General features: G+C 34.3%; 55 protein-coding genes and 1 pseudogene (1 of these 56 running past the window's edge). 14 read left to right on the top strand and 42 right to left on the bottom strand.

The window, feature by feature from the left end; translation table 11 throughout:
* Nucleotides 1-65: 65 nt before the first annotated feature.
* Complete coding sequence (locus tag LCF45_RS09630) at nt 66-1019, bottom strand: D-alanyl-D-alanine carboxypeptidase family protein (protein ID WP_002086170.1); 954 nt, start codon at nt 1017-1019, stop codon at nt 66-68.
* A gap of 219 nt (nt 1020-1238) precedes the next feature.
* On the opposite strand from LCF45_RS09630, the gene LCF45_RS09625 reads away from it, so the two are divergent.
* From LCF45_RS09625 to LCF45_RS09615, 3 genes are all read left to right on the top strand, one after another.
* On the top strand, nt 1239-2240 hold the full coding sequence (locus LCF45_RS09625) for a S66 family peptidase (RefSeq protein ID WP_078206892.1): 1002 nt from the start codon (nt 1239-1241) through the stop codon (nt 2238-2240).
* Between the two features lie 202 nt (nt 2241-2442).
* Nucleotides 2443-2784 carry an EamA family transporter gene (locus tag LCF45_RS09620; RefSeq protein WP_002086172.1) on the top strand — a complete coding sequence of 114 codons (342 nt, stop codon included), beginning with the start codon at nt 2443-2445 and terminating at the stop codon, nt 2782-2784.
* Nucleotides 2777-3115 (top strand): EamA family transporter, encoded by a 339-nt coding sequence (locus tag LCF45_RS09615; protein ID WP_002135751.1) that lies wholly within the window; start codon nt 2777-2779, stop codon nt 3113-3115. The genes LCF45_RS09620 and LCF45_RS09615 overlap by 8 nt, the downstream gene beginning before the upstream one ends.
* A gap of 35 nt (nt 3116-3150) precedes the next feature.
* Here LCF45_RS09615 and LCF45_RS09610 read toward each other — a convergent pair whose 3' ends face one another.
* From LCF45_RS09610 to LCF45_RS09555, 12 genes are all read right to left on the bottom strand, one after another.
* Nucleotides 3151-3600 (bottom strand): DUF6376 family protein, encoded by a 450-nt coding sequence (locus LCF45_RS09610; protein WP_002012340.1) that lies wholly within the window; start codon nt 3598-3600, stop codon nt 3151-3153.
* A gap of 244 nt (nt 3601-3844) precedes the next feature.
* Nucleotides 3845-4066, bottom strand: a complete 222-nt coding sequence (locus tag LCF45_RS09605; protein WP_002031341.1) for a hypothetical protein — start codon at nt 4064-4066, stop codon at nt 3845-3847.
* A 195-nt stretch (nt 4067-4261) separates the two neighbouring features.
* On the bottom strand, nt 4262-5986 hold the full coding sequence (gene cydC / locus LCF45_RS09600) for a thiol reductant ABC exporter subunit CydC (RefSeq protein WP_002126913.1): 1725 nt from the start codon (nt 5984-5986) through the stop codon (nt 4262-4264).
* Nucleotides 5983-7704 carry a thiol reductant ABC exporter subunit CydD gene (gene cydD / locus LCF45_RS09595; RefSeq protein WP_263894765.1) on the bottom strand — a complete coding sequence of 574 codons (1722 nt, stop codon included), beginning with the start codon at nt 7702-7704 and terminating at the stop codon, nt 5983-5985. Before cydD ends, cydC begins: the two co-directional genes overlap by 4 nt.
* Nucleotides 7704-8720, bottom strand: coding sequence for a cytochrome d ubiquinol oxidase subunit II (gene cydB, locus LCF45_RS09590; RefSeq protein ID WP_263894764.1), 1017 nt, complete (start codon nt 8718-8720; stop codon nt 7704-7706). Before cydB ends, cydD begins: the two co-directional genes overlap by 1 nt.
* Complete coding sequence (gene cydA / locus LCF45_RS09585) at nt 8707-10110, bottom strand: cytochrome ubiquinol oxidase subunit I (protein WP_016098345.1); 1404 nt, start codon at nt 10108-10110, stop codon at nt 8707-8709. The genes cydB and cydA overlap by 14 nt, the downstream gene beginning before the upstream one ends.
* 625 nt (nt 10111-10735) lie before the next feature.
* On the bottom strand, nt 10736-11791 hold the full coding sequence (locus LCF45_RS09580) for an LLM class flavin-dependent oxidoreductase (protein WP_263894763.1): 1056 nt from the start codon (nt 11789-11791) through the stop codon (nt 10736-10738).
* Nucleotides 11792-11807: 16 nt separating this feature from the next.
* Nucleotides 11808-12749, bottom strand: coding sequence for a ring-cleaving dioxygenase (locus LCF45_RS09575; protein WP_002126899.1), 942 nt, complete (start codon nt 12747-12749; stop codon nt 11808-11810).
* Between the two features lie 52 nt (nt 12750-12801).
* Nucleotides 12802-13245, bottom strand: coding sequence for a MarR family winged helix-turn-helix transcriptional regulator (locus LCF45_RS09570; protein WP_002012331.1), 444 nt, complete (start codon nt 13243-13245; stop codon nt 12802-12804).
* A gap of 101 nt (nt 13246-13346) precedes the next feature.
* The gene (locus LCF45_RS09565; protein WP_033669504.1) at nt 13347-13670 is read right to left on the bottom strand and encodes a carboxymuconolactone decarboxylase family protein; all 324 of its coding nucleotides are present in this window, start codon (nt 13668-13670) and stop codon (nt 13347-13349) included.
* A complete protein-coding gene (locus LCF45_RS09560; RefSeq protein ID WP_016098342.1) occupies nt 13667-14077 on the bottom strand; it encodes a tautomerase family protein in 411 nt (136 codons plus the stop codon). Before LCF45_RS09560 ends, LCF45_RS09565 begins: the two co-directional genes overlap by 4 nt.
* Nucleotides 14078-14101: 24 nt before the next feature.
* Nucleotides 14102-14668 carry a DUF4865 family protein gene (locus tag LCF45_RS09555; RefSeq protein WP_002126895.1) on the bottom strand — a complete coding sequence of 189 codons (567 nt, stop codon included), beginning with the start codon at nt 14666-14668 and terminating at the stop codon, nt 14102-14104.
* A 120-nt stretch (nt 14669-14788) separates the two neighbouring features.
* On the opposite strand from LCF45_RS09555, the gene LCF45_RS09550 reads away from it, so the two are divergent.
* Nucleotides 14789-15577: a LysR family transcriptional regulator gene (locus LCF45_RS09550; protein WP_002031321.1), complete on the top strand. Its 789-nt coding sequence runs from the start codon at nt 14789-14791 to the stop codon at nt 15575-15577.
* A 164-nt stretch (nt 15578-15741) separates the two neighbouring features.
* On the opposite strand, the gene LCF45_RS09545 is transcribed toward LCF45_RS09550, so the two are convergent.
* From LCF45_RS09545 to LCF45_RS09490, 12 genes are all read right to left on the bottom strand, one after another.
* On the bottom strand, nt 15742-16695 hold the full coding sequence (locus LCF45_RS09545) for a branched-chain amino acid ABC transporter permease (RefSeq protein ID WP_002126891.1): 954 nt from the start codon (nt 16693-16695) through the stop codon (nt 15742-15744).
* A gap of 49 nt (nt 16696-16744) precedes the next feature.
* Entirely contained in the window at nt 16745-17605 is an 861-nt protein-coding gene (locus LCF45_RS09540) for a branched-chain amino acid ABC transporter permease (RefSeq protein ID WP_000382784.1), read from the bottom strand.
* Nucleotides 17606-17626: 21 nt separating this feature from the next.
* Nucleotides 17627-18328, bottom strand: a complete 702-nt coding sequence (locus tag LCF45_RS09535; RefSeq protein WP_001196706.1) for a branched-chain amino acid ABC transporter ATP-binding protein — start codon at nt 18326-18328, stop codon at nt 17627-17629.
* Nucleotides 18306-19079: an ABC transporter ATP-binding protein gene (locus LCF45_RS09530; RefSeq protein WP_000149306.1), complete on the bottom strand. Its 774-nt coding sequence runs from the start codon at nt 19077-19079 to the stop codon at nt 18306-18308. The genes LCF45_RS09535 and LCF45_RS09530 overlap by 23 nt, the downstream gene beginning before the upstream one ends.
* Nucleotides 19080-19170: 91 nt before the next feature.
* The gene (locus LCF45_RS09525) at nt 19171-20388 is read right to left on the bottom strand and encodes a substrate-binding domain-containing protein (RefSeq protein WP_263894762.1); all 1218 of its coding nucleotides are present in this window, start codon (nt 20386-20388) and stop codon (nt 19171-19173) included.
* A gap of 234 nt (nt 20389-20622) precedes the next feature.
* Nucleotides 20623-22419 carry a 6-bladed beta-propeller gene (locus LCF45_RS09520; protein ID WP_088265764.1) on the bottom strand — a complete coding sequence of 599 codons (1797 nt, stop codon included), beginning with the start codon at nt 22417-22419 and terminating at the stop codon, nt 20623-20625.
* 62 nt (nt 22420-22481) lie between these two features.
* On the bottom strand, nt 22482-23477 hold the full coding sequence (locus LCF45_RS09515) for a 3-oxoacyl-ACP synthase (protein ID WP_001219349.1): 996 nt from the start codon (nt 23475-23477) through the stop codon (nt 22482-22484).
* On the bottom strand, nt 23477-23893 hold the full coding sequence (locus LCF45_RS09510; RefSeq protein ID WP_002012316.1) for a MaoC family dehydratase: 417 nt from the start codon (nt 23891-23893) through the stop codon (nt 23477-23479). Before LCF45_RS09510 ends, LCF45_RS09515 begins: the two co-directional genes overlap by 1 nt.
* 4 nt (nt 23894-23897) lie before the next feature.
* A complete protein-coding gene (locus LCF45_RS09505; RefSeq protein ID WP_001161506.1) occupies nt 23898-25388 on the bottom strand; it encodes an o-succinylbenzoate--CoA ligase in 1491 nt (496 codons plus the stop codon).
* Nucleotides 25389-25403: 15 nt separating this feature from the next.
* Nucleotides 25404-26009, bottom strand: coding sequence for a TetR/AcrR family transcriptional regulator (locus LCF45_RS09500; RefSeq protein ID WP_001290796.1), 606 nt, complete (start codon nt 26007-26009; stop codon nt 25404-25406).
* Between the two features lie 130 nt (nt 26010-26139).
* Complete coding sequence (locus LCF45_RS09495; protein ID WP_041868035.1) at nt 26140-27063, bottom strand: CobW family GTP-binding protein; 924 nt, start codon at nt 27061-27063, stop codon at nt 26140-26142.
* A 117-nt stretch (nt 27064-27180) separates the two neighbouring features.
* Entirely contained in the window at nt 27181-28617 is a 1437-nt protein-coding gene (locus LCF45_RS09490) for a flavin monoamine oxidase family protein (protein ID WP_016098337.1), read from the bottom strand.
* A 200-nt stretch (nt 28618-28817) separates the two neighbouring features.
* Between LCF45_RS09490 and LCF45_RS09485 the strand changes: the two genes are divergently transcribed.
* Nucleotides 28818-29762 (top strand): L-lactate dehydrogenase, encoded by a 945-nt coding sequence (locus LCF45_RS09485; RefSeq protein ID WP_002064875.1) that lies wholly within the window; start codon nt 28818-28820, stop codon nt 29760-29762.
* 112 nt (nt 29763-29874) lie between these two features.
* Complete coding sequence (locus LCF45_RS09480) at nt 29875-30159, top strand: YesK family protein (RefSeq protein WP_078206889.1); 285 nt, start codon at nt 29875-29877, stop codon at nt 30157-30159.
* 46 nt (nt 30160-30205) lie between these two features.
* Here the strand turns inward: LCF45_RS09480 and LCF45_RS09475 are convergent, their stop codons facing one another.
* The 3 genes from LCF45_RS09475 to LCF45_RS09465 all read right to left on the bottom strand — a co-directional run bounded on the left by LCF45_RS09475 (nt 30206) and on the right by LCF45_RS09465 (nt 33237).
* A complete protein-coding gene (locus tag LCF45_RS09475; RefSeq protein ID WP_003188519.1) occupies nt 30206-31225 on the bottom strand; it encodes an AI-2E family transporter in 1020 nt (339 codons plus the stop codon).
* A 159-nt stretch (nt 31226-31384) separates the two neighbouring features.
* Entirely contained in the window at nt 31385-32995 is a 1611-nt protein-coding gene (locus tag LCF45_RS09470; RefSeq protein WP_263894761.1) for an amidase family protein, read from the bottom strand.
* Nucleotides 32996-33102: 107 nt separating this feature from the next.
* Nucleotides 33103-33237: a hypothetical protein gene (locus LCF45_RS09465; protein WP_002012306.1), complete on the bottom strand. Its 135-nt coding sequence runs from the start codon at nt 33235-33237 to the stop codon at nt 33103-33105.
* Nucleotides 33238-33427: 190 nt separating this feature from the next.
* Here LCF45_RS09465 and LCF45_RS09460 point away from each other — a divergent pair, with 190 nt between their 5' ends.
* Nucleotides 33428-33847 (top strand): GNAT family N-acetyltransferase, encoded by a 420-nt coding sequence (locus LCF45_RS09460; RefSeq protein WP_002126872.1) that lies wholly within the window; start codon nt 33428-33430, stop codon nt 33845-33847.
* A gap of 189 nt (nt 33848-34036) precedes the next feature.
* Here the strand turns inward: LCF45_RS09460 and LCF45_RS09455 are convergent, their stop codons facing one another.
* The 4 genes from LCF45_RS09455 to LCF45_RS09440 form a co-directional block, all read right to left on the bottom strand.
* On the bottom strand, nt 34037-34639 hold the full coding sequence (locus LCF45_RS09455; protein ID WP_002135720.1) for a nitroreductase family protein: 603 nt from the start codon (nt 34637-34639) through the stop codon (nt 34037-34039).
* Between the two features lie 73 nt (nt 34640-34712).
* Nucleotides 34713-35363 (bottom strand): DsbA family oxidoreductase, encoded by a 651-nt coding sequence (locus LCF45_RS09450; protein WP_002064866.1) that lies wholly within the window; start codon nt 35361-35363, stop codon nt 34713-34715.
* Between the two features lie 103 nt (nt 35364-35466).
* On the bottom strand, nt 35467-35898 hold the full coding sequence (locus tag LCF45_RS09445) for an Rrf2 family transcriptional regulator (protein WP_003188522.1): 432 nt from the start codon (nt 35896-35898) through the stop codon (nt 35467-35469).
* A 119-nt stretch (nt 35899-36017) separates the two neighbouring features.
* A complete protein-coding gene (locus LCF45_RS09440) occupies nt 36018-36887 on the bottom strand; it encodes a LysR family transcriptional regulator (protein ID WP_003188523.1) in 870 nt (289 codons plus the stop codon).
* Nucleotides 36888-36984: 97 nt separating this feature from the next.
* Between LCF45_RS09440 and LCF45_RS09435 the strand changes: the two genes are divergently transcribed.
* Together LCF45_RS09435 and LCF45_RS09430 are read left to right on the top strand one after the other, a co-directional pair.
* On the top strand, nt 36985-37890 hold the full coding sequence (locus LCF45_RS09435) for a DMT family transporter (protein WP_002086216.1): 906 nt from the start codon (nt 36985-36987) through the stop codon (nt 37888-37890).
* 185 nt (nt 37891-38075) lie between these two features.
* Nucleotides 38076-38852 (top strand): alpha/beta fold hydrolase, encoded by a 777-nt coding sequence (locus LCF45_RS09430; RefSeq protein ID WP_016126777.1) that lies wholly within the window; start codon nt 38076-38078, stop codon nt 38850-38852.
* A gap of 118 nt (nt 38853-38970) precedes the next feature.
* Here LCF45_RS09430 and LCF45_RS09425 read toward each other — a convergent pair whose 3' ends face one another.
* The 5 genes from LCF45_RS09425 to LCF45_RS09405 all read right to left on the bottom strand — a co-directional run bounded on the left by LCF45_RS09425 (nt 38971) and on the right by LCF45_RS09405 (nt 44428).
* Entirely contained in the window at nt 38971-39591 is a 621-nt protein-coding gene (locus LCF45_RS09425) for a YcnI family copper-binding membrane protein (protein ID WP_002126863.1), read from the bottom strand.
* Between the two features lie 35 nt (nt 39592-39626).
* Nucleotides 39627-41276: a copper resistance CopC/CopD family protein gene (locus LCF45_RS09420; RefSeq protein ID WP_003188530.1), complete on the bottom strand. Its 1650-nt coding sequence runs from the start codon at nt 41274-41276 to the stop codon at nt 39627-39629.
* A 355-nt stretch (nt 41277-41631) separates the two neighbouring features.
* Nucleotides 41632-42051 carry a VOC family protein gene (locus LCF45_RS09415; protein ID WP_263894760.1) on the bottom strand — a complete coding sequence of 140 codons (420 nt, stop codon included), beginning with the start codon at nt 42049-42051 and terminating at the stop codon, nt 41632-41634.
* A gap of 86 nt (nt 42052-42137) precedes the next feature.
* Nucleotides 42138-43496 (bottom strand): branched-chain amino acid transport system II carrier protein, encoded by a 1359-nt coding sequence (brnQ, locus tag LCF45_RS09410; protein ID WP_002126859.1) that lies wholly within the window; start codon nt 43494-43496, stop codon nt 42138-42140.
* A 239-nt stretch (nt 43497-43735) separates the two neighbouring features.
* Nucleotides 43736-44428, bottom strand: a complete 693-nt coding sequence (locus LCF45_RS09405; protein WP_263894759.1) for an FMN-dependent NADH-azoreductase — start codon at nt 44426-44428, stop codon at nt 43736-43738.
* A gap of 312 nt (nt 44429-44740) precedes the next feature.
* Here LCF45_RS09405 and LCF45_RS09400 point away from each other — a divergent pair, with 312 nt between their 5' ends.
* Nucleotides 44741-45706: an arsenic resistance protein gene (locus LCF45_RS09400; protein WP_003188533.1), complete on the top strand. Its 966-nt coding sequence runs from the start codon at nt 44741-44743 to the stop codon at nt 45704-45706.
* Nucleotides 45707-45831: 125 nt separating this feature from the next.
* On the opposite strand, the gene LCF45_RS09395 is transcribed toward LCF45_RS09400, so the two are convergent.
* On the bottom strand, nt 45832-47079 hold the full coding sequence (locus tag LCF45_RS09395) for a DUF4153 domain-containing protein (RefSeq protein WP_002126853.1): 1248 nt from the start codon (nt 47077-47079) through the stop codon (nt 45832-45834).
* Nucleotides 47080-47583: 504 nt separating this feature from the next.
* On the bottom strand, nt 47584-49728 hold the full coding sequence (gene topB, locus LCF45_RS09390; protein WP_002012275.1) for a DNA topoisomerase III: 2145 nt from the start codon (nt 49726-49728) through the stop codon (nt 47584-47586).
* Nucleotides 49729-50166: 438 nt separating this feature from the next.
* Here topB and LCF45_RS09385 point away from each other — a divergent pair, with 438 nt between their 5' ends.
* Nucleotides 50167-50712 (top strand): hypothetical protein, encoded by a 546-nt coding sequence (locus LCF45_RS09385; RefSeq protein WP_016120021.1) that lies wholly within the window; start codon nt 50167-50169, stop codon nt 50710-50712.
* A gap of 51 nt (nt 50713-50763) precedes the next feature.
* Here LCF45_RS09385 and LCF45_RS09380 read toward each other — a convergent pair whose 3' ends face one another.
* Together LCF45_RS09380 and LCF45_RS09375 are read right to left on the bottom strand one after the other, a co-directional pair.
* Nucleotides 50764-52398: a multicopper oxidase family protein gene (locus LCF45_RS09380; protein WP_063225830.1), complete on the bottom strand. Its 1635-nt coding sequence runs from the start codon at nt 52396-52398 to the stop codon at nt 50764-50766.
* Nucleotides 52399-52516: 118 nt separating this feature from the next.
* Nucleotides 52517-53800 carry an aminopeptidase P family protein gene (locus LCF45_RS09375; protein ID WP_063225831.1) on the bottom strand — a complete coding sequence of 428 codons (1284 nt, stop codon included), beginning with the start codon at nt 53798-53800 and terminating at the stop codon, nt 52517-52519.
* Nucleotides 53801-54023: 223 nt separating this feature from the next.
* Here LCF45_RS09375 and LCF45_RS09370 point away from each other — a divergent pair, with 223 nt between their 5' ends.
* Nucleotides 54024-55016: a F510_1955 family glycosylhydrolase gene (locus tag LCF45_RS09370; RefSeq protein WP_002126844.1), complete on the top strand. Its 993-nt coding sequence runs from the start codon at nt 54024-54026 to the stop codon at nt 55014-55016.
* Between the two features lie 19 nt (nt 55017-55035).
* Nucleotides 55036-55903 (top strand): annotated as a pseudogene (locus LCF45_RS27130) (sulfite exporter TauE/SafE family protein).
* Nucleotides 55904-55957: 54 nt separating this feature from the next.
* Here the strand turns inward: LCF45_RS27130 and LCF45_RS09350 are convergent.
* A complete protein-coding gene (locus tag LCF45_RS09350; protein ID WP_078204144.1) occupies nt 55958-56830 on the bottom strand; it encodes a LysR family transcriptional regulator in 873 nt (290 codons plus the stop codon).
* Between the two features lie 142 nt (nt 56831-56972).
* Here LCF45_RS09350 and LCF45_RS09345 point away from each other — a divergent pair, with 142 nt between their 5' ends.
* Nucleotides 56973-57671 carry the 5' portion of an alpha/beta fold hydrolase gene (locus LCF45_RS09345; protein WP_078204143.1) on the top strand. It continues 9 nt past the right edge of the window, so only the first 699 of its 708 coding nucleotides appear in the window; it begins with the start codon at nt 56973-56975; its stop codon lies off the right edge, out of view.

Raw genomic sequence — 57671 nt, 5'->3', positions numbered from 1 at the left:
AAAATCAAGGTTCAATAAACTGTCTGTCTTATTTTTATAACAATCTAAATTACTTCTTTCTTCACCTAATTAAGCAATTGAAATGCATAGGACATTAATTTATTTGTTTCTGTAAAACGTTTTGTTTTACTTTTTGTCCCCATAACAACTGTAATAATGCGATTATCACCTTGTTTTGCAGTACCTGTAAAACAATACCCTGCGCTATCTGTAAATCCTGTTTTTAATCCGTCTATTCCTTCTATATATAAAGCTTTATTATTTTTGTTTAACATCTCATTTGTGCTTGTAACATTAACATTATTAAATGCTAACTGACTTTGACGTAAGTGAGTCACTTCTAATATCTCTGGATAGTCTTTTATAAGATGATACGCTAATTTTGCTACGTCAGCTGCTGTCATTTTCGTTTCACTTCCGTCGGGCTCCTGTAATCCGGAAGCATTCGCGAATTTAGCTTTATCTGACATTTCTAACTGCTTTGCTTTTTCATTCATAAGTTGAACAAAGTTTTTTTCTGTCTTAGCTACATGTTCCGCTAAAGCGACAGCCGAATTATTAGCCGATTCAATCATTAACGCATGATATAAGTCCTTAACAGTTAATGTATCATTTGCTTGCATCGGGATTTTTGCACCCTCTGTTTGTGCTGACTTTGCACTTATTTTCACTGGATCTTCCCAGTGGACTTTCCCATTATGTATACTCTCTAAAACGAGATATGCTGTCATCATTTTTGACATACTAGCAGGGGCAACAGCTTCATTTTCATTATTTTGATAAATAACTTCTCCATTACTCGCATCGATAATAATAGCTGCTTTTGCATCAATTTCTGGTGGTATATATTTTGGTGGAACTACTTTTTCAGATAGCCCTGTTTTAGGTAGCTCTGCCACTTGTAAAGGCTGAGTATCTACATTTGTTTCACTCTTTTGAACTCCTTGGAAAAAGAACCAACATATACCCAGAATTACTACTAATAGGATTGTTAATCTTCCCCATTTTAACCGCTTCATTCTAAAACTCCTTTAACAAACCTTTTATACACTCATGTTTAACCATAACAACAATTACTTTATATCGTCAAGGTAAAAAGCATATTTATTCATCTATAACAATTATAATTTCAACCTCGTTCTCTTTTTCATATGTGTTACACTAAAAACAACGAAATATAAGAATATTCAATTACATTTAAACACAAAAACACTATATAATAGAAAGGATTTTTACAAATGATACTTCCAAAAGCATTAAAATATGGCGATACCATTGGCATCTACTCTCCCTCTTCACCAGTAACCTATACTTCTTCAAAGAGATTTGAGCGCGCAAAATTATACTTAGAACAGAAAGGATTTCATATATTAGAAGGTTCACTAACAGGTCAATATGATTATTATCGTTCCGGGAGCATTAAAGAGCGTGCTGAGGAATTAAATGACTTGATTAGAAACCCTAACGTCTCTTGTATCATGTCGACAATTGGGGGACTGAATTCAAATTCATTATTACCTTATATTGATTATGAGACTTTTCAAAAGAATCCTAAAATAATGATTGGCTATTCAGACACAACAGCATTATTACTAGGAATTTATGCAAAAACAGGAATTCCTACATTTTATGGTCCAGCACTTGTTCCTTCTTTTGGTGAATTTGAGCCTTTCGTAGATTGCACGTACAAATATTTTGCGGATACTTTATTAACTGATCAACACCTTCCTTACAACATAAACCAGCCGTTATTTTGGTCAGATGAATTTATTAATTGGGAAGAAAAAACGAAAGAAAAAGATCTTCGACCGAACAATTGGATTTCAGTAATTGGTGGGAAAGCTACTGGACGTATTATTGGTGGGAATTTAAATACTATACAAGGTATTTGGGGTAGCCCCTATATGCCACTTATTCAAGATGGTGACATTCTCTTTATTGAAGATAGCTCAAAAGATGCAGCTACTATCGAAAGAAGTTTTTCATTACTTAAAATTAACGGCGTTTTTGATAAAGTTTCAGGTATCATCCTTGGAAAACATGAGCAATTTGATGATTGTGGTACAAATAGAAAACCTTACGAAATATTATTAGAAGTATTACAAAATCAAAAACTTCCTTTTCTAGCCGATTTTGATTGTTGTCATACTCATCCAATGATTACTTTGCCAATAGGTATTCAAGTAGAGATGGATGCAACCAATAAAACGATACAAATTATAGAACAGTGGAAAATCTAACTCTACTAGCTCTATTATTTTCAGCTCTAAAGCTACGCATTGCCTTCTATTGTTTTACATTAGAAGACATGATACTATATATTTTGGAATGTGAAGAAATAAACAAAAATCATTTCAATATGCCTTTTATATATAATAAGAAGCTATTGATTATATACATCGAGTTTACATACGTGTATATAAAGTAAAAGAGAGTGAATATATGAAACCAACTATTAAAAACTATGTATTTTTACATGTAGCCTTCTTGATATATTCTATCATTATGGTTTACATGAAATGGGCATCTCAATTCCCTATTGCATCAATTTCATTTTTTATTGCTTACTTCGGACTTGTTGTACTTTTATTCGGATATGCAATTCTATGGCAACAAGTCATTAAGAACTTTGAAATTTCTAGAGCATATTCACACCGTGGGATTATCATACTATGGTCAATGCTTTGGTCAGTATTCCTGTTTGGAGATACGATACAGTGGAATCACATACTTGGCGCAGCTATTATTATCGTCGGAATTGTGGTGGTGACAAAAGATGAATAGTTATATGTTATTATTGATATTTGGGATAATTTTAGCCAATTACTCACAAATATTATTAAAAAAGGCTACTTTACAACAATACGATTCTAGAATAAAAGAATATGTGAATCCTTATGTTATCATCGGCTACTTTTTATTTGTAATTAATGCCGGATTAAATGTGATCGCCTTAAAGGGCATGGCATTAAAGCAAGCATCTGCATTAGAATCATTAAGTTATATCATCATTTTAATTTTCAGTTGGTACTTCCTAGGGGAGAAAATCACGAAACGAAAAATCATTGGCAACATTATTATTGTCATTGGTGTAATCATCTATTGTATTCAATAACAAAAAGATCCGTTTATGATAAACGGATCTTTTTGTTATTGCCCTAAATTTTGAACCTTATCTTTCAAATCACGAACTTGTTCTATCGTCTGCATAAGCTCAGAGTTTTTAAACTGCTCTACATTCATTTTCCCTTCCTCTATCTTTGTCATAGATGTATCAATTAATGTATTTAACTTTTCATTATACCCGACGATTTGCTGGTGAAGATCCTTCGCTACATCTGGTGGTGTTAATTCATTAAAAGCTGGTATATCTTGTTTAATTTCAGTAAGTTTCGTTTCTAGTTCTTTCCGGGCTTCCCCATCATTAACGGCCTTTTCTGCTAATGCTGGCGCTTCATTTGCAAATGCACTTATTTCATTTACATAGTCTGTCGCTTTTTGAGCGTAATCTATGGAGTTCTTCCCTTCCTCTACTAGCGAACATCCCATCAAACCAATTGAAACTACAATTGAAAGTAACATTGTTTTTGTAAACTTCATTTTTACCTCCTAAATAATTGCCATACTTTTATTCATTTTTAAACACTTTATTTTCTTCTTATACACTTTATCACATCATATCTTATTTTTTTAATCTTCCTCTTATAAATTCTAGAAAAATCATTATTATCCTGTTCAACATGTACCTCGAAACTATCTTCATTTAAATATAAAAACAGACATACTTATTTTAAGTACGTCTGTTTTCCAGATACTTATAACTCTCACTAATTAAAGTTTCTCTTTATCCTCTCACATGCCCTATTACTGTTATAATATCTATGTCTATATGTACACTAATAATATCTTCTATAATGTCCGTATATCCTTGACCTAAAGGTGTTCCGTAATGTAATAAAATTTCTTTTTTTTCATAAACTGACTTCGGTACTGTAAAAATAAATTTCCTCATATTCCGCTCATCAGCAGGCTCCAGTATTAAAACAATGCCATCCTCTTCAAACATATAATCACGCCTTCCAACAATCCTTTCACTATGGCTCAAGTATTGCCTTGAAAGGATAGGTTTTAAACACCCTTTCTAACAATATATAACCATTTCATGATCAAATAGCTTATACGGCTTATATGATTTCACCACAAATACAAAAAAACTCAAACCTTGAACTACCAAGAATTTGTGTTTTTTTGCATCTCATTCTTATATACCTTTATCAAGCTCATATAACCTACGATATTTCTCATTTTCTTTCAGTAGCTGTTCGTGACTACCTTGCATAGCGATTTGGCCACTATCAAGGAAAATAATTTCATCTACATGTTCAATTCCTACAAGATGATGTGTAATCCAAATAACAGTCTTTTCTTCTGTTGCAGAAAACATTGTTTCTATTAAGGCTAATTCCGTTTTAGGGTCTAAACCGATAGTTGGTTCATCAAGCACAATAATCGATGCTTCTTGCATAAGAGTTCTTGCAAATGCTACCCTTTGCCTTTCTCCGCCAGAAAACCTCTTTCCCATTTCATGCATTTTTGTTTGTAATCCATCAGGAAGAGAAGCAATGTGCGGTGCTAGCTGTGCTTTCTCTAAAGCTCTCCATATCTCTTCATCATTACCCTCTGGTTTACCGATCCGCACATTATTTCCAATTGTCGTATCGAATAAATGTGGTTTTTGGTTTAATACAGAAATATATTTTGACAAAAAACCCGTACGAGCTTGTTCACCATTCAATATAACTTGCCCACTCACCGGACGTAGCGCCCCAGTTAACAGTTTTAGTAAAGTAGATTTTCCTGTTCCACTTCTACCTAAAATAGCAATTTTCTTTCCTGCCTTTATTTGCAATGATACATCTTTTAATACAGGTTCATTACTATCCGGATAATTATACGACACATTACTCAGTTCAATATCTATATGTTTTTGTGCAACGTAATCTTTATCTCCAGGTAACTCATTTCCATCTTGCAAAATGCTATCACTTTCTACGCTTTTAAGCCTATGAGCAGATTCTACATAAGATGGAATTCGATCAATAGCATCTGATATAGGGATAAGCGCATTTGTCACAGATAATGTCATTAATACGAACGCTGCAATAACTGTAGGTGCAATCTGTTCACTTGCTGCTTGATTTCCAGTCCACATAATCATTGAAATAACTACAATGCCGACTATTAAATGAATGATACTGTCTCGAATATGGTACCAGCGTTTCACTCTCTTTTCTGTCTTTAACAGCTGGACATTTTGCTCTACATATGCATTAATAAATTCATCTTTTCTACCACTCGCCTGCCAATCAGATAACCCAAATACAGCATCTGTCAATTGTTGATACAAACGATTTCTTCCTCGCTTCAAAGCAACATGATGTCGTTTCATCAAAAGTAGTGATACGAATGGAAGAAGAAAAACAATAACAGCTAACATACAAGCTGCGATAAGTGCAAATACTAAGTCAAATGCACCGATAACAAGTACGAAAATGCTATATACAACTAACGCTAATATACTAGGGAATATTGTACGTAAATATAGATTCTGTAAATGTTCTATATCATCAGACAATACACCTAGTACATCACCAGTTTGAAATCGAGAGCGTAAAAATAACGCCTGTGGTTCTACAATTCTATATAGTTTTGTCCTCATTTTTTCTAAAATTCGTAGAACGACGTCATGCCCTACTAAACGCTCTAAATAATGAAAAACAGCTTGCCCTATACTAAACGCACGCGTTGCAACTATAGGAACATATACAACCATTACATTTTCTGGTCTGAGAGCAGATTTAGAAATTAAATAACCTGAAATGAAAAGTAACATCGCACCTGAACTAACTCCAAGAAGCCCGAGGAAAATAGTCAACGTCATTCTACCTTTATTTTGCTGTATATGAGGTTTAATCCAGTTACTCATCGCTCTCCCCTCTCTTCCCTATGAAAATGTAATGTCTCATTCTTTAAAAGCTCTTCATATGTTCCACTTTCTTTAATTTCCCCTTTATTTAAAATAAGAATATGATCCATTTGCTTCATCCAATGGAGACGATGCGTTGCAAGAAATACTAGCTTACCTTCAAACAGACGTAACATCGATTGCTTTATTTCAAATTCAGTTTCAATATCAAGATGTGCTGTAGGTTCATCTAATAAAATGATTGGCTTTTTACTTAAAAGTGCACGTGCCATAGCGACACGTTGTTCTTGTCCGCCACTAAGCATACGTCCACCTTCTCCAATTCTTTCGTACATCCCATGTGGTAATAATGCAACGAGCGAACGAAGACCAACTTCATTAATAACTCTCTCAACTTCTTCATCAGTTGTATTCGTTTCATAGAAACAAATATTATCTTTTAACGAAAGTGGAAAAATATAAGGTTGCTGCGGAATATAAGCAATATTTTTTTGCCAATCTTCTCGAGTAGATTCACCAATTTCCACACCATTTACTAACATTTTCCCACCCGAAGGAGGTAGAAATCCTGCTAACACATCGATTAACGTTGATTTCCCTGCCCCACTTTCACCAATAATGCCTATAGCACCGTTACCTTGCCAAGTAAAATCAATTCCCTCTAATATAGCCTTTTCAGATTCATCATTATTTACTTTTACATCTTGTAATTTCAAACTACTAGAAGAATTCCATACTATATCTACATTTGAATCTTTCTTTTCTATTTCTTTTTGTTTCTGTAAAATTTCTTCTATTTTCTCCATTGCAAGTTGTCCATCTAATGTAGCATGATAATTCGCTCCAACTTGCTTAATCGGCAGAAAATATTCCGGCGCTAAAATTAAAATCGTAAGAGCTGGTAACAGTATAATTGTCCCATCTATTAACCGTATCCCTAATCCAACTGCTACAAATGCAATTGATAAACTCGTAAAGAAATCTAATGCAAAAGAAGAAAGAAAAGCAACTCGCAAAGTACGCATCGTTGCTTTTCTATATCGTTTACTTACTTTTTCAATCTTTCCTTCGTGCTGTTTACTTTTCCCTAAATACTTTAATGTTTCTAACCCTTTTAACGTATCTACGAAATGATTAGAAAGTACACGATATGTTTCATATTGGCTATCCGCCATTTTCTGCGCTGCTAATCCTAGAAGGATCATAAATATAATCACAATTGGAATCGTTACAACTAAAATGATTCCAGACTTAATGTCCAGTGTAAAAACATATAGAACAATTAGTCCTGGTACGATAGTACTTCTAATCATTTTAGGAATTGTTAATTCAATATAAGTTTTAAATTTTTCAATACCTTCTATCGATAAAGTAACCAGATGGCCAGTCCCATTCGTTTGGACAAATCTCGGCCCTAATGTAAAATATGCTTCTATTAACTGTTTACGTAATGCCAATCCTGTTTTTTCAGCGAAACGCTCAACCAATATTTGCGATGCTCGCACCAACATTTGGCGTGCTGCAAACATGATTCCAAAATAAACAGTTTCATTTAGCACAGCTTGCACTGTTTCTCCTTGAAATAAAAATGTGATTGCTCGTGCTAAAAACACTGTCTGCGCAATGATACTACACGCCTCTAAAATGCTAATAAGACTTAAAGTTACATATAAAACTCGGCTACCAGGATACGACGGAAGTCCTCTTTTTCTTTTCATTAGTACTCCAAATCTTTGTCTGACTTAACAGGTTGTCTAAATACATAGAAACTCCATATTTGACTACCGATAACAAACGGTAAAATAGCAAGAGAGAAATAGCTCATCAGTTTTAATGCATAAGGTCCTGATGCTGTATTATAAATTGTCAAATCATTTACCGCTCCTAATGAGCTAATCATGACACGCGGGAACATACCGATGAACACACTTGCACTTAACAAAATGATTGTTAAACTCGTCATAAAGAAAGCCCAACCATCTCTTCTTCTTTTATTTAATAAAGTAGAAACAAATAGCGCTACAAAAGCTCCAATTGGAACCATTAGCCACTCTGAACCATGTGCGGTGAAAATATCTGTTTTCCATAACCCTACAGCTGCAAAAACAAGAAGTGTTATTAATGCAAAAGGTGCAATCTTTGTCGCGGCAATACGTGCGCGTTCTCGTAATTTTCCTGTTGTACGTATAGTAAGGAATTGCAAACCATGAACAATACATAGAAGAAGAAACATAACTCCCCCAAGTAACGCAAATGGGTGAAGTAATTTCATAAATCCGCCTACCATATTTTTACTTCCATCAATTGGTACACCTGTCATAAAGTTTGCGATTGCAACTCCCCAAAGTATAGGAGGTAGCAAACTTCCAATAAACATGCCCCAATCCCAGAAACTCTTCCATTTATGATTTTCTATTTTCGCACGGAATTTAAAGGAAACACCTCTTATAATTAATGCAAGAAGCATAAACACAAATGGAATATAAAACCCACTAAATAAAGTTGCATACCAGTGCGGGAATGCCGCAAACATAGCGCCACCCGCACAAACAAGCCATACTTCATTTGCGTGCCAAAACGGCCCAATTGTATTTAAATATATACGTTTTTCCAAATCGTTTTTCCCTAAAAACCTTGAAACAATTCCTACACCAAAATCGAAACCTTCAAGTACAAAGAAGCCAACGAATAAGGTTGAGATAATTAGAAACCACAACTCATTAAGAGATAACATACTCTTCCTCCTTATCAAATGGATCATGGCTTTGATAATCCTTTTTCGTTTTCTTATTCGCATGTCCTTTAATGATACGAACGAATAAGTAAACAGTAATTCCTCCAACAATTAAATATAGTGATGTGAATGAAACAAGAGAGAATAATACTTCTCCAAATGAAACGTTTGGAGATACAGCATCTTCTGTTTTCATAACACCGAAGACAACCCAAGGCTGACGTCCCATTTCAGTCATGATCCATCCTACTGTATTACCGATAAACGGTAGTGCAATTGCATATACCATTATTTTTAAATACCAAGGGTTTTCAGTTAAGCGATCTTTTCTTGATAAGAACCAGCCGTACATTCCTAAAAGAAGCATGAATGTTCCACTCATTACCATCGCTCTAAAACTCCAGAACATAGTATGTACTGGCGGAATATAATCTCCAGGTCCATATTTTTCTTCATATTGTTTTTGAATTTGGTTCATCCCTTCAACTTGACCGCTAAATTTATCGTATGACAATAGACTTAGCATATAAGGGATTTGAATTTCAAACGAATTTTCTTTCTTCTCTGTATCAATTTTTGCAAATACTGTAAATGGCGCTGGATCCTCACTCGTATTCCATAATGCTTCAGCTGCTGCCATTTTCATCGGATGTGTCTTAATTAAATTTTGCGCTTGTGCATGACCGAAAAATAATACCAATGCTGTTGAAATTGTTCCAACAACGATAGAAACTCGGAAAGACTTCTTAAACACCTCAGTCTCTTGTTGTTTTGCGATTTTCCATGCACTAACACCAGCAATAAAGAATGCGCCTGTTGCAAGTGCCGCTGTAATTGTATGCGGGAATTGCACCCATAGTTGTGGATTTTGAATAATCGCCAAGAAATCATTCATCTGCGCACGTCCATCTGCAGCCATTTCATATCCTACCGGGGACTGCATAAATGCACTTGCAGTTAAAATCCAAAATGCTGATAACATTGTTCCTATTGAGAGGAGCCAAATACATAAAAGGTGAACTCGCTTCGGAAGTTTATCCTCACCGAATACCCATAAACCTAGGAATGTAGACTCAATGAAAAATGCTAATAAACCTTCAATTGCAAGTGATGGTCCGAAAACATCACCAACAAAACGTGAATACGTTGACCAGTTCATACCAAACTGAAATTCTTGTAAAATACCTGTTACTACACCTACTGCGAAGTTAACAAGGAATATTTGTGTCCAAAACTTTGTCATCTTCTTATAAATTTCTTGTCCCTTTACCACATACAACGTTTGCATTAACGCAATGATAAAAGCTAAACCTATAGACAGCGGAACGAAAAAGTAATGAAAAATCGTTGTTGATGCAAATTGTATTCGTGCCAATTCGAGCGTTTCCATGCTAAAGTCACTTCCTTCATATTTTTTTATATCGTAATATCGATTGAATTGTATGAATTCACTTCATAACGAACAATTCAATCATGTGGAAATACAAAAAGATAAATTCGTTTATGTACTTTCTGAAAATATAGATTGTCAGTTTTTTAGATAATTACAAAAGAACTTTCTTCATACGATTTACCTTTTCACTATTTCAGTAGTGTTTTATTCGTTAATCGAATTGTATAATATACTTACATAATAAATTCAGGTGATTTTTGACGTATTATTGACAGGATTTTGTCTGAAATATGTCTTTTGTAATTTTTTTGAATTTGATTTCTCACATTTTAAAAACGTACTTTTCAAACATACAACACACTCTTATATCAATTGTTATTATGTTTTTCTCTTCACACGCTTGACTTTACCCTTGAAAAATGTCCTCGAATCAAACCTAGAAATATGCTAGTTTTTTGTCAAGAGAAAAATGTATTTCCAAAATTCAAATCAACAATATTGTTATTCACAAATAGAAAAAAACTCCCCTTTCTCTAGACATAAAATTCGTTTTTTTGTCATTTTTCAAACAGACTAAATAAAAAAGTACCGAGAATAAATTATATTCCCGGTACTTTAATCATTATTTCGTTGTATATTTTCTAACAGCCGGCATAATTTCGGTAGCAATTAATTCAATGTTTTTCTCAATCTTATCAAATGGTACACCGCCAAAATCAATCTGTGCCATAAAACGTTGCTGTCCAAATAATTCATATTGATAAAGCATTTTTTCAATAATTTGTTGCGGGCTACCAATCATTAACGCATCACGGTGATCTACTGTGTTAGTAAATTGTTGTTTTGGATACCCACCACCGCGTAGCGCAAGCATACCAGCATTAATATGAGGATAATATTCACTAAGTGCATCTTGTGAATTTTCTGCTGTATAAAATAAACTTGTTGTCGCAATTGGTAATGTTGCTGGATCAAAACCACTTTGCTCAGCTGCTTCACGATATGCATCAACCGAAACTTTAAAATTAACAGCTGGGCCACCAAGTGTCGTAAGCATCATTGGTACACCTGCGCGTCCTGCCTTAATTGCACTAGCAGGTGGCCCTCCAACAGCACGCCAAATTGGCATATTGTTATTTTTAGCTCTCGGTATAATTGCCGCATGTTCAAGTGGCGTTCTAAACTGCCCTTTCCATGTTACACTTTCTTCTTTATTTATTTTTAATAAAAGTTCCATCTTCTCTTCAAATAGTTCTTCATAATAATTTACATCGTAACCAAGTAAACTATATCCCCCAATACGAGAGCCGCGACCAGCAACGATTTCAGCACGACCATTAGAAATTAAGTCAATTGTGGCAAAATCCTCATATACACGAACCGGATCTGACGTACTTAATACTGTTGCAGAACTCGCGATTTTAATGTTTTTCGTAGCTTGTGCAATAGCTCCTAAAATAACTGTATGAGCTTGCGTTGTAAAATGCGCTTGATGACTTTCACCGACAGCAAACACATCAATTCCAGCTTCATCTGCTAACTTAGCTGTTTCAATTAGTTCATGAATTCTTTTTTCTGCACTTATTTTCGAACCATCATGCGGATTTAAAATATGATCTCCAATTGAATATAATCCAAATTCAATTCCCTTACTTGTATCAATACGGTATTTTTCCATAGTTGCTCTCTCCCTTTTAATAAAGCGGTATTAATTTCTCTTCAATCTCTTTTCTTCTCTCTTCTAAAAATGGTGGTAAATCCAGCTCTTTTCCTAATTCTTCAACTGTTGAATCTACTGTAAATCCTGGTCCATCCGTCGCAATCTCAAATAAAATGCCATTTGACTCACGGAAATATAAACTTTTAAAATAAAAGCGATCGATAATCCCTGTTGATTGGAACCCTTTATCTTTCACCGCTTCATTCCAATAACTCAGTTCTTCATCATTTTTCACACGAATAGCTAAATGATGAATACTTCCTTTTCCGGGTCTTTCACTCTCTCCATCTTGCTGTTTCACCAAAATTTCTCCAAAAGATTGACCATCAATAGATTGATAAATCCCCTCATCGTCTGAACGAGATACTTCTTTATAACTAAACAAACCTGTTAATGTTTTTGATAATTTATTTAAACTGCGCACTGTCATTTCAACTGTTCCCATGCCTAAAATACGATGATTCTGCTCTACAGAAGATTCATCCCATGCAGTCCAATATTCAGGCACCTCTTCATCTTTATTATTTAACAGCACTAACCGTAGACCATCTGGATCTTCAAAGTGCAGTGCGTCTCTTCCGGCGTAAGTTGTAATTTCCCCATGCGCCACCTGGAGTGACTCAAAACGTCTCTTCCAAAATGTAAGACTTTCTATTGAAGGTACGAGCAAGCCTATTTGTGTTATTGCATTTGTACCACGGATTGTTCTACCTACATTCGGCATTTCAAAAAATGATAATTCAGTTCCGGCACTCCCTGTTAAATCACCATAAAACAAATGATACATAAATGGATTATCTTGATTGACTGTCTTTTTCACCCGGCGTAACCCTAAAACATCTCGATAAAAATTATTATTCGTTTTCGCATTTTTAGTCACCATAGAAATGTGGTGATGCCCTGGAATTGTATACATAAAACTTCCTCCTCTTTATCACTTGATTAGTCAATTGATTAAGTAAAAAAAATTACTCATTCGGTAATTCTTTTTTTTCACTATGCTTATGAACTTTTGACATCAACTCGTATAGTATTTTCTGCTCTTCTTCATTTAATACATCATCAAAAAATGATGATTGAAATGCAAGTTGCTCTGGCAATGCTCTTTCTAAAGCCGCTTCCCCTTGCTCTGTAAGACTAATTGTTTTCGTTTTCCAATCTTGTTTTCGTATAATATATCCTTCTTTTTCAAGACGTGTTAACATTCGAGAAATACCGCCTTGTGTAACGGTAACCTTTTCTGCTAACTCCATTTGTGTTAATGGCTGATAAGTCCGTATTTGCAAAAGCACATCAAATTGGGCTGTTGTTAAATCAAAACGTTTTAAAAACTCATTTGACATTTGATTACTTTGGTTCGTAAATCGTATTAAACGTAGCCATATTAACGATCCTATCGTATTTTCACGCATGTTTCATCACTTCCTAGCGTTGATCTTACTATCACTTTACCACTCAAGTGATAGTAATGCAAGTAGAAATATGTTAAAAATACCTCCCAAAATCATCATTCTTAACTTTCCATTTCATTCATTGCTATATTTAAAGCTGCCACAGCTTTTGGCCAACCAACGTAAAAAGCCATATGTGTTATTAATGCAACTAATTCATTCCCCATTATCCCATTTTGTTTAGCTAGCTTCAGATGAAATGGTAATTGTTCTGTATTACCAAGACTGATTAGTGCCGACAATGTACATAAGCTTCTTTCTCTTAATGTTAAAGCGGCATCCCGCCACACTTCCTCAAATAATATCTCTTCACTATAATGAGAAAATACAGGTGCTACTTCTCTCATTTTCTTTGGAATATAGAATTCAATTGGTTCATTCATCATTTTGCTCCCTTCATTTTTACCAATTGTGCCATCCCTTGACCAAATGACCAGTTTTCAGCAGCTGTCTCATGTAATGTAATAAAAATGTCAGTAACTTTCAGATTAGAACATGCTGAAATTTCAAAGGATATAGATTGATACAAACCTTTTTTCTGTTGCACTGTTCTTCCAGGTCCACATGTAATAGAAACATGAATCATATTCTCAGTTCTCATTTCTCCTCTTTCCAACAAATAATATGGATTATACAAAAATTGATTTTGTTGATAAGGTAAAAATATTTGAAAATAATCATTTTCAGGGATGTTAAAATGTTCAATTAATGCAAGATGGATACATTCACCTATCTTTTTCAACTCTTCTTTATTTAATATATCTTCATGATAATAAACGTTCACAAAAGGCATAGATTTTCATTCCTTTTTCTTAATTTAGCATTCAACAACATATCCTCGTGAAATATGTAAAATCTCATAAATAGTAACATCGCCCATTACATCTATTTCAGGCTTTTCCTTATAAAAACTGAATTGACTATATCCCCACTTATCCGGATTATAAACTATTACATTTCCTAAACATTTTTCTATGTTTTGCACATTTTCATTTACTTTATTTAATTGCGTCCCAATCAGCGATTTACTTTGAGAAATACTCCCTGCATATTCAACAGCATATCTACTTTTTCTAAAATCATTACTTAAATTAACAACTAATGGAACACCTATATTTATTTGTTGCCACCCAAACGATTGCAAAATATTATCGTAATACCCTTCGAATATAAATTTGTTCATCCCTTCATGACCATTCCACATATATAAAGGTGCATAACAGTTATAGAAATTCCCACCCTTACCTGTCTCAGTAATTAAATAAGCCTTAAAATTTAGTTCTTGAAAACCATCAGTTTTAAACCCATTATCCTTTACCCTTTTTTTAATAATCTCCATGTCATAATCCTTTGGTAAAATGACCTTATATTGCATACCAATCATGTTTATCACTCACTTTCGATCTTATATATATAATGATAAACCGATGATCGGCTGACGTAAAATAGGTATAAATTATGTTTGATATCATTTATAATGATACCGTATAAGGGGCTGAAATGAATGGAAATAAATGATCTTATCATATTTAAAACTGTAGCTAACGAAGGATCTATTAGTAAAGCCGCTAAAGAACTAGGCTATGTACAACCAAATGTAACTGAGCGAATCAAAAAATTAGAACAAGAATTAGAAACACCTTTACTACATAGAGATAACAAAGGTGTCTCCCTGTTACCTTCTGGTGACATTTTATTAGACTACACGAATAAAATATTAGCTCTTTTAGAAGAAGCCAAAGATGAAATTAAAACAAGTGCTTCTTCTTATGTAATAGCGACGTCACAATCTATTTTGACTAATTATTTAAGTATGCGTATTAAAGAAAATTTCAGGAATTATCAAATATATATAGAAAGTAGTAGCCATTTACAAAAACTACTACAGCAACAAAAAGTTGATATGGTCATAACTTATGAGGATTATCCCGACGCAGCGTTTAAAAAAGTATTCACCACTTCAATTTCTGTAGGCTTATTAAAAGCGAAAGAACAGTGTAACATTGACTTTTCAAAAGAACTTTTCTTTGTTAGTAACGATAAAAAGTGCCCTTTTAGAAATATGACAATACAATTTCTAAAAGAAAACAATCTATCTCAGCATCAACTTCAACAGTTAGATTCTTATTCGCTTATTGAAGAGTTTATTGTTGAGGGAAATGGGATAGCTTTTTTACCGATTAGAAATGATAAATTAGTTCCAGTTGAAAATGTCGCGGTTGAAAAACTACCTATTAACTTCTTTACAACTCGAGACTTAGATAAAGTGATTCCAGGTGAACTATTTAATTAATAAAAAGGCTACACTTGTCGTATTTTACGGGTAAATAAATATCCCTTTTCGAATCGCTAATATAACTTCATATACTATCGTACGGCTTAATAAAATAAAAAGGGATGTTACCTAGTTAATATGTTTAACTACTAGGACATCCCTTTTCATCTTGAAGACTTATTTTACACGTTCTGTTCCACCCCTGTACTCTTCTCCTTCTTACTTCTTTTAAAATTCTTCAACTTCTTAACCGTTCCAACTAATCCTTTTGGAAAAACTAATAACACGATAATGTATAATAAACCTAGAATAATCGTCCACCTTTCAAAAATCGGATACTCTGTAGCTAGTTCTGATAAATAATATTTCAGTGATTCAATAATCCCCGCTCCAGCAATAGCTCCGATTAACGTTCCAACTCCCCCAATCATTGTCATCAATAATGCATTTAACGTCATTTCAATTGAAAATACAGTTGTATTAACAAAGCGTAATGTGATGACAAATAAACCACCGCTAATCGCTGCAACTACTCCTGCAACAACACTAGCAATAATTTTATAATGAAGAACTTTATAGCCAAGTGCTTCAACTCGTTGTTCATTTTGTGAAATCGCCTTTAACACTTTCCCAATTGAAGATTTTGTGAAAAGACGTAACAAAATGAAAATACTGATTAGACATATAAATGTTATATAATAAAATGTAAAACGATCACGGAATATATCTGGTACACGAAATGTAAATCCATCTCCTCCATGAGTCAGTGAACGCCATTTTTCAGCAAGTACAAAAAACAGCTGGGAAATAGCGAGCGTTAACATTGCATAAAAATGACTTTTCAGCCGTAAAGAAAGCAAACCGATTATATAACTAACGATGGCTGATACAATAATTGCGGCTGCTATTCCTATAAAAAAGTTTGTGATAGACACCCCTTGTCGATCAAATAAAAGTGCTACCCCATACGCCCCTATACCAAAGAACATACAATGACCGAATGAAACAATACCTGTATATCCAAGGAGAACATCAAAACTCATAGCGAAAATAGCAAAGATGAAGATTTGAGTGAACAAAATTAACAAGCTCCGTGAATCATTTACGAATGGAAATACACTTAAACAAATGAGCATAAATACTCCGAAGTATACTTTAATTCGATTCGATGTGCTGTTCACCATTTCACCCCTTTTCACCAACAAGTCCCGTTGGCTTCACTATTAAGAAAAATAGTAACATTAACATATTAATTGCAAGTGATAAATCCGGTATAAAATATGCTGTAAAAGCACCAGCTAATCCAACAATTAAAGAAGCGATTGCTGAACCTTGTACGCTTCCTAATCCTCCAATTATCACTACTATAAAAGCTAAAATCGCATACTGCATACCCATCTCGGCGAAAATAACACCTGAATACGGTGCTAATAAGAAGCCTCCCAAAGCCGCCATCCCTGCTCCTAATAAAAAGACGAAAGAAAATATCGCTTTTACATTAATACCGAGCGCTTGAACCATCTCTTTATCCATTACACCTGCGCGAATCATAAGACCTATCTTTGTTTTTTTGAGCAATAATAGTAAGGCAATGTAAATGATGATCCCAATTAAAATAACGAATAGACGATATTTAATTAATATAACGCCTTCAAATGTATAACTACCTTGTAACCATAACGGTAATTTAGCACCAATTGGATTTGGCCCCCAAAATACTTTAATACATTCACTAAGTACAAGCATTCCTCCAAGCGTCACAAGAAGCTGGCGAACATGATTTCCATATACCGGTCTAATAAGGAATCTTTCTAAAATGAATCCAAGAAACATCCCCATAGCAATTGCTCCAATTAAAGCGAGTAAATAGCTTCCAGTTGTATTAAATATCCATACACCTGTAAAAGCTCCCCATGCAAATAACCCACCATGTGCGAAGTTTAGAACGCTCATTAAACCAAAAATAAGTGAAAGACCTGACGCTAATAAAAAAATGAGCATCCCTGTTGAAATCCCATTTACAAATAAATTGATTAACACATCCATCCTTCTCACCCCGGATTCATGTTAAGAGATTCCTAAATATTTGTGACACATTTCCTTATCCTCTTTTAATTCATGCATAAAACCGTTATGAACAATTCTTCCGTTATCCATAATATAAAAGTAATCACCAATTTGACTAGCCATCATAAAGTTTTGTTCAACGAGTAAAACTGTTGTTTTCTCTTTCATTTTCAAAATGGCTATCATTAATTTTTCTATCATAATGGGCGATAAGCCTTTACTCGGCTCATCAATAAGTAATAAACCATCACTATTAATAAATGCTCTTGAAATTGCTAGCATTTGCTTTTGCCCTCCGCTTAAGAGTCCGCTTTTTTTGTGCCAAAATTGCTTTAAATCTGGAAATAATTCAAGCATCCAGTCTATTTTTTCTTCCGCTTCTTCTCCCTTCCCCCTAGCAAGAGCGAATGTTTCTTCTACTGTCAGGTCGTGAAAAATACCTTGATTTTCTGGTACATACCCTATTCCTTTCCTTGAAATTAAATGTGTAGATAATCCATTTACTTGTGTACTATCATAATAAATTTCACCATGTGCGATATGGTGAAATCCCATAACCGAACGTAATGTCGTAGTCTTCCCTGCCCCATTTCTTCCAAACAGTACAGTAATCGTTCCTTTCTCAACAGTAAGAGATACCCCTTGTAAAATATGAAACTGATCTAAATACGTCTCTATATTATTCACTTGTAATAGTGCCACTATATAATCCCCCTAAATAAGCACTTTGTACACGCTCATCTTTCATCATTTCTTCGGGCAAACCTTCAGCCAATAACTCTCCATGGAATAAAACGATAAGATGGTCTGACAAACCTAGTACCATATCCATTTTGTGTTCAATAAGTACAATTGTACTCTCTGGATGTTTCTTAATATTTTCAATCACTTGTAAAATAGCCGGTACCTCCTCAACTGATATACCTGCCGTCGGCTCATCAAGTAGTAACACATCCGTTTTTAAAGCTAATAACATCGCAAGCTCTAACTTTCGTTTTTCCCCATGCGCTAGATCTTTCGCTAATACATGTTCTTTCTCGTGAAGTAATACTGTTTTTAAGAAACGTCTCGCCTCTCCAACTTGTTGCTTAAATTTTGCCGAACTCGGAAAAAAACTATAGTAATCTTGCACAAATGATTGAACACTTAAACGAACATTTTCAAGTACCGTTAACTCTGGGAATATATTTGTAAGTTGAAAAGAACGACCAATTCCTAATCGAGTACGATCCGAAATTGATAAATTTGTAATCTCTTGTCCTTTAAAATATACTTCACCCTTTGTTGGAGAAATTTGTCCACTTAGTAAATTGAATAGCGTTGTCTTTCCTGCACCATTTGGTCCAATAATTGAAATGAGCTTTCCTTTTTGTACTGTTAAATTCACATCCTTAATAACATGATGCTCGCCAAAAGATACGCAAAGATTTTTCGTTTCTAGCAAATGTGTCACGAAATCCCTCCCTTTAAAGCTTTAAGTATGAAAGAAATACGTATAAAGAGGGTGTACTCCCTCTTTATACGAAAACAACAGAAAATTCAGTCTATTTATTTTGAACTTGGGGTTCTGTCTCTTTCATCGTTAATTCTCGCTCTAATACTGGCACCGGATAATCAACACCATCTTGCTTTTTCAATGTGATAGAATAAAGTGTCTGCATCGCTTGATGATCCTTCTCTCTAAATTTCATCTTTCCTTTCGGTGTATCAAATTCCATTCCTTCCATTTTCTTAATCAATGTATCTACATCTGTATCACCTTTTGTTTTCTTTAAAGCTTCTACAATTGAAATTGCCGCTGACATTCCTCCTGCTGTAAATAAATCTGGCACCGCACCATTAAATCGTTTTTTATGTTCTTCAACTAACCAATCATTCACCTTATTTTTCGGAAGTGTGTGATAATAAACAGAAAAACCTTGCATTCCTACTAACGCATCCATCGTTTTTAATGCCGGTATATCTGGTGCACCGGTAGAAATTTTAATACCCTGCGCTTCCACATTCATATCTTTTAACTGTTTCCAAGGTGAATTCGCACCTGCCCAAACGATAAATAAATAATCTGGTTTTGAGCTAATAATATTTTGAATATTTGCAGTGAAGTCAGTCGAATTTGTATCAGCATATTGCTCGTTTACAATATTCGCACCTAATTTCTTCGCTCCAGCTTTAAATGCCGCAATTCCATCACGGCCGTAAGCATTATCTTGTGCTAACGTTGCTATTTTCACATCTTTTTTAGCAATTGCCGCAGCACCAGCGACTGCATCTTGAGATGAATTTCTACCTGTTCTAAAAATATATTTATTCCAGTTCTTCCCGGTAATACTATCAGCTACTGCTGGTTCTACAACCATTATTTTTTCATATTCCTCGGCAAGTGGTAAAACCGCTAATGTATCACTTGAACTAGACGATCCGACTAAAAAATCGACTTTCTCTTCTTCTAATAACTTCGTAGCTTTTTTAACCGCTACATCAGCTTTCGTTTCCGTATCTTCTACAACAAACTTAATCTTCTTCCCTTCCACTTTCCCAGTTCCACCAGTTGCATAGTCTAACCCTAATTCAAATCCGTTCACTGTTTGTTTTCCATATGATTCTAATGGACCTGTTAATGAAGCAAGAACCCCTACCTTAATCGTCTTTTCATCCTCTGTACTTGTTTTCTTTCCTGAACAAGCTGCCGTTATTAATAACGAACCTAAAACACAACCAGCAGCCACCATTTTTAGCCATTTACGTTTTTTCATCGACATTGTGATCCTCCCCATACTTTACTTTCTGATAGAGTCAAACACGCCAAAGTTACCCATCCGTAATTATGACTTTTCCTTTGAATAATATAAACGAGATTGTTAGTATACATGTATCTTCTCCGATTTCCATTAAACACCTTTACAATTTCATATAAATATTTTATTCCTACCTATACCGCATTCCCAAACTATTAAACTTCTATCCTTTCTAACAAGCATTTTGAGTCTCCAATATTAATTAGCTTTCTTAAAAAATTGAATTCTTTGGAGTAAACCATCTGTAATAATGATATTCCCTTGACTATCCACATCTATTCCTTGTGGTGAGAAAAACTGCCCTGACATACCATTAAAACTTCCAAAAGACTCTAAAAAATTCCCATTTTCATTGTAAATATTCACACGATTATTAGAAGTATCTGTGACATATACCGTATTATTTATATCGATTTCAATTCCTATTGGCAAAAAAAGATCTCCTGGACCCTCTCTCCAATTTTCTAGTGGATCTAAGTTTCCAGCTCCATGATTTGTACCCCATTTTGTAAGAAAATTACCCTCATTATCAAATTTTTGAACCCTATTATTAATCCGATCCACAACATAAACATTATCTTTTGAATCAATTGCTAATTGCATAGGTTGAAAAAACTCTCCCTCTCCACTTCCTTTTCTCCCCCATTCTTTCATATATACAAAGAATGGATTAAATTTTTGAATACGATGATTTTCTGAATCAGCTATAAATATGTTTCCTTTACTATCAATAGCTATTCCAGATGGAAATTGAAAAAAACCTGGTAATACTCCAAATGAACCATATGAAGCAAGCGCTATCCCTGAATTGGTGAATTTTTGGATACGATGATTTACAGAATCAGATACATACACATTATTGTAACGATCCGTTGCAATCTGTCTTGGAACAAAAAACTGTCCTGGAAGACTTCCGAACCCAAGTGGCCCACCAGTACCAAATAAACTTCCCCACTTAGCAACAATCTTCCCAGATATATCATATTTCAAAATTCGATGATTAAAAGAATCAGATACAAAAACATTTCCATTCGTGTCTCTTTCGACATCATAAGGTCCTGCATATTGTGTATTTCCATTCCTTTCATTACCTATGGTTTTCTTCATTACCGCTGTTAGGCCTACCTCATTATATAAAAGTACACGATTATTTCCCGTATCCGTTATATAGATATTCCCTTTACCATCCGGAAAAACTTGATTAGGATAAACAAACTGAAAAAAGTTACCTACTGTATATAAAAATTGATCTTTATTTGTAAATTTCATTATCCGATTGTTATATGTATCTGCTACATATAGCGATCCAGATGTTGAGTCAAAATTTATTCCTCTTGGATGGTAGAATTGATATGGGCCTAAACCTGCAATTCCTGTTCCGATTACTCGCTGAAACTCCCCTTTTTTATCAAACACTTGAATACGATTGTTATATGTGTCTGCAATATAGACCTCGTCTTGTTTATTTATCGCAATTCCTTGTGGTAAAGCCATTTCTCCATTCGCCTTTCCATAACTCCCTATTGTTTGAATATACTGCCCATCCGGGCTATATTTTTGAATACGATGATTGTATTCATCCGTAATATAGTAATTGTTATCGCTATCTACTGCAATTTCCCTAGGAAACGAGAACTGCTCACTTCCTTTACCTTTTGTGCCCCAACTTTTAATAAATTGAAACTCCTCATTAAATTTTTGAATACGATAATTCGCTGTATCCGCAACTAAAATATTACCTTCTTTATCAACAGCAATACCAAATGGCATATTAAACTGTCCCGGACCTTCACCTAAAGTTCCTATAGCATCAACAACTTCTCCATTCTTATCTATTTTCAAAATCCTATTATTCCCCATATCAACAACATACAAAAATCCTTTTGCATCCCTTGCCATCGCCACTGGTGTCCTTAATAACTTAGAAGTATCTAGCTCACTCCCCCATGATTTCACATATTTTACAGCAGAGGCACTTCCTACAGAAGCAAACATCCCTAGACTCACAATAACAATGAAAAAACAACATATAATTTTTTTGATAAAATCCATGCTTACTACCATCTAATCACAGTAGCTGCCCAAGTATACCCAGTACCTGCACTAACCACTACTGCAATATCTCCAGGCTGTAATTTCCCTTGCTCATTTGCAAAATGAAGACCTATACATGGGTCAAGTGCTGACATATGCCCATAATGATCTAAATATACAACTTGCTCTTCTACTAAGCCCAGCCCCTGTAACAATTCTATTAGCATAGAGCGTTTTGTATGCAGTGGTAACAATACTTTAATATCTTTAGGAGTAAATCCACTTTTTCTTAACGCCTCCCGAATAACCTTATCAAAATTAGGGGTTGAAATTGGATCTAAACGTTCTTTCATACTAATAGGATCTATTACATCAATATAATGTTGTCGATTCTCAACTGTATCATAGCTCGCAACCTGCTTCGATCCACCAGCTGGAATACGAACATCGTCATGAAATGAACCATCCGTTATAATCGCACTGCCTAATATTTCACCGTTGCTAGCTCCCTTTTTTACTAAAGCTGCACTTCCGCCATCAGCAAAATTAAACATAAAACGTGAGCGTGGATTATCATAATCTACAATTTGAGATTCTTTACATCCACCTACTAATAATATATTTTCAATTGATTTATCAGAGTAGAGCATATCCTTTGCGACTTTGAGAGCGATTGGAAAGCAAGAACTAACATTCATAATTTCAAAAGCATAAGCATTTTTCAATCCAAGTTCATGCTGAATTTTTGGGGCACTAGACCATACGTGGTAATCTTTATGTGGACTGCCAAAATAAATGACTACATCAATAGATTGAGGATCTACTTGTAATAATATTGGCTTTGCAGCAGCAATAGCTAAATCTGATGCATGCATCGTTTCGTCTGCGACATGTTTTTCATATAACCCAAACTTTTCTATAATAATATTCTCAGGAATACCTGTTTTTTTAGATAAATCTGCGGCCGTCTCTACGTCTTTTGGGAAGAAAACACCAGTTGCTTCAATCCCAATTCTCATTAGACAATTCCTCCTTCTTTTGGCACCATCATAGTCGCTACACCTGTTAACACTAAATCTCCTTTTTGGTTATGACACTCAGTTAACAATTTCAAAACTCTCTTTTCTATCATAAATTCTTGTACTGTTGCCGTAGCTGTAATCGTATCTCCTATAAAAACTGGCGCTGTAAATTTAATAGTTTGTTCCATATAAACGGAACCCTTTCCTGGTAAATGAACGCCTAACAATTGTGATAATAAACTAGAAGTTAATAAACCATGTGCGATTCTTTGATTAAATCTAGTTTGTTTTGCATACTCATGATCAATATGAATTGGATTAAAATCCCCGCTCAAACCCGCAAATAATACAAAATCCGTTTCTGTTATTGTTTTACTACATGATGCCTGTTGACCGGAACTATACATAATCATCCCTTCACCTACTTTTCAGTTGATTTGCTAACTGTGCTTTTTGAATTTTACCAGTTGCATTTTTAGGCAATTCCTCTAGAAACACAATTTCTTTTGGAACTTTATATTTGGCTAGAAATAAACGACAATGATCAATGACTTCCTTTTCAGTTAATACACTGCAACTCTTTTTCACAATAAAGGCGATTGGAATCTCTCCCCACTTTACATGTTGTGTACCAATTACTGCTACCTCACATACTTCTGATAGTTTATTAATAACTTGCTCTACTTCAAGGGGATAAATATTTTCACCACCGGAAATTATCATTTCTTTTTTTCTACCGACAATGTATACAAAACCATCTTCATCAACTTTAGCTAAATCTCCCGTATATAACCAACCATCTTGAATCGTTTCTTCTGTTGCATCTGGCCGATTCCAATACCCTTTCATTACATTTGGTCCTCTTATTAGTAACTCTCCAACTTCACCAATCTCAACTTTATTTTTGTTTTCATCAATAAGTACATAATCACAAAACAGAACAGGTTTTCCAATTGAGCCTACTTTACGTCTTGCATCTTCTTCTGAAAGCATAAATACGGTTGGTGATGTTTCAGTCATACCAAAGCCTTGACCAAATAAAAATCCTCTATCTATAAATTCTCTCATCAACTCTTCTGGACATGGTGCACCACCGTTATAAAACCAGCGAACTGATTGTAAATTTGTAGTTTCAAACTTTGCGCAATTAATTAATGCTTGGTGAATTGTAGGTACTCCCATTACAACAGTCACTTTATATTTTTCTATCATAGAAAGAGCTATGGTTGGCTCAAATTTTCTCGGAACAATGATTATTCCACCTGCAAATAAAGTTGGAAATGCGAATAAACCAATCCCACCAATATGAAATAAAGGCAATAACACAATGGAGCGGTCATGAACAGTTAGGTCAATCGCAAATGTATTATTAAGCGCATTCCAAAACATATTCTCTTGTGTAAGTACAGCTCCTTTCGGTTGTCCTGTTGTCCCCGAGGTATAACATATAATAAAGGATGCGCTTTCATTTATCTCTTCAAAGTTGTCAATTTTTCTATCTTCTATTTCTTTTAAACTTTTAATCGAAATAACTCTTTGTACATATGTTACATTCTGCATTGACAGTGCCATATTTTGAAATGTTTCCTCTACAAATAAAACTGTAGCTCCACTATCTTTTAACTGAAATATAAGTTCATTTTCTGTTAACCGTATATTCAGTGGAACAGCAATACATTCTACCTTTGCTATAGCAAATAAAAGTACAATATATTCCAAGCTATTTTGTGATAAAATAGCTATCCTCTCTCCTTTTTGCACATTTAAGTCGTAAATTAAATATGCTGCTACTTTACTTACATACTCATGTAACTGTTTATATGTCATTTCCTCCTCTTCTGTAATAATGGCAATGCGATCTGGATGTAAATAGGCCCGTTTTTCAATCCAATAAGCAATGCCTTGCATATTTTCCCCACTCCCTTATCTCTTTCTCAATCCTTCAAATATTAATGACATCGCTGCTTCAAATACATCTTCCGGAACATCTTTCTCTTCCCAATAGCCCCATCGCATTCCTAAAAATTGACCAATTGACATAAGACAATACGCAATTGTTTCTTTATCAAGTTGTTTAAATTCTCCCGCTTCCATGCCAGCCGATAAACTTTTTAAAAATCCATTTGCGAGCTTTGCATAATACCATCTATATAAATTATCATCAACAACTACCGCCTGTTGTACAATGTTATATAGATTAGGACGATCTTTCACCCATCGAAAAAAGGCCTGAAAACCTCTTCTTTGTGCCTCTTCATAACTTGATATCCCCTTCATTTCTTCTTTAATAATTAAGCGTAACTCACGGTTCAATCTGCGAATCAATTCATCAAATATATCTTTTTTAGATGGAAAATAATTATAGAAAGTTCCGTGCGCTACTGTTGCTTCTTGTGTAATATTCACGATAGAAGCTTCGTAATATCCTTTATTACCAAATACCTCTTCTGCAGCACACAATAATTTCTCTCTCGTTTCTAACCCTTTTGTTGTTAGGTTTTTTACATCCATTATTATTTTTTCTGACACCTGAATCACCTCTTAGATTTGATTATAAATATGTTTCTGAATTTTTCAATTATTTTCATTAGACAAAATCCGCAAGCGTTTTTCTACATACAAAAAAGGACTAACTTATTTTGAAGTTAGTCCTTTAATCTTAATTAGAATTAAGTTCTACTTTCTCTAACCCCTCAACCAATTGCTTCTTATCTAATCCTTCCCCTATTACTACCAAATTTGTCGGGAAACCGAAGTCTTGTTCCAGTAAGGTTGGTACGCCAAATGAATATTGGAATAAGTGAGGGTATTTATCTCCATGGAATTTCACAAATCCTTTTACGCGATAAATACTATCTGGTAAATTCGAAAGCCATTCATATAATTTATCTTGATCAATCGATTTCGTAAATTGATACGTCATCGTTTGTATATGTAAATGCTGTTTGACATGTAGTGTCTCATGTTCTCCATCTCTCACAAATTCAGCTTCTTCTATATCTTTTAAAGATATATTACAATACTTTGTTTCAAACAATTTCGCATGATTATTTATTGCCTTTACGTCTTCAAGTACTTTGTTCTTATCCGAATCTGTTAATAAATCTGATTTATTAATAAGAATATGACTTCCATATTTCATTTGCTCATGTAATAGCTGTTGTACATTTGCACTTAATATACTTCGGTTTAACCATCTTACTGCATCTAATACGACTACTATAGATTTCACTTCAAGGAAAGGAGCTAAAATTGGTGATACACATGCATCTAACACTTCAATTGGATGTGCGACACCTGTTGTTTCTATATAAATTACATCTGGTCTTTCTTGTTGATATAAAGAATGTAATTGAATTTCAAGCTCTTCTTTTAACGTACAACAAATACATCCTTTCAGCAGTTCCCTTAACACATTCTCTTTTCCAATAATATCTGTATCTACCGAGTATTCACCGATTTCATTCATCAAAACTGCAACTTTTCGATTTTTCTTCTTTTCTGCTAATAATAAATTTTGCAGCAATGTTGATTTTCCGCTACCTAAAAAACCACCTAATATATGAATTTCTACTTTACTCATTCGACCGACCATCCATTTCTCTACTTCAAATTTCTTCAAAGCGTAATTATTACGATTTATATTTATCATTTTATTAAAAGAATACCTATTTGTAAACAAAACTACTAGATTATCGTTTCATTTTCCATTCACTTCATGAGCAACTCTAATTCCAGACTCGATTGCTCCTTGCATCCATCCATGTGTTAATGTCGTATGTTCTCCTGCAAAGTGCACTCTACCCGCTGGCGGCGTAATATATGGAAACAATTCAAGCTCTTGCCCTGGTTCAAAAGCTGTAAATGCTCCGCAAGAATACGGATTTTGACTCCAGCTAAAAGATTCTCCCGCAACATACTCACTATAAACCACATTTCCATATATTTGCGCTAAATTTTTCAACGCATAACGAATACGTTCTCTATTCGAGAGACTATCCCACGTTAACGCCTCATCTGCCCACGTATAACTCACTAAAACGATAGCCGCCCCTGGTGTATGAATGCCGTAGCTCGGATAATATGTAAAGCGGATAGGTAAATCTGTAATTGACTTACCACCATATTGTCCTGCTCTTTCCCAAAATCTACTTTTAAACTCTATCGCAATTTTAGTTGAAGCAATATAATTTAATTCACGAATTGCCCGCCTTTTATAATAAGAGAATAAATGATATGGCTGAACTTCTACAAATCGCAAAGCTGAAAATGGAATTGTGACAATAGCGATGTCACCAGTTACTATAAATGAATTTAACGTTTGTTCATGTGTTACTTGCATCATTACTTTATTATCTTCCTGTATAATTTTTTCTACTTTATACGGCATAAAAATATTATCCTTTAGCTCTGGTAAAAATGAATTTGGTAATTCATCCATCCCGCCCGTTATCTCATAATATTTCGTCGTTGAAGTGAAAAAGATCATTTCGCGTAATACTTCAATTAAGGACATTCCCATGTATGCTTCCATATCAAGAAGTACTCCGATCATATCTATTGCCCCATCTGAATAATACTCGGTTAAAAATGAACCGAGCGAATATGTTTTATACTTTTTTTCAACAATAATCCAGTTTTTATCCGGATCTTTCTTAATATAATTAAGTATCGGTTCCAATACCCCTAACATTAACCCTTCTGCTGTTTTCCCTCTTTCTTTATCTAAAACTGGATATCCAAGTACACTTGGATCCTTTTCAAACACATCCAATCTCGTTCTTTTGTTATTCGTATAAATTATATCTGAAGAAGTTTTATTAATAAAAAGGTTTAACGGTAGTTTAAATTTACGAATGTAGGCTAAAGTTAAATCATGAGTATCCGGAATACGCATAGGGCCTGCGTTAAAATATAACCCTGCGCTAAATGGTTCACGAATCGTATACACCCTGCCACCTATTCTGTTATTCGCTTCTATAATCGTTACCTCGTGTCCAGCCTCTTTTAATAAAGATGCTGCAACTAATCCAGATATCCCTGCACCGGCAACTGTAATCCGTTTGGGGTTATTCGTTTTGGCAAGCCCTTCATGAACAATTTGAAGCATTTGTTCCATCGATAATGGATTCCCCATGCCAATTCCCCTTTTACGAAGGATTTTACTGAATTATATTCGTTTAACAGGATTCCTATGTTTCATTCAAGTAATTGAGTGGATACATTTTCAATCACTTGAATATCTTTTATAAAATGTAATAAAATAGATATGAAACTATAGAAGTAAGACGTATTATCTTACATAATAAAATTTATGAAATAGCGAGGAATTTTGAAATGAAAAAAGGTATTAACCGTGTTGTATTAGTAGGAACAGGAGCAGTTGGATGTAGTTATGCTTACTGTATGATTAACCAAGCTGTAGCTGAAGAATTTGTTTTAGTTGATGTAAATGAAGCAAAAGCTGAAGGAGAAGCAATGGACTTAAGCCATGCCGTTCCTTTCGCACCAGCTCCAACAAAGGTTTGGAAAGGCAGTTATGAAGATTGTAAAGACGCAGATCTTGTTGTAATTACAGCTGGATTACCACAAAAGCCAGGTGAAACACGTTTAGATTTAGTTGAGAAAAATGCTAAAATTTTCAAGCAAATTGTTCGTAGCATTATGGATAGCGGCTTTGACGGTATCTTCTTAATCGCAACAAACCCTGTAGATATTTTAACTTACGTAACTTGGAAAGAATCTGGATTACCGAAAGAACGCGTAATCGGTTCTGGTACAACTCTTGATTCTGCTCGTTTCCGCTATATGTTAGGTGAGTACTTCGATATTGGACCTCATAACATTCACGCTTATATTATCGGAGAGCACGGTGATACAGAACTTCCTGTTTGGAGTCACGTATCAATTGGTATTCAAAAACTACAAACGCTTCTTGAAAAAGACAACACATATAACCAAAAAGATTTAGATGATATTTTCATAAACGTGCGTGATGCAGCTTACCATATTATTGAACGAAAAGGTGCTACATACTACGGTATCGGCATGTCACTTTTACGTGTCACGAAAGCAATCTTAAACAACGAAAACAGCGTATTAACTGTATCAGCATACCTTGAAGGTCAATACGGCCAACAAGATGTTTATATTGGCGTACCTGCTGTTTTAAACCGCGGCGGTGTTCGTGAAATTTTAGAAGTTGAACTAAGTGAAGAGGAAGAATTAAAATTCGATCACTCTGTTCAAGTGTTGAAAGAAACAATGGCTCCTGTTCTTTAATCATATTTTTCAATCAAAAAAGCAATCCGATTTATATTGGATTGCTTTTTTATATTTTTATAGTTCCCCCTCAATTTAAACGGTAATATTATCTATAAAAAGGGGTGATTTCATGAATGATTCTTTGACGATTGCAATCCTCTTACTAGCTGTAGCATCCTTAATACTTTTCCTCTTCTTAATCATCAGAACGCTATTCCCAACTAAAAAATATGATAAGAATCTCGGATTGATTCTAATTATTTTAAGCTTGTTAGCAATACCGATAAGTATCTTCCTTGTAGGAGGATGGGCAGGTATGGGAGTTAGTGTAATCGCAGTCTTTATTTTTGCTGCTGTTATTATAGCTTTAATTGCAAATAGATTCATTAAACTACCTCCTCCAAAGAAAAAATAATAAATGACCGATGTTTTCATCAAGAGAAAACATCGGTCATTTTCTATCATTTATTATCTTTAATCGGTTCATCGTTATTTACGTCAAGTACATCTAATAAAAAGATAAAGATTGGTATTCCGATAATAAGCCCCCATATTCCGAGGAAATGCTCTGAAAAGATAAGAATCATAAATGTATAAAATACTGGTAAATTCGTTTTTGCAGACATAAATTTTGGATTTAAAAAATAACTTTCAAGAGCGTGGATTACTGTAATGAACACTAGTATGTATACAACATACATAACCCCGCCGACGTTATAGGCAATGATACAAAGTGGAAACAAGGAAATAATAACACCAGCAACTGGAATCAAGCCGAGTAGAAAGACCATGACAGCTAATACAAGAAGCTGTGGAAATCCTAAAATGACAAGTGCAATTACAGTGAGCACACAATTTACAACTGCAATTAAAAACTGTGCTTCAATCACTTTTCCGAACGATCTTGCAAATCTTTCACCGAAATATGCAATCTCCTCATAAAAAATCTTTAATTTACTATCTTTAAATTTAGACGTGAATGAAATAATTCGCTCTTTTTCCAATAAGAAAAATAAGCTTAGAATAAGAGACAATAGTATTTGCAAACTTACCTTTCCTATGTTTGCTATTGATTGATAAATGACATCCACACCTTGTTCAATATATTTTGATACTTCCATTTCATTAATTGCTGAAAGTACGTATCTAATCATCTCATTATCAGGTGGATGTTGAAAAAACAATTTAAATTGATAAATTAATTGTGAAATTTGTATCGTTAGCACAGGTAAATATTTATATAATGTAGTTACAATAAACGTCACTAATACAATATATAAACAAGCAATAACCACTTTCCTATTTACTTTCAATTTTTTTGAAATAAACTTTTGAAATCGATCCATCAAAAACGTGAGAATAAACGTAATTAATATTAAATTAATCATACTTTTTAATCCATACAATACAAGCGCTAATATTATTAAAACGAGAAACCGTTGAAACCCTCTGCTTCGAAAGAAATTTTTCACTTCATTCATTAAGAATTAACCTCTCCCTTCAATGGATGGAAATCGGATATATTACATTTTATGAACTTCTATAGACAATCTTTCTTACTAATTGGAAAGAATCCTTTTTTTCTTTTTTATTGTCGGATTTTTTTATCTAATACTTTTCTAAAAACTACTTTATCAACTCTATATTTTAGGAGATCTTCTATTTTTAGATTGCTGTTCATACGCATATCCAATATTAAAAAGTTCTTTTTCACCAAACTGTTCCCCAACAAACACTACGCCTACCGGCTGACCATCAGAATCATACCCTGCCGGCACTGCTAATTCTGGATAACCAGCCACAGCTGATAGAAGAACTTCATCATTATTAATCATCACAAGAGCATCCAAACCTTTTTCTACTAAATACCTATCTATCTCTTTTCTTGCATTTTCTTGACTCGTTTGAACTACTTTTTCAAACTCACCTTTCGTTATAGCAGATTTTTCAGAGCCCTCAATTAATGTTTGTCCATATTTCATTCGTCTTTTACTATCTTTTTTATTAAACGCTATAATCTCTTCTAACGATTTTACAGGCACATTTTTTTGCTTCGAAAGATAGTCGTTAACATTATGCTTGAACTCATATTCTAATGTTTGCAGATTATCTACACCCTCGCTGTTTAACTGAATATCATCACTCAATATCGCACCTGCATCTTGAATGTCTTTTCTAATCTTTTCTGCTACTGCTTTTCTATTTTCATCTTGTTGATCTACAGAAAAAAGAATCCCTATCTTTTTCCCTTTTAATCCATCTATCGATAAATCATTCGTATAATTTATTCTATCTCTATCTTTCATTTTTTCTGTCATAGCATCTTTTTCATCATAACTTACCATTGTATTAAATAACGTTGCCGCGTCTTTTACCGTTCTTGCCATAGGCCCTGCAGTATCAAGCGTTTCAGCTAACGGAATAATTCCAGTTCTACTAATCATACCTAAAGATGGACGTAATCCAACTACTGATTGCTGGGATGCTGGTGCTACAATTGATCCAGTCGTTTCTGTGCCAATCGCAAGCGGTGCAAAATCTGCTGCAACTACTGTAGCAGATCCAGAACTTGATCCCGATGTATCAAACGTAATCGGACCGTATGGATTTAAATTTTGTCCTTTCTTCCCACTATATCCACTTGGCATTGTAAAAGATAAATAATTTGCCCATTCAGACATATTCGCTTTTCCTAAAACAAAAGCACCTTCTTCTTTCAACTTCTTCACGATCGTCGCATCTTCATCTGCAATCCAATCTTTTAATACATAAGTTCCTGCGCTTGTCGGCATCACTTTTTCCGTTTGTATATTATCTTTTACAATGACAGGAATGCCATATAAGTTCGATTTCTTCTTTAACGCTCTCTCTTTATCTAACTTTCGTGCTGCTTCCATCGCATCAGGATTAATCTCTGTAACAGCATTTAATGATATTCCACTTTGGTCGTGTTCTTGTATTCTAAAAAGATAAATACTCGTTAATTCTTCATATGATAATTTCCCATCATCAACCATTTTTTGAAGCTCATCCACAGTCGCATTTACAACTTCTTTTTCTTTTATCTTTATATTATCTATGTCGATCCCCTTAAGCTGATTATGTATCGGTTTTAACACTCTGTCTTTATCATATACAATACGCTCAGGTTCCTTTTGAAAATAATTTTTATACACGTAATATCCTCCGGCACATGCCAATAGAACAATACCTCCGGCGATAGACAACGTTATCTTTACCCATTTTTTCATGTTGCTTCCTCCACTCTAAAAGTTGCTCATTTATATAAAAAAGAGAGTTACCTTTTACTTAACTCTCTCCAATCAAAATGCTAAATGAAAAAATGAAAGATTTCAATCTAATTACTTTTTTTTTGCATTTGCTTCGCTAACAATTCCTTCACCTGATTATATGTTAATCCTGAATTTTTATTTAAACGTTTCACTTCATCAACATCAGTACCTACCACTGTATATTTTTTCTCATCATTCATTTTTCTACTTCCTTTCTCACCGGATTATTTCTTATATTTCTTCCCTAAACTCTTATAAATTAACACAAATACAAATAAGGAAACTACACTAAATTCAATAACTAAAAGGAGTTCTGTTGCGTAAGAGGAATAGATAGAAAAATGTCGAATTTATTATACTTGTTGAATTTGAGGACTTGGAGGATACATTTTGAAAAAATATGAGTTTAAAAATAACATTCCAACATTGGAAGAGTACAAATATTTGTGCGAGTCTGTGGGATGGACTAATTATATGAATTTTGAAGTGGTGGAAACATCACTGAAGAATTCTGTTCACTGCATCACAGTCAAGGATAATGAACAAATTGTGGGTATGGGGAGAATTGTTGGTGATGGGGCTATCTATTTCTATATTCAAGATATAGTAGTCCATCCAGATTATCAGAAAAATGGAATCGGGAAAGAAATCATGCATATTTTGGTTGAATACTTAAATCAGAATGCCCCTGATAAGGCATTTGTCGGTTTGTTTGCATCACAAGGTAAAGAATCGTTCTATGAAAAATATGATTTTAAAGATTACTCACCAAACATGACGGGGATGTTTACTGTAATTTCAAAAAAATAAACATAATAGATTTTTAATTATACGTCATCAATATTAAAGAAATTGTTCTCACAGTAATGCTTATCTTAAATAAGATCTTCCACGATTGGGTGTGAATATTAAATAAGAAAGGACAGTAGATAGTATATATACTATCTACTGTCCTTTCATTTATCTAACTTTTTTAATTTTGATTTTGAATTGTATTTTTTAATAAAATTTCACTACATCTTCAGTAGGTAAGAATGTTCTTTCCCCTGGTTGTTCATTTGGCTCACCAAATGGCATTTGTCCTACTAAGCTCCACTCTGCTGGAATGTTCCAAGTTGCTTTCACTTCAGCATCTACGATTGGATTGTAATGTTGTAATGACGCTCCAATTCCTTCAGCCGATAATAGCATCCATACAGTATGTTGTAGCATTGCATTTCCTTGATGAGACCAGAATGGGAACTGATCTTTATACAATGGTGCATTTTCTTGCATTTTTTCTACTGTTGCTTGATCTTCAAAGAATAGAACTGTTCCTACACCTGCATGGAAGCCTTTTAGTCTTTCTACTGTTGCTTCAAAATTTTCTGCTGGCACGCGTGATCTAAGCGTTTCTTTTACGATATCCCAAAACTTTTCATGCTCTCCATCCATTAATACAACCATACGGCCACTTTGCATATTGAAAGAAGTTGGTGCGTGTAAAGCTGTTTTTAAAACTTCTTCAATTCTTTCTTTTGTAATTGTAGCGTTTTTTGTTACTTTACGAATTGAACGACGGTTCACGATTGCTTCTTTTAAATTTGTTGTAGTTGCTGACATTTTAATTCCTCCAAATATATGTTTTATTATTTTTATTTAAACAAATCAACTTGAGTCTTTCATGCAAGACGAATTAGCAATATCCATCCGTCTTACATTGCATACCTTCAAATGAATTTGTTTTATCCTTTTCGATTTCTTTATCAATTACTCTTTCTAGCGTTTCTTTACTAGCAAGTCCTTGAATGACTTCATCTCCAATCATGACAGTTGGAACAGCCATAATATTTGCTTCATCATATGCATGCTGAATTGCTTCTTGATGTTTTTCTTTATATTTACGATTTACTAAAGCATCTTTAAATTCAGCTTCAGGAAGCCCTACTTCTACCGCTAATTTCGTTAATACATCAATATCTTCAATGTTTTGCTCTTCTTGGAAAAACGCAGTAAATACTCGGTGATGATACTCATTTCCAAGTCCACGCTCTTTCGCGAATTGGCACCCTTCAAAAGCTAAATGTGTATATGGATGCGGAGAAACGCGTGGCAGACGCATTTCAACCCCTAATTTTTTTGCAGTAGGAAGAATGAAAGAATCCCATGAACCTAACTTATCTGGCTCGTTCCAAGGATCTATTTTAGAATATGGACTTGGACGCAATTCAAATGGCATCCATTCGATTTCTACATCTTTCTCTTTCGCTACTTCATCTAATGGGCCTTTTGCTAAAAAGCAAAACGGGCATATAAAATCTGAGTATACTTTCATTTTTACAGTCATATCTTTTACACCTTACCTTCTTTTTATTTTTAGATGTAACCAAAACAGTTACAATTTTAAGAAAAAAATATGCATTCTCTTTTAGAGACTTGCAATTATCATATTATGCTTTCATTTTTTGTTGTAAAGATTCAAATAACTGCCCCATCGTAATATTTCTCAACACTTCTTCCATCGCAGATTGCGCCTGAACTAAAATAACCTCTAAAACAGCTTGAATATTCGCCCCAATTGGACAGTCTGGATTCGGTTTTTCATGAATGTGAAATAGTTTGTCTTCTTCTACTACATTCACTGCATGGTACACATCTAACAATGTGATTTCATGTGAATCCTTTAATAATCCCGCGCCACCTGGTCCGCGATTTACGTAAACAAATCCAGATTGTTTCAAGTAAGACATTATTTTACGAATGACTACCGGATTTGTATTTACACTCTCGGCCATATAGTCTGAAGTGCAAACTGAAGATGGATTGTTTTTCAAAATAGATAAAATATGAACAGCTATAGAAAAGCGGCTACTAATTTTCATCGTGATCACCACCTCGATGTAATCATTATAGTTACAACATAAAAATAAGTCAATCCTTTTTACAAATTTTTTAAAGCAAATAAAAAAGTGCCCCATTACAATATATGAGACACCTCTCCTTATTCTGCAAACAAGTCTTGGAATTCTTCAATAAATAGCTGTACAGCGAGTGAAGAATCCTTTAATGAAGGAACAGCTAAAGCAATTTCTCTCCATACTTGTGGTTCCAATTCTCTCGTTTGTATATTCTTTGGTAAACTCGTTAAAGATAACTCAGCCAAAATTGCGATTCCTAATCCTTCTTGAATCATATTTAAAGCTGTTGTAACTGTGGAAATTATATATTCAGCCCGAAGTGGTACGTTCGCTTGTTTAAACATATCGATAATGGGTGGTTCGTACCCACCCTTACATAATATGATCGGTTCATTCTCTAAATCACCTATTGTAATAGAATCGTTCTTACAAAGAGGATGATCCTCTCTTAAGACAACAACCATTTTCCCCTTCGTTAAGGGCACGATCTCCATATCTTTATTAGGCAAAATAACAATTCCTATATCAACAACCCTCGATACTAACCAATCTTCAACTTCTTTAATCGTGCCTTCACAAAGAACGACTTCTAAGTTCGGATACTTCTCCTTAAAAAGATTTATCATTTTGGGTAAGAAATGTGCAGAAGCACTCGGAAAACTCCCAATTCGAATCGTCCCAATTTCGTGCCCTTTCTCCATCGCTACTTCTTGTTCAATCTTCTCAACGCCGTTTAAGATTTCTCTAATATGTACAAGAATTCTATTTCCAACATCCGTAACGATTAGCCCTTTTCGTTTATCGCGTATAAGAATGGTAACTCCTAACTCTGACTCAATGCTTGAAATCGCATGACTTACAGCTGGCTGTGTCATATTTAACATCCCAGCAGCCTTCGTAAAACTCCCTAATTCAACCGTTTTAATTAAAACTTGAAGTTGTGTAATGGTCATAACTAATCACTTATACTCCTTATAAAAAAGATTCATTTTATTTATCATAGTCGATATCGTATCATAGTGAAATGGAATACAACAAGGAGGGATTACAGTGACACAGCTTTCTCGAACTAAGACTGCCATAATCCTTACATTTCTCGTTATTATGTGGGGAATTAATTGGCCGTTATCAAAATTCGCTCTGCATTACACACCACCCGTACTCTTTGCAGGGATTAGAACATTAATAGGAGGATTTATCTTACTTACTTTCGCATTACCGAAATACAAACAATTAAATTTAAAGGAAACTTGGCATTTATACTTTATTTCATCTTTACTCAATATTATTTTGTTTTACGGACTACAAACTGTCGGACTTCAGTATATGCCCGCCGGACTCTTCTCCGCAATCGTATTTCTCCAACCTGTCTTACTCGGCATTTTCTCATGGATTTGGCTTGAAGAATCTATGTACGGCTTGAAAATTTTCGGACTTATTCTTGGATTTATTGGTGTTGGGGTTATTAGCTCTAGTAGTTTAACTGGACATATTTCTATTATCGGTGTACTACTTGCTTTAGGGTGCGCTATCGGCTGGGCACTCGGCACAGTATTTATTAAGAAAACTGGACACCGCGTTAATGCCATTTGGATGGTAACACTTCAGCTTATTATTGGCGGACTTTGCTTAATCGGATTTGGTTCAGAATTTGAGAGCTGGTCTAACATCGCTTGGAGTATACCATTTGTAAGTGTACTACTATTCATCTCGTTCTTTGTTATTGCAATGGGATGGCTCGCTTACTTTACACTTGTAGGAGCTGGTGAGGCAAGTAAAGTTGGGGCTTATACGTTCCTTATCCCACTGATCGCTATTATTGTAAGTTCAATTTTCTTACATGAGGCCATTACAATTAGCTTATTCATCGGACTTTTATTTATTATCGTAAGCATTTGTTTTGTAAATATAAAGCCGAAAGCACTTGCTGTAAGGCAGCAAGTTGAAGTGAAATAAATAGATATGAGAAAGAGTCTACCACTTGTAGGCTCTTTCTTTTTTACCATTTTATGAGTACAGTCACTTAACATCTTAGCAAAAGGAAAATTTTTCTTTTTTATTGTATGATGATAATTAAGTAGAAAATATTATCTCTAATACATATGTATGGACTAACAATTCTAATCATAAGGGGGAATTATATGGTTTTACAGTATAAAGAATTTGGAGATTCAAGCTCTCCACTTATGGTTTTTATTCATGGGGGCGGAGTCAGTGGATGGATGTGGGACAAACAAATTAAACATTTTACTAACTTTCACTGCCTTGTTCCTGATTTACCCGAGCAAGGGAAAAATAGTAGTAAGGATCATTTTTCAATACACTTTAGTGCTGAAAAAATCATCGAATTAGTTGAAGAAAAAGGACAAGGTAAAACTGTTATAGTAATCGGTTTTTCGTTAGGTGCTCAAGTATTAATTGCAATGCTCAGCATGAAACCAAACTTAATTCAATACGCTATGATAAATAGCGCATTAGTTAAACTAATTCCTTTCGCTAAAACATTAATAAGATCCCTTGGCTTAACCTATCCACTTATAAAGAGTAAGACGTTTTCCAAAATACAAGCAAAATCAATGTGCATAGATGAAACACAATTTGATAACTATTATCATGAAAGTTGTCAAATAAGTAAAAATACATTTGTGAGGATATTAGAAGAAAATATGTCGTTTACAATACCAAAAGGTTTCGAGAATGCTAGTAGCAATATATTAGTGACTGTTGGAGAAAACGAAAAAAGAATCATGAAAGACTCGATGACTGCAATCCTTGAAAGCAATCCTAATTGCACAGGTATTATCATTCCTAAAATCGGTCATGGAATCCCTTTAGCAAATCCCAAACTATTTAATACTTTAATTGAAAACTGGCTTAAGCATGATAACCTACCAGAAGAAGTAATGACAGTCAATTGAGTTCCTTATCTTAATAAACCATGTTGTATTTGTAGCTCTAATCCCCCTCGAAGCTGCTTAATCTCAAAATTTTATTAACAAAGGTCTCATTACTTTCAATGAGACCTTTCAATGTTCCCTACTTTTTACGACGTACTACAAAAACACACGTACCTACGGAAGATACAATCGCTAAAACTGATAAGACAATTGCTATTGTTTGCATATTACTTGTACCTTCATTTTTTTCCACACTAGATACTTCACCATGTTCTCCTGTTAATGATGTACCTTTTGCAATCGTAGTAAGTGAGTGGGGCTTTTCAGCTTTCTCATCGCCTGTCCATTCAACAATTTCTCCATCTTTATATTGTTGATATGCATTCCAAGCTATTTGTTGCTCTTTATCTGGATTTTTAGCAACGAAAGTAAATCGTTGGAACTGACCAGGTAAAATCCCTTCTCCTGTTGCTTCCCATATTACAGTTTTAACTTTTCCAGCTGCATCTTTTTGTTCTTCCACTTTCCACCCTGGCACTGGCTCGTACTGTTGAAACTCGACTCCAGACGGTATTTTCAGTGTGACTTTTGTTGTTGCCATATTCTTTTCAACAGGTACCTTTATTGTATAAGTCTCCCAAGAGCTAACGTCAGAAGTTGCTGGTTTCACAGTTACGTGAGCACTAACAGGTAACGAAAAAATACCCATTGCAATTATTGTTGCGATCATTGTTGTTCCTAATTTTTTTATACGTTTCATTTTCTATAAACTCCTTTTCATTTATAACGTCTTTTTTATCTGCCACCTACAATAAATTTATAATCCGTATCGAAACTATCAAGAGATTTTGTTAATCCGTGAACTTGTATATCCCAGTTTCCTGTCATGTTAATATACATACCTTCCGCTTCATATTCTCCCGGTGACACTGCCGAAACTTTAAATGAACCTTTGCCCATATTCATATCTAAAGATTGAGTCGTCAATACAATTTGTTCCATATCAGTAACAGGCTGTCCATTCTCATCCTTCAAAGTAATATGAAATGTATTCTGTCCTACCTTATTAGGACTTACATGTAAAGTAAGTTCATATCCATTATCTAATTGTTTACTCTCTGTAAAAGGTCCCGTAGGAGGCATCGGCGGCGTTTGTACATTTGTCATAAAAGCTACGATTACGAAAACGATAATTCCAATGATAAACTCTACTTTCACCGTAGCTCCTAACCTTTGCTGCGCTCGCATTCTCCCTTTCACATAATGAATAATTCCCAATATCCCCATACACACGAATAAAAGTATCTTTGCTAATAAGGCCAATCCATACTTCGTATCAAATAGGGAATGGATCGTGGGAATAAAAAATGTACTGTTAAAAAGACCCGTTAATAAAATCACTATGACAGCACCTGTTGCCCATGGCGAAAAACGCTTAATCGCATCCCAATACATAGTCCACTTGTCAGCCTCTTTACGTAACAGAAGAACAATCGATGATAGCCCCCCCATCCATAACGAAGCTGCGAATAAATGCAGAAAGTCCATAACGACAGCAATTTCTTTAAACTTTAATCCATATGCATGACTATTGAAGGCTTTCATAACAAGTAACCCAATAAATAATACAATTGGAATGCTCCATACTTTAAACGACGAAACCCTCTCACTCTTCACTGCAAAATATGTAACAATCATAAGCGTACTAATAAGAGCCATTTGAGTGATCCATACATAACCAAAAACAGATAGCTGTAATGTTTCTTTTAATAATAAAGGATCGAATGCTTCTAGCCATGAAACATCAGCATTTATTTTCGCTTGCAACGGTAAATTGAAAAGTAAACTAATGAATATCCCAAATAATGATATCCATATTATTTTCTTACTCCTCGACTGAACTTGACTTGCACTTCCTTTATAAAGGATAAGATTAAATAATAGAACACCAATAAATAGAGAAAAACTTGTATATAAAATTCCGCGTTCCATAATCATATCGATTTGGGGAACATAGCCCATCTCTTCTACTTTTATATCATCTGTTCCCGCTTCTGCTAATCCAATACGGAATGGAATAACTCCTTGAATCGGATGTCCATCAGCTGAAATAGCTTTCCACTGAATAGAGTAGAGACCATTTTTGAGATTCTCTTTTAACCCAGCCTCTAATATTTTTTTGTTTTTCTTATCAATATGTGCATCTTTTAAATCTACTCTTTTACCTGAGGTGTCTCTTACGAACAATGTATTAAAACTTGAAACTTGTATGTCCTCATCGAATTCAATTTTCACAACAGATGGTGCTTTCTTTAACGTTTCATTTTCAGCAGGATTTGATTTCACAACATACGCATGAGCAGATGCGCTTTTTGGTATCAATATGATAAACACGCACGCTATTAATAGCCATGCCCCTAACCTTCGTATTACTTTCACAATCATTTCACTTCTTTCTTTTTCGTCACTACACTTTCATTACTTTTTACTTCCCAAGTTTTATTTCTTGATAAAATATTAACCTGATTAAGTATAAGGATTTATTTAGTATCACTCTCTATTTATTCCTCACCTCTACACTTCTAACAAAATAGTAGCTACTTATATATATATTACTTATATTTTTAAAGTAGATTATCATTATAGCATAAAATATATTTATGTAAGTTTCTAAAGAAGAAAAGTTATCGTGAATCATTTGTGAAAAAAGTGTGAAATAACCTCCCATATAAAGAGAAATACATAAATTAAAAAGGCGTTACGTTATTACGTAACACCTTTTCTCAAGGATAAACTTCCTTTATTTCGCTTCCGGATAATCACAATACTCAATGATTGTTCCCTCTGTATCCGCTGGGTTAAGATATATTAATCTTCTACCGTGTTTATTAATTCGAAGCGTATGTTCTAACGTTCGAATCCCTTGTTCCTTTAATTCTTCTAAAGCTACATCTAAATCGTCTACACGATACGCAACATGATGGACACCTTTCCCTTTTTGCTTTATAAATCGTGCTATTGGAGAAGTTGTATTATTCGTTGGCGTAAGTAATTCGATTCTATCACCATCAACTTCAAGAATAGCTACTTCGCTTTCAACACCAGGTGCTTCACTTACGTATCGATCTATTAAAGTTCCTGATAAAACCTTTTCATAAAACTGTATCGTACTATCTATATCACGAACTGCGATCCCGATATGGTCAATTGTTTTTTTCATTTTATTTCCCCTATTACTTTATTTTTTCTATTCTTATCAATAGTAACAAAAAAAGTTATAGAATCAAATTCTATAACTTTTTTCATTTAACTTATTTTCTTATTCGCACTAGCTGCTGGGCGAACTTGATTTTTCGCTTTTAAAATGCTAATGCCATATCCGATAAATCCACCGATAATCGCTGGGAAGATCCAGCCTAATCCTACTTCCTGCATCGGAAGGAATTTAGTGAACACACGGCTTACTACTTCAATGTTAACTCCAGCTGCACTTAATCCATCAAATAAGCTGATGATAAACGTTACGATTAAACTCACTTGATAAACTTCAGCTCTTCCTTTGAATAATGAATGGAAGAATGTTAAGAAAATCAACACGATTGCTAGTGGATAAATCGCTGTTAATACTGGAACAGAAACTGCGATTAGTTGTGTTAATCCAACATTTGCAACAATAGCACTAAACACACATAACGTAATTGCAATTGCTTTGTAAGGAACATTTGGAAATAACTTATGGAAGAATGAAGAGCATGCTGATACAAGTCCCACACTTGTTGTTAAACAAGCAACTGTAATCATTAACCCTAATAATACTCCGCCATATGATCCGAAATAGTAGTTAGAAACTTTTGCTAATACTTCTCCGCCGTTTTCTAAATGTCCAAGCTTCGCAACGCTTGAAGCTCCCATATAAGAAAGAGCTGTATAAATAATTGCTAAAATAGATGCTGCGATCAGTGTTGCTTTTGCACAAACAACCATAATTTGTGTTTTCGTTTTCGCACCTTTTTCTTTAATTGCATTAATAATGATGATCCCAAATACGAACGATGCAAGCGTGTCCATTGTTAAGTATCCTTCTTGGAATCCTTTGAAAAATGCATGTGATGTATACCCTTCAACTGGTGCTTGCATTTCTCCAATCGGATGAATAAAAGCAACGATTACTAAAATACCGATGAATGTCAATTTAATTGGCGTTAAGATTTTTCCAACAATATCGACAATTTTCGCAGGATTTAGCGAAAAAAAACAAGTGATGCTAAAGAATATAATTGTAAAAAGAATTAACGGTGTAGAACCTAATCCCTCTGGCATAAAAGGCTTAAGACCAATTTCATAAGAAACATTTCCTGTTCTTGGTATTGCAAATAACGGACCGATTGCTAAGTATAAAACTGTTGTAAACACAATCCCAAACACTGGGTGAGCACGACTTGCTAATGACTGTAAATCATCTTTACCTGAAAAACCAAAGGCTAATACACCTAGTAATGGTAAACCTACTCCTGTTACTAAAAATCCAGCGTTAGCAATCCATACATTCTCTCCTGCCGATTGACCTAGCATAGCTGGGAAAATTAAATTTCCTGCTCCAAAAAATAGTGCAAATAACATTAATCCAATAACTACTATGAACGAAAACGGTACTTTATTCGCCATAATATAACCCCCCATTCAAATTTCCTTATCTCATTTTCCAATTTTAACTAATTGAATTTTCTGAATATTTAATTTAAGTATCAACTATTCTTGAACTCATTATAGTTTGATATATAATATTTTGCAATACTATTTTCAAACTTTTCTTTTATTTTATAAATATACATTTTTTAACATAGGGAATAGACTAAAAAACCAACATGGTCATCCATGTTGGTTTTTACATTTACTATCATTATTTAAAATTTCGCCGCTACTTTCTTAACGTTCTCTAAACCTTCTTCAACAATTTGCTGTGAGCGATCTGGATATTGATTGTGTCCCTCAATTACAACTGTCTCTGGATTGGTAATTCCCCAGAACCCAAGTACGTTTGTAACGTAATTAACAGCCATTTCCATAGGAGCCATTTGTTCAGAAGAGTAATCTGAACCACGAGCGCCTAAAACAACTACTTTCTTATCACCAGCTAAACCTTCTGGACCGTTCGCTGTATATTTAAACGTTTTTCCAGCTTGAGAAAGATATGAAATATACGTAATTAATGGTGCTGGTACTGTAAAGTTCCATAATGGGAACGCAAATACAACCTTTTCAGCCTCTAAAAATTGATTTAAATATTTATCTACTGTAGCAACTGCCTTCTCTTCTTCAGCTGTTATCTCCATTCCTTGACTACGTTTATATCCACCTGAAATAGCGATATTTCCGTAATACGGAAGATCTAATGCAAATAAATCTAACTCCGTAATTTCTGTATTCGGATTTGCTTCCTTATAAGCACTTACAAATGTTTCATACATTTTTGAACTAATTGCTTGCTCCGCTGGACGATCGTTTGCTTTTACAAATAATACTTTTGACATTGTTTTATCCCCCTCTACTTTTGTATTTTCTTCTTTTTTACCAAACAATGAGCTAAATAATCCCATTTTCTTCACCTAAACTTTCTTATCATATTCATTATTCATCATCATAAAAATTCTTATTCTAATAAAAAGTTCCAATTGATACCTTAACCTAAGTAAATTAAAACTTTTTGTTATTTAATTACCTTATGTAAGTGATTGTAATACACCCACTTACTTTAGTCAAGTAACTTCTCAAAAAGAAAAATGTCTCGGATTAAAAATAACAAAGAAATATATTTCCTCATTCGAAATGATAAATTCGAAAACACATAAGTGAAATCCCTTGTATAATACAACTAGAGAGAGAAATTCATCTATAGAGAGGATTTATTAATGAGTACTTTAGAAAAGATTCAAACCTTTATCATTCTTGCAGCTGTTATATTCGGGGTTATATTAGGACAATTTAATATGATACATATGCATTCAGAAAAATTTATTGTCCCCTTCTTATTTTTAATGCTTTACGGATTATTCCTCAGCATCCCATTAAATGATATAAAAAATGGCTTCCGTAACTTAAAATTCGCTGGAACAAGCCTAGGTATTAACTTTATATGGACACCTTTTCTTGCTTGGGGATTAGGCGCGTTATTTCTTTCAGATCACCCAGCACTTTGGGTCGGCTTTATTATGTTAATGGTTACTCCGTGTACAGACTGGTATTTAATTTTCACAGAGATTGCAAAAGGTAACGTCGCATTATCTACATCAATTCTACCAGTAAATTTAATTTTACAAGTACTACTGCTTCCAATTTATTTATTTTTATTTGCTGGTGTCATGAAAACTGTAGCGGTTTCTGTTTTAGTAGAAAGTATTGTTATCGTAATCGTCTTACCATTTTTACTTGCGCACGCTACAAAATTCATTATGCATAAAATGAAAAAAGTTGAAACACTTGAGAATAAACTCATTCCGTTTTTCAGCTCTGCTCAAATTGTATTTTTAAGTTTAGCAATAGTAGCGATGTTTGCCTCACAAGGTAAGTACTTATTACAAAATATGAATGTTGTTTTATTGTTACTTATACCAGTATTACTGTTCTTCATAATTAACTTTATACTAGGACAGTTTGTAGGACGTATGATGCATTTATCCTATGAAGACACTGTAAGCCTAAGCTTAACAACATTAGCGAGAAACTCGCCTGTTGCACTCGCAATTGCTGTGACTGCTTTTCCAGACGAGCCTCTTATCGCGCTTGCATTAGTGATTGGACCGTTAATAGAACTACCAGTACTAGCGTGTGTGTCACAAGTGTTATTACTTATTAAGAAAAAACAGCAATACACATAAAAAAAACGTCCTACTTTGGGACGTTTTTTTATTGTCGAGAAAGTATAGAAGTAACGATACTTATCGGCTCTAAGGATTTTATACGTTATAGAAAATTAGCTTGTCGTTACGTTAACAAAGTCTTTCTAATTAAAAATTATAGGGAAAGTAAATATAACGAAAGCTGCCCAAAGTCCGTAAATTGGCAAATACTTCGTAACGGCATCTTGGATAGCTGTCGGTCCTGATTTGTTTTGTAGAAAACGCATATAGGAAAACATAATCCAAATTAGATTTGCCCAGATCAGTATGTTTACTCCTAAGACAGCAAGTCTATTAGGTGTAATCCCGTAAGAAGAAAGTCTAAATACGATGGCTGACAAAGCTACAGTGTCAATAATAAGCGCAAGAACAATTAAGGCAAAATTGATATAATCTGAAATGTTCTTTTTCTCGTCTGATTCACTCTCAACAATGGAAAATATGGTAACAGCCAATACACCAAGGAGTATTCCGTTGAAGGCCATTAGGAAATTGCGGTCCAAGAACGGATTTTTCCCGACCCATATAACCGTTATAAGATAAATCAACAATGTGATCAAGACGAGAGGACTAAAAATTTTAGATATGTATGGTGTAATATTCTTAGCAAGTTTAAGATTCATTGATGCCAAGTATGCAGCCACAATAGCGAGAGCGGCAGCACCAAATAAAATAACATTACTAAAATAGAAGTCTTCTATATTCAAGTCAACAAACCTAAATAACTGCATGGTTAATGCTGCTAGTACCATTCCGCTCACTGCCATGCTGGCGTAGAGAATACAATATTCCAAATTAAATTTAATATAAGCTAATCTCGTACTTCCTTTTGAATATTCATTTCCTGTAAACGCAAGCCCTACTAAGACCCATAAGAATATAGGAAGATGTAAATACGCAAGGATACTGCTGTCTTTATAATTTAATGGCAACATATTAAGATACACCCCGGCAATTAGGAACAATGCTGCAAGGAAATAAATAATACTTTTTTTCGGAGTATTATTGTAAATAAAATAAGCAGCAATAAAGGGAATTACACCAAAAGCCAAGTTAATTGGAGCAATTGCTTCCTGCTCGACAAAATGGAAGATTACCCTGGTGCTTAGCCCTGCCAGAATAGCTAAAATGCCCATGAATAAGAAACCTTTTTGAAACAATGAAGGTTTTTCTGTATTTGCCGTCTCCTTGAAATGCAATCTTTCATACCAAGCACCAAGAACCTGAGAATCAGGGTTTTCATCCCATGCTTGTGAGAATGACTTTTTAAAAGCTTTCGGGTCTTTTCTATACATTCTCTCCAACTCATGAGGGTTATCCATATTTTCAATTATCACATTGTTAACCTCCATATTTATACCTCCTCTAATTTTAAAAATAACGTTGTTACCTTTTCCATAAAAAGCACCACACTTATTTATTCTGATTTTGATTTTAATATAAATTTTATCGTTTTGCAATAAATTTTTATTATTTTAGATAGTATTTTTGTTGTATATTTTTATTCCAAGCAAAAACAAAAAGCATTCCTCATTCAAAGAAATGCTCTATAACTTTTTATAAACATCGGTGTAAGCTACTTTCAGCTGTTCTCTTCATTGCTTGTTTTTATTTTCTAATTCCTTATTTCCCCTTTATATAAAAGAAATGCTCAAAATGATATAAACGTCCAATTTAATAACACCTTTTCAAACAATTATTTCAAATAAATTTTAGTGCTAGTATACAAAACTCTGTAATTATAAAATAAAAAAGCATGACATAAAATTGTCATGCTTTTTCTTTTCTATCTATATTTTCAAACCTAATACAGCACATTTTACTCGGGAAAGGGCTTTTTCATTTGTTAAAATCACTTAATTCTCAAACACAAAATTAATCTTATTATCTTTCCACTCTAACTTCGCATCAAACGTTTTCTCGCCTTTTTTAAAGCCTTTAATTAAATCGGTCTTCTCTCCTTTTAATAGTTTCGTCATGTTTTTTTGCGAAATAGCTTTGCTTAAAATCTTCTTCGAGATGGTAAAGTCACATTGTGTTGTATTGTAGTTAGAACAACCGTAAAACGTCGACTTATCAATAACATCGCCATCGCATTTTTTACAGTTCCCGACCTTTTTACCTGTTGTAAATTTCGATCCTTTTCGTTCAATCGATTCAACATGTAATCCGGTGAAATCCCATTTCTCCGACATTTCTACCGCATCTTCAATAATTTTAGCTGATAGCTTTTTCGTTTGCTCCATAAATGTCGCTGGTGAAGCTGTACCTTCTCCAATTTCCGCAAGGCGTTGCTCCCATTTTGCTGTCATTTCTGGTGAAGCTAGTATTTTATCACCGATTGCTGTAATTAATACTTTCCCTTTATCGGTTGCGTACACTTGGTTTTTCTGTACATCTATATATTTACGGTCTTTCAGCATCGTAATGATACCGGCACGAGTCGCTTCCGTACCTAAACCTTCTGTTTTCTTCAATACTTTCTCAAGCTCTTCATTCTCTAAATACTTACCGGCCGTTTTCATTAACGTAATAAGTTGTCCTTCTGTATAACGTTTCGGTGGCTGTGTTTTCCCCTCTTTCACTTTCACCTTTACAACTTTCCCTTGTTCACCTTCAGCTACAATTGGAAGAATCGTTTCGTCATCTTTATCGTCTTGGAAAATGACTTTACGCCATCCTTCTTGAATTTGTTGTTTTCCTTTCGAAATGAACGCAGCACGTTCGTCTACAAGAGTTGTAATCGTTGTGTAGTCAAAGATTGCTACTTCATAATGCGCCGCAATCAGCCTTCTTACGATCATATCGTAAATTTTCTTTTCATCACCTGATAGTTTGCTTGGATTTGTAACTTGCTCTGTCGGTATAATTGCGTAGTGATCTGTAACTTTCTTTTCATTCACATAACGCTTATTATTCATAATCGATTCAATTGGTGCTGGCAATAAACCTTTATATTCATCAAACTGACTTAACTTCTGTAAAATATCAGGGAACGTCGCTGCCTCTCCTTGTGTAACATAGTTAGAATCCGAACGAGGGTAAGAGACAATCCCTTTTTGATATAGTGCTTGCGTTATATCAAGTGTCTTTTTTGGTGAAAATTTAAAGGCTTTATTCGCTGTCGCTTGCAGTGCTGATAAATTAAATAAAAACGGCGGCTGAAACTCTTTACGCTCCGTTTTCATTTCTTTTACTACAGCCGGTTTGTTTTGACAAAACGCTGCAATTTTATTTGCCAAATCAGGGTCATTTAAGCGGGACTCATTATCTTTCTCCCATTTCCCCTCATATTTCTTTCCTTCTATATTAAAGGTTGCGAACACTTCCCAAAACGGCTCTGACTTAAAGTTCTCTATTTCTTTTTCACGCTTTACAATGAGTGCTAATGTTGGTGTTTGTACACGACCAGCGGAAAACACATCATTCATTCCTTTTTTCTTTAGCAAAATACTAAAGACACGCGATGCATTCATACCAACGACCCAGTCAGCGCAAGATCTTGTATATGCTTCGTAATACGTATTAATCGTATCTGCTTCATCTAGTAAGTTTTTAAATCCTTGATAAATAGCTTGCTTCGTTAAAGATGAAATCCAAAGACGCTTCATTGGCTTTTGCACGTTGCAAAGATTAATAATATTTCTTACAATCAGTTCCCCTTCACGCCCAGCATCGCCCGCGTGAATAATTTCTGTTACCTGTGGATTATGTAACAGCTGTTTCACAACGTTAAATTGCTTATACTTTGACTTTGTTACCTCAAATTGAAAACGCTCTGGAATCATCGGCAATGTATTAAGTGACCATTTTTTCCACTCAGCGTGATAATGTTCTGGATTACATAACTGCGTCAAATGACCAATTGCCCATGTACAGTACGCTCCATTTGGAAATAACTCATTTGCTTCTACTTCTAAATACCCATCTTTCCGGCGATATTTAAACTGTGAAACAAGAGCCAAACCTTGATCTGGTTTCTCGGCAATAATTAATTTCATCTTCTAACTCCCTATCTGTATTCCAGTGTTACTTTCATTGTCTATCTGTTTAGAAGCGATGATAAAACAACCATCTTATTTATCATTCGCGGTTTGCCTCACAAATGGGAGACCTATAATATTATACGCTTATTCTTTATGGCTTCACAATAGAAACTCATTATATAACACTTTCTTTCTCATGCTTATAGACAAAAAAGACGCTCAAAAATCGAACATCTTTTCCATTCACTACTACTTGCTTACATATATTCTCTCAAAATAAAAATACAACAATTCTTTATGAAGCATCGTCCACTAAGATAACCATCATTATTTGAAAATTATATTGAACTTACCTTTTTTAAATTGTGCAGATAATTTGCAGATATATATTAGCATAAGTACTCTCCATTTGAACATATGATGAAGTGAATGATAGGACAGGGAGGTATCATGATGTTCGCTTATACGTTAACTGCCTTAACACTTTGTTGTATCTCGATTCTTATTACATCATATATATCTAAACGCAAGGGTACCCTAATGGAGTATATGGTATTTATTATGTCTTTTAGTATGTGTATCGGTTTAAGTATCGGTTTTTATTTAGGTATTCTTTTTAAAGGTGAATTACTATATTCTACTTTGCTTGCGATTTTGATTAGTAGTTGTATCGGTTTTTTAGTCGGTCTACGGTTTCACCTATTTACCGCTTTAGAAGGAATGTTTTCTGGATTAATGGCAAGTATGATGGGAGCAATGATTACAGAAATGTTAAACGCTCAACAAGCTCACAGTATACTGTTCATTAGTCTTTTACTTACTATAACAATAACTATGTCATGTATAATTCAACTTTTATCAGAAACCTTTTCTACTTTTATCCAACGGCGTTTTTTATTATTACTTTCAATTAGTGTGGTAATTATCGTTGCCGTGTTCGTGACATTCCCCGATCATACTCCCCCATCTTCATCCGGGCACGATCAACATATGCATTAACACTTGCAACGAAAATGAATAAGCAGCTATCCATAGGATAACTGCTTCATATTATTCTGGCTTATTAGGAATGTTAGGGTTTGGAACATAATCAGATTTATAATCTGTATATTTCACTTCTGTTACCATCCCCGCTGAAGCATGGTGTAAATCATGACAGTGGAACATCCATTCACCCGGATTGTCTGCTACAAAGGCTACTTCATATTCTTCTCCTGGTTTTAAGTTCAAAGTGTCTTTCACAATTGGAGAACCTTCTACCGGTTTTCCATCTTTACTTAACACCTGGAAGAAATGACCGTGTAAATGCATCGGATGATCGTCCGCTTTAGAGCGATTTACTAATTTTACTTTTACTAAGTCACCCTTTCCCACTGAAATTGGGTCAATATCTGGGAATACCTTTCCGTTAATTGTATATACCATTTCATTTCCATTCATTTGCGTATTCAAGTCCATATTATATGTGGCAATATACTGTTGATTTAACGTGAAACTACCTAATTTTTTAGCACCATATTTCGTCATATCTAATTTCGGTAATTTTTCTTTTTCATCTGCTTTGTCTTTCATCTCTTTGCTGCCATCATATTCAATAATAGCTTTCATTCCTTTTGCACCTTTACTTTCTGAATGGTCTTCAACGTACCATTTCCCAGGATTGTTAGCTGTAAATTCAATATCATAACGTTCACCCGGTGCGATTGAAATTACTTTGTCTTTTATAACTTTTGGATCGTTAATTGGTTGACCATCTGTCGCAATTACTTTTATATCATGACCGTGAACATGTATATCATGTGATAGATAACCAGCATTAACGAGTCGAAGACGAACTTTATCCCCTTCATTCACTTTTAACAGCTCTACTAAATCTCCGCTTTTACCATTGATTGTGAATAAGTCATACATACTCATATCATGACCTTCCATCTTCATATTTCCATGGTCCATTCCTGCCATATTACTAGAGTCTTTTTTATCACTGTCCATACCGGAATGATCCATGCCTTTCATATCATCATTCTTTTTCGTATTTTCATTACCCTTAGATTTATTACCTGTTGGCCCTTTTGTCATTTCTTTTAACTGCTTATTAATTTCTTCTTTATCTGTAACCCATTCATCCAACATTAATGTGTAATCTTTATCATATTTTTCATTAGTATCTTCTACAATGAGAGCACCATATAAACCTCTATCTAGTTGATTCACAGAATCTTGATGCGAATGATACCAATATGTTCCTGGTACGTTCGCTTCAAATTCATAGGTGAAACTCTTTCCAGGTTCAACCGCATCTTGCGTCACACCTGGAATTCCATCCATGTTATTTGGGACAGGATACCCATGCCAATGAATAGATACTGGTGCAGATAATTCATTTTTTAATGTCACTTTAACCTTTTCACCTTTTTTCACTCTGATTTCTGGACCTGGGGATGAGCCATTAAATGTCCAGACTGGAACAATAACACCGTTACTTAGCTTTTGCTTTTCTTCTTTCGCTACTAAAGTAACTTCTGGCCCTTTTACAACTTTCAATGGTTTTGTAGCCGTTTCAGTCTGTGTTGTTTTTTTATCGTCCATATTTTTATGATCATTTGTTGTATTTGTGGTCGCAGAACATGCAGCAATTAAAGATATTACGGAGACTGTAACTGCTGTTAATACAAATCTCTTCATTGAAAATCCCTCCTTTTTCTTTTTCAAGATTATTATAGAAGACAATTTTCAAGAAAATATGGAGGTTTAAAATGGTCCAAATAAAAAGACGCCCAAAATTGAGCGCCTCTTCTAATTATTATTTCGTAACAACTTCATCTTCTTTTACATTTACATTATTTTCTCTCATAAACTCTTCAATCTCTTCAACTGTTCTAATGATATCTTTTGACAAGTTTTCATACCCGTCTTTTGTGATAAGAATATCATCTTCAATACGAATCCCAATTGATTCTTCTTCAATATATAGACCTGGTTCAATCGTAATGACCATACCTTCTTCTAATACTCTATCTTTGTATGTTCCTACATCATGAGTATCTAAACCTAGGAAATGACTCACGCCGTGATAATAATATTTAGATAGTTCCTCATCTTCTTGAATTAAACCAATAGCTTTACACTCTTCTGCCAGTATCTTTTTTGTGTGCTCATTTAATGCAGTAAACTTTAATCCTGGCTTAATAAGCTCAGTTGTTTCTTTCAATGCTTTTAACACTATATTATATATTTGTTTTTGGCGACTAGAGAATGTTCCACTAGCTGGGAATGTGTAACTAATATCAGCGTTGTAGTAATCTTTTTGAGCACCTAAATCGAGCAGCACTAAATCACCATTTTGAATTTGTGCATCATTATCTTCATAATGAAGGACTGTAGCATTTTTACCACTCGCCAAAATTGTATTGAATGCATGATGTTTAATTCCAGATGATTTAAGCGTAAAATCAAAATGAGCTTCTAATTCATATTCCATCACATCTGCTTTTGCATGCTTCAGCACGTTATAAATACCCTCTTTAGTTACAGCAATCGCTTCTTTAATGATTTCAATTTCTTCTTCCGTTTTAAACACTCGTAATTCACAAATATGCGGATATACATTACCAATTAAAACGTGTGGATACTGTTCTCTTACATATTTAGCAAACGCTAACGTTTTCGTCTCAGTACCCTTCCACTCACGACGCTCTAAATCTAAATACAGATGCTTCACATTTTCTGTGAAAAGTGTATTTGCCATTGTCTTCTCAAAGCTTTCTATATATACAACTTTTTTTATGCCTGAAATTTGTTCTGCATCTTCTTTAGAAACTGTTTTACCGTCCCATTTTTCCATTACTGGATCTGATTTTTCAATGAAAAGAGTTTCTTCCACACTATTTCCAAACTTTTTCAACATGAAAATAACATTTGGCTCATCGATTCCCGTTAAATAGTAAAAATTTCGATTCGGCACAAATTTATAATGTGCATCGGCTGACATATGAGGTGCTTGCCCAGCAAATAAAATAGTAATAGATTCATCCGGTAATGTGTTTACTAATCGTTCTCTATTTTGAGCAAAAAATGTTGATTTCATAATAATCCCCCTAGCGTTCTATGTATAATTTTGAAACTAATTATCCAATATAATTCATTCTATTATTGTTATAATTTTTCGTCAATTAATAGTGCTCATAGAGAAAAGAAAATCTTCATTACTAGGGCCCCTTCCACTCTAAATTCTGCATACCACTCCACAATTTCTTGACATTTATTCCATATACTTAAAATCTCATATATATGGAAAGGAGTCTACAAAAGTGAAACATTATGTAGCAACAGGGTTAGCAATTACTTCTTTATTAATAATTACAGGATGTTCTAGCAATGCTGAAACAGCACCAGCTAAAAAAGAAACGGTGCAATCTCAGCCAAAAAATAAAGAAACAGCAACTACGATTCCGCAAAACTTCTATAAAGAAATTACATCTGGAAAAATCGAGCACATTCATGGAATTGGCTACGCGGGAAATATGCCTGGGGTTTCTATCGCAACTCACAGTGGTATAAAAGTTTATCAAAATGGTAAATGGTTTGAAACTACGACTGAGCTACATGATTACATGGGATTTCAGGCAACAAAGAATGGATTCGTTGCCAGCGGTCATCCTGAACCAGGTGCAAATTTAAAAAATCCTTTAGGGTTAATGAAAAGTTCTGATGGCGGTAATACCCTCGAAAAGCTAGCGTTTTATGGAGAATCTGATTTTCATAACCTTGCTGTCGGATATAATACGGAAGCAATTTATTTATACAATGAGCGTCCAAATTCTAAATTACAACAAGGTTTTTATTTCAGTACGAACAACGGACAAGATTGGAAAAATAGTAAATTAAACGGTCTTTCAAGTACAATCCATTCCTTTTCAGCACATCCAGATCAATCTAGTGTAGTCGCGGTAAGTGCTAAAGACGGTGTATATTTGTCTACAGATTATGGAAATACATTTGAACTATTTTCTAAACCAGTTGAATCGACCGCAGTTACATTAAGTAATGAAGACATTATCTATGCCTCTATTAATAAGCAAACTGAGCAACTAATTACGAAGAAATCAATTGCTACAAATGAAGAAACAAACTTACAGATTCCATCTTTAGATTCTAAAGATACAATTATGTACATATCACAAAATCCTCAAAATTCAGCTGAAATAGTTTTTGCTACAATGAAAGCAAATGTCTTTCTTTCTATGGATGATGGTAAAACGTGGAAGCAGATTACTAAAAATGGAACATTACAATATAACTAGTTAGAAAGGTGAATATAACGTGTTTTCAACAGTTAGCGAGTGGAGTTATCAACTCATGTCTCCTTTAATGGATATCGCGAATGCTACGAAATCAATTCCTCTTTTATTTGCGTTTTTATTAGGCATTGTAGGTACCCTTTCTCCTTGCCAATTAACAGGAAACATTAGCGCTATTACACTTTATCCCGCATTAACGGGCAGTAAAACTCCCACCTCAAAATTCGGATAGTACAAAGAAGTTAGGTGGGATATCAACTGCCCGTAAATGCCCGATTGGTTCAACTAATAATCAGTGGGGGATGAACAACCCCCCCACTGATTAAAGTTTCACTTTATGGCAATCAATCTTTACAAAAGGGACATGTATGGAAACATATATTGTTATTTATTTTAGGAAAAATAATAGCTTTTACGACACTTGGACTATTAGTATGGTTCTTAGGAAAAGAGATTCAGCAAATATTAACTTTGTATTTCCCATGGTTACGAAAAATAATTGGACCTTTATTAATTTTAATGGGGCTAATGTTGGCAGGTATTATAAAAGGAAGAAGTTTCTTCTCGATCAAATTTATACGAAAACAAAATGAGGTTGGCTCATTTTTACTTGGATTCTCTTTTCCTTAGCCTTCTGTCCGACTATGTTCGTTCTATTTTTCGGAACGTTAATCCCTTTATCTTTCTCATCTAATTATGGATACTTGTTTCCGACATTCTTTTCGATAGGAACTGCTCTACCTATCGTTGTACTTATGTTCATCATCTCCTACCTTGGATTAAATGGGACTTTACTGAAAAAGAGCCGAAAAATAGGAAAAAACATTCAGCGTATAGCCGGTGTTCTCCTTATATTAATCGGGCTTTATGATACTGTCCTATATTGGTAATACACACAAAAGGTAAGCTTCAGTGAAATGAGCTTACCTTTTGTATCATTTTATTCATTTTTTCTTTTGTTGTAGTTGGCTTAGTAAATTCGTAACAAACGCCAGAAACAGTGCGTCATTTTCTTTTTTAGGTGACCATTGCATAATAAGTTGTCGTGGAATTTTAATTTCTATCGGTTGCACGATGAAGTCATGAATAATTTGTTTATGAAGTCCTGATAATGGAACGATTGTTATTCCTTTAACTTGTAAAGCCAGTGCTAACGCCGAACTAATTGTCTCTGATTCCATCACTTTATTAACTACTATTTCATTTTTCATCAAATATGGTTCAAGTACTTCTTTACAACCAGAGAGCGGCATTATAAAAGGATAATTTTTCAACTCTTTCATTGTAAGACCTGATGGAACTGACTTAGAAGAAACCATAACATACGGATCTTCACCAATTACATCATAATGAAATCCTGGTATTAAATTTTCTTTTATAGAAATAGAAAAATCTGCACTTCCAGAAGACAGCCAATCTAACACTTCTTGATAGCTTCCTTCTCGAACTGCAAGCACATACTGACTTTGATCAAAATTACCTAGTTCGATACACTCCGCCAAACAATATACAGTAACTGAAGGATATGTAGCTAATACAATCTTATACAAGTTATTATTTTTTAATTGTAAAGCTGTTTCTTCAAGGTTTTCATACTCCATTAGAAGTCGATCTACACAAACTAAAAATTTTTTTCCATTTTCAGTTAAAACAGTTCCTTGTCTAGAGCGATCAAATAATGTTATAGCATATCGTTTCTCTAATTTGTTTACGATATGAGTTATAGCCGGCTGTGTCATATGTAACTCCTTAGCTGCTAAACTAATGCTGTTCAAACGAGCCACGTATTTAAAAACTTTAAAATCAAAAACGTTCATTCTGTTCTCCTTATATAAAAGTTATTTATATCATCTATAAATAAGCTTCATTATATTTATCAATCCACTTCATATACACTAATTATACATCATCAATATTACGAAAAAATAAACATATAAACATTAGAGGAGTGTTGATTAAATGAGTACTTACGTTTTAGTACATGGAGCATGGCAAGGTGAATGGGCATGGGATTTAGTAAAACCTCAACTAGAGGCTTTCGGACATACAGTTATTACACTAGACTTACCTGGAAGTGGGAAAGATACAACTCCATCACAAAATATAACATTAGATTCCTATGTTAATGCAGTAACAACTATTATAAATCAACAAAATGAAAAAGTTATTCTTGTTGGACATAGTATGGGTGGAATTGTGATCACTCAAACCGCTGAGCTTATACCAAATAAAATCGATAAATTAGTATATCTTTGTGCATTCTTGCCACAAAATGGAGAAAGTCTTGGTAGTAAGTTAGACGGAGAAGCTGGCCCACAATTCTCTATAAATGAGAATGACATGACCGCAGAACTTATACCAGAGTTGATTGAACAAACATTTTTAAATGCTACAGAAGACGGTTCTATTAAAGGAGCATCTTTTAATCAAATGCGTCCTCAACCACTAGGACCGTTCCAAAAAGAGCTGAAAATATCAGAAGAGAACTTTGGAACTGTAAATCGTATTTATATCGAAACAACTCTAGATAGAGCGATTCCGATTGATTTTCAGCGCCGAATGCATACAGAAACTACTTGCACAAAAATAATTACTTTGGAAGCTGATCATTCACCATTCTTTTCTAAAACAACAGAACTTGTTAGTCACTTACATGAA

The sequence above is a fragment of the Bacillus sp. 41-22 genome (assembly GCF_025809295.1).
GTDB lineage: Bacteria > Bacillota > Bacilli > Bacillales > Bacillaceae_G > Bacillus_A > Bacillus_A mycoides.
This window is presented reverse-complemented; position numbering and strand designations above follow the sequence as displayed.

Bases quoted from the DNA above. Each gene is read 5' to 3' on its own strand.
- LCF45_RS09385 (WP_016120021.1), top strand. From the start codon at position 50,167: ATGTTCGCTTATACGTTAACTGCCTTAACACTTTGTTGTATCTCGATT.
- LCF45_RS09510 (WP_002012316.1), bottom strand. From the start codon at position 23,893: ATGATTATGTATAGTTCCGGTCAACAGGCATCATGTAGTAAAACAATA.
- LCF45_RS09375 (WP_063225831.1), bottom strand. From the start codon at position 53,800: ATGAAATCAACATTTTTTGCTCAAAATAGAGAACGATTAGTAAACACA.
- LCF45_RS09555 (WP_002126895.1), bottom strand. From the start codon at position 14,668: ATGATTGGTATGCAATATAAGGTCATTTTACCAAAGGATTATGACATG.
- LCF45_RS09395 (WP_002126853.1), bottom strand. From the start codon at position 47,079: ATGGAGGTTAACAATGTGATAATTGAAAATATGGATAACCCTCATGAG.
- LCF45_RS09610 (WP_002012340.1), bottom strand. From the start codon at position 3,600: ATGAAGTTTACAAAAACAATGTTACTTTCAATTGTAGTTTCAATTGGT.
- LCF45_RS09475 (WP_003188519.1), bottom strand. From the start codon at position 31,225: ATGAATGAAGTGAAAAATTTCTTTCGAAGCAGAGGGTTTCAACGGTTT.
- LCF45_RS09630 (WP_002086170.1), bottom strand. From the start codon at position 1,019: ATGAAGCGGTTAAAATGGGGAAGATTAACAATCCTATTAGTAGTAATT.
- LCF45_RS09450 (WP_002064866.1), bottom strand. From the start codon at position 35,363: ATGACTGTAAAAATGAAAGTATACTCAGATTTTATATGCCCGTTTTGC.
- LCF45_RS09350 (WP_078204144.1), bottom strand. From the start codon at position 56,830: ATGAACGTTTTTGATTTTAAAGTTTTTAAATACGTGGCTCGTTTGAAC.
- LCF45_RS09495 (WP_041868035.1), bottom strand. From the start codon at position 27,063: ATGAGTAAAGTAGAAATTCATATATTAGGTGGTTTTTTAGGTAGCGGA.
- LCF45_RS09625 (WP_078206892.1), top strand. From the start codon at position 1,239: ATGATACTTCCAAAAGCATTAAAATATGGCGATACCATTGGCATCTAC.
- LCF45_RS09420 (WP_003188530.1), bottom strand. From the start codon at position 41,276: ATGATTGTGAAAGTAATACGAAGGTTAGGGGCATGGCTATTAATAGCG.
- LCF45_RS09480 (WP_078206889.1), top strand. From the start codon at position 29,875: ATGAATGATTCTTTGACGATTGCAATCCTCTTACTAGCTGTAGCATCC.
- LCF45_RS09455 (WP_002135720.1), bottom strand. From the start codon at position 34,639: ATGTCAGCAACTACAACAAATTTAAAAGAAGCAATCGTGAACCGTCGT.
- LCF45_RS09465 (WP_002012306.1), bottom strand. From the start codon at position 33,237: ATGAATGATGAGAAAAAATATACAGTGGTAGGTACTGATGTTGATGAA.
- LCF45_RS09575 (WP_002126899.1), bottom strand. From the start codon at position 12,749: ATGTATACAATTCCAGGGCATCACCACATTTCTATGGTGACTAAAAAT.
- LCF45_RS09400 (WP_003188533.1), top strand. From the start codon at position 44,741: ATGAGTACTTTAGAAAAGATTCAAACCTTTATCATTCTTGCAGCTGTT.
- LCF45_RS09560 (WP_016098342.1), bottom strand. From the start codon at position 14,077: ATGCCTTTTGTGAACGTTTATTATCATGAAGATATATTAAATAAAGAA.
- brnQ (WP_002126859.1), bottom strand. From the start codon at position 43,496: ATGGCGAATAAAGTACCGTTTTCGTTCATAGTAGTTATTGGATTAATG.
- LCF45_RS09490 (WP_016098337.1), bottom strand. From the start codon at position 28,617: ATGGGGAATCCATTATCGATGGAACAAATGCTTCAAATTGTTCATGAA.
- LCF45_RS09485 (WP_002064875.1), top strand. From the start codon at position 28,818: ATGAAAAAAGGTATTAACCGTGTTGTATTAGTAGGAACAGGAGCAGTT.
- LCF45_RS09430 (WP_016126777.1), top strand. From the start codon at position 38,076: ATGGTTTTACAGTATAAAGAATTTGGAGATTCAAGCTCTCCACTTATG.
- LCF45_RS09415 (WP_263894760.1), bottom strand. From the start codon at position 42,051: ATGAAAAAAACAATTGACCATATCGGGATCGCAGTTCGTGATATAGAT.
- LCF45_RS09620 (WP_002086172.1), top strand. From the start codon at position 2,443: ATGAAACCAACTATTAAAAACTATGTATTTTTACATGTAGCCTTCTTG.
- LCF45_RS09405 (WP_263894759.1), bottom strand. From the start codon at position 44,428: ATGGGATTATTTAGCTCATTGTTTGGTAAAAAAGAAGAAAATACAAAA.
- LCF45_RS09425 (WP_002126863.1), bottom strand. From the start codon at position 39,591: ATGAAACGTATAAAAAAATTAGGAACAACAATGATCGCAACAATAATT.
- cydC (WP_002126913.1), bottom strand. From the start codon at position 5,986: ATGAGTAACTGGATTAAACCTCATATACAGCAAAATAAAGGTAGAATG.
- LCF45_RS09565 (WP_033669504.1), bottom strand. From the start codon at position 13,670: ATGATGAATGAACCAATTGAATTCTATATTCCAAAGAAAATGAGAGAA.
- cydB (WP_263894764.1), bottom strand. From the start codon at position 8,720: ATGTTATCTCTTAATGAGTTGTGGTTTCTAATTATCTCAACCTTATTC.
- LCF45_RS09605 (WP_002031341.1), bottom strand. From the start codon at position 4,066: ATGTTTGAAGAGGATGGCATTGTTTTAATACTGGAGCCTGCTGATGAG.
- LCF45_RS09540 (WP_000382784.1), bottom strand. From the start codon at position 17,605: ATGGATGTGTTAATCAATTTATTTGTAAATGGGATTTCAACAGGGATG.
- LCF45_RS09615 (WP_002135751.1), top strand. From the start codon at position 2,777: ATGAATAGTTATATGTTATTATTGATATTTGGGATAATTTTAGCCAAT.
- LCF45_RS09570 (WP_002012331.1), bottom strand. From the start codon at position 13,245: ATGCGTGAAAATACGATAGGATCGTTAATATGGCTACGTTTAATACGA.
- LCF45_RS09520 (WP_088265764.1), bottom strand. From the start codon at position 22,419: ATGTTTGCTTCTGTAGGAAGTGCCTCTGCTGTAAAATATGTGAAATCA.
- LCF45_RS09545 (WP_002126891.1), bottom strand. From the start codon at position 16,695: ATGCTCATTTGTTTAAGTGTATTTCCATTCGTAAATGATTCACGGAGC.
- LCF45_RS09470 (WP_263894761.1), bottom strand. From the start codon at position 32,995: ATGAAAAAATGGGTAAAGATAACGTTGTCTATCGCCGGAGGTATTGTT.
- LCF45_RS09440 (WP_003188523.1), bottom strand. From the start codon at position 36,887: ATGACCATTACACAACTTCAAGTTTTAATTAAAACGGTTGAATTAGGG.
- LCF45_RS09525 (WP_263894762.1), bottom strand. From the start codon at position 20,388: ATGTCGATGAAAAAACGTAAATGGCTAAAAATGGTGGCTGCTGGTTGT.
- LCF45_RS09550 (WP_002031321.1), top strand. From the start codon at position 14,789: ATGGAAATAAATGATCTTATCATATTTAAAACTGTAGCTAACGAAGGA.
- LCF45_RS09515 (WP_001219349.1), bottom strand. From the start codon at position 23,477: ATGAGAATTGGGATTGAAGCAACTGGTGTTTTCTTCCCAAAAGACGTA.
- cydA (WP_016098345.1), bottom strand. From the start codon at position 10,110: ATGGAAACGCTCGAATTGGCACGAATACAATTTGCATCAACAACGATT.
- LCF45_RS09445 (WP_003188522.1), bottom strand. From the start codon at position 35,898: ATGAAAATTAGTAGCCGCTTTTCTATAGCTGTTCATATTTTATCTATT.
- LCF45_RS09380 (WP_063225830.1), bottom strand. From the start codon at position 52,398: ATGAAGAGATTTGTATTAACAGCAGTTACAGTCTCCGTAATATCTTTA.
- cydD (WP_263894765.1), bottom strand. From the start codon at position 7,704: ATGAAAAGAAAAAGAGGACTTCCGTCGTATCCTGGTAGCCGAGTTTTA.
- LCF45_RS09580 (WP_263894763.1), bottom strand. From the start codon at position 11,791: ATGGAAAAATACCGTATTGATACAAGTAAGGGAATTGAATTTGGATTA.
- topB (WP_002012275.1), bottom strand. From the start codon at position 49,728: ATGAAATTAATTATTGCCGAGAAACCAGATCAAGGTTTGGCTCTTGTT.
- LCF45_RS09505 (WP_001161506.1), bottom strand. From the start codon at position 25,388: ATGCAAGGCATTGCTTATTGGATTGAAAAACGGGCCTATTTACATCCA.